Origin of the sequence: Pseudovibrio sp. Ad46 (assembly GCF_001623065.1) — a bacterium.
Taxonomy (GTDB): domain Bacteria; phylum Pseudomonadota; class Alphaproteobacteria; order Rhizobiales; family Stappiaceae; genus Pseudovibrio.
On the sequence record NZ_LMCG01000069.1, the window covers coordinates 1 to 57,671 of the forward strand.

Annotated in this window: 24 protein-coding genes and 1 pseudogene (1 of these 25 running past the window's edge); 4 read left to right on the top strand and 21 right to left on the bottom strand. The window is 50.1% G+C overall.

What is annotated here, in order from left to right; translation table 11 throughout:
* A pseudogene (locus PsAD46_RS18360) lies at window positions 1–290 on the top strand (HlyD family type I secretion periplasmic adaptor subunit); the annotation flags it as partial.
* A gap of 113 nt (window positions 291–403) precedes the next feature.
* On the opposite strand, the gene PsAD46_RS18365 reads toward PsAD46_RS18360, so the two are convergent.
* Together PsAD46_RS18365 and PsAD46_RS18370 are read right to left on the bottom strand one after the other, a co-directional pair.
* Complete coding sequence (locus PsAD46_RS18365) at window positions 404–1,036, bottom strand: tyrosine-type recombinase/integrase (RefSeq protein WP_063286833.1); 633 nt, start codon at window positions 1,034–1,036, stop codon at window positions 404–406.
* 419 nt (window positions 1,037–1,455) lie between these two features.
* The gene (locus PsAD46_RS18370) at window positions 1,456–5,775 is read right to left on the bottom strand and encodes a hypothetical protein (RefSeq protein ID WP_063292619.1); all 4,320 of its coding nucleotides are present in this window, start codon (window positions 5,773–5,775) and stop codon (window positions 1,456–1,458) included.
* Between the two features lie 801 nt (window positions 5,776–6,576).
* Between PsAD46_RS18370 and PsAD46_RS18380 the strand changes: the two genes are divergently transcribed.
* Window positions 6,577–7,473, top strand: coding sequence for an alpha/beta hydrolase-fold protein (locus PsAD46_RS18380; RefSeq protein ID WP_193776969.1), 897 nt, complete (start codon window positions 6,577–6,579; stop codon window positions 7,471–7,473).
* 569 nt (window positions 7,474–8,042) lie between these two features.
* On the opposite strand, the gene PsAD46_RS18385 is transcribed toward PsAD46_RS18380, so the two are convergent.
* Window positions 8,043–8,852 (bottom strand): hypothetical protein, encoded by an 810-nt coding sequence (locus PsAD46_RS18385; RefSeq protein WP_057460799.1) that lies wholly within the window; start codon window positions 8,850–8,852, stop codon window positions 8,043–8,045.
* A 312-nt stretch (window positions 8,853–9,164) separates the two neighbouring features.
* Here PsAD46_RS18385 and PsAD46_RS18390 point away from each other — a divergent pair, with 312 nt between their 5' ends.
* Window positions 9,165–9,677, top strand: a complete 513-nt coding sequence (locus tag PsAD46_RS18390; RefSeq protein ID WP_057460798.1) for a ClbS/DfsB family four-helix bundle protein — start codon at window positions 9,165–9,167, stop codon at window positions 9,675–9,677.
* A complete protein-coding gene (locus tag PsAD46_RS18395; protein ID WP_082596425.1) occupies window positions 9,650–10,435 on the top strand; it encodes a 4'-phosphopantetheinyl transferase superfamily protein in 786 nt (261 codons plus the stop codon). The genes PsAD46_RS18390 and PsAD46_RS18395 overlap by 28 nt, the downstream gene beginning before the upstream one ends.
* Before the next feature lie 33 nt (window positions 10,436–10,468).
* Here the strand turns inward: PsAD46_RS18395 and PsAD46_RS18400 are convergent, their stop codons facing one another.
* The 18 genes from PsAD46_RS18400 to PsAD46_RS18485 form a co-directional block, all read right to left on the bottom strand.
* A complete protein-coding gene (locus PsAD46_RS18400; protein ID WP_057460796.1) occupies window positions 10,469–11,206 on the bottom strand; it encodes an alpha/beta fold hydrolase in 738 nt (245 codons plus the stop codon).
* A gap of 9 nt (window positions 11,207–11,215) precedes the next feature.
* On the bottom strand, window positions 11,216–12,709 hold the full coding sequence (locus PsAD46_RS18405) for a serine hydrolase domain-containing protein (RefSeq protein WP_057460795.1): 1,494 nt from the start codon (window positions 12,707–12,709) through the stop codon (window positions 11,216–11,218).
* Window position 12,710: 1 nt separating this feature from the next.
* Entirely contained in the window at window positions 12,711–15,317 is a 2,607-nt protein-coding gene (locus tag PsAD46_RS18410) for a type I polyketide synthase (protein WP_063307571.1), read from the bottom strand.
* Between the two features lie 74 nt (window positions 15,318–15,391).
* Window positions 15,392–16,570 carry an FtsX-like permease family protein gene (locus tag PsAD46_RS18415; protein WP_082596423.1) on the bottom strand — a complete coding sequence of 393 codons (1,179 nt, stop codon included), beginning with the start codon at window positions 16,568–16,570 and terminating at the stop codon, window positions 15,392–15,394.
* A 4-nt stretch (window positions 16,571–16,574) separates the two neighbouring features.
* The gene (locus PsAD46_RS18420) at window positions 16,575–17,741 is read right to left on the bottom strand and encodes an FtsX-like permease family protein (protein WP_063307572.1); all 1,167 of its coding nucleotides are present in this window, start codon (window positions 17,739–17,741) and stop codon (window positions 16,575–16,577) included.
* A 12-nt stretch (window positions 17,742–17,753) separates the two neighbouring features.
* A complete protein-coding gene (locus tag PsAD46_RS18425; protein WP_014285858.1) occupies window positions 17,754–18,449 on the bottom strand; it encodes an ABC transporter ATP-binding protein in 696 nt (231 codons plus the stop codon).
* Window positions 18,450–18,451: 2 nt separating this feature from the next.
* Window positions 18,452–19,567, bottom strand: coding sequence for an efflux RND transporter periplasmic adaptor subunit (locus PsAD46_RS18430; protein WP_057460791.1), 1,116 nt, complete (start codon window positions 19,565–19,567; stop codon window positions 18,452–18,454).
* Window positions 19,557–23,996 carry an amino acid adenylation domain-containing protein gene (locus PsAD46_RS18435; protein WP_084404466.1) on the bottom strand — a complete coding sequence of 1,480 codons (4,440 nt, stop codon included), beginning with the start codon at window positions 23,994–23,996 and terminating at the stop codon, window positions 19,557–19,559. Before PsAD46_RS18435 ends, PsAD46_RS18430 begins: the two co-directional genes overlap by 11 nt.
* Window positions 23,993–25,399, bottom strand: coding sequence for an MATE family efflux transporter (locus PsAD46_RS18440; protein WP_054785501.1), 1,407 nt, complete (start codon window positions 25,397–25,399; stop codon window positions 23,993–23,995). The genes PsAD46_RS18435 and PsAD46_RS18440 overlap by 4 nt, the downstream gene beginning before the upstream one ends.
* Window positions 25,396–26,835 (bottom strand): amidase family protein, encoded by a 1,440-nt coding sequence (locus PsAD46_RS18445; RefSeq protein WP_063307574.1) that lies wholly within the window; start codon window positions 26,833–26,835, stop codon window positions 25,396–25,398. Before PsAD46_RS18445 ends, PsAD46_RS18440 begins: the two co-directional genes overlap by 4 nt.
* Window positions 26,835–34,271 carry a non-ribosomal peptide synthetase gene (locus PsAD46_RS18450; protein ID WP_063307575.1) on the bottom strand — a complete coding sequence of 2,479 codons (7,437 nt, stop codon included), beginning with the start codon at window positions 34,269–34,271 and terminating at the stop codon, window positions 26,835–26,837. The genes PsAD46_RS18445 and PsAD46_RS18450 overlap by 1 nt, the downstream gene beginning before the upstream one ends.
* Window positions 34,268–37,375, bottom strand: coding sequence for a type I polyketide synthase (locus tag PsAD46_RS18455; RefSeq protein ID WP_084404467.1), 3,108 nt, complete (start codon window positions 37,373–37,375; stop codon window positions 34,268–34,270). The genes PsAD46_RS18450 and PsAD46_RS18455 overlap by 4 nt, the downstream gene beginning before the upstream one ends.
* A gap of 13 nt (window positions 37,376–37,388) precedes the next feature.
* Entirely contained in the window at window positions 37,389–43,136 is a 5,748-nt protein-coding gene (locus PsAD46_RS18460; RefSeq protein ID WP_063307576.1) for a non-ribosomal peptide synthetase, read from the bottom strand.
* Window positions 43,133–44,281 (bottom strand): acyl-CoA dehydrogenase family protein, encoded by a 1,149-nt coding sequence (locus PsAD46_RS18465; protein WP_054785552.1) that lies wholly within the window; start codon window positions 44,279–44,281, stop codon window positions 43,133–43,135. Before PsAD46_RS18465 ends, PsAD46_RS18460 begins: the two co-directional genes overlap by 4 nt.
* Window positions 44,268–44,537: a phosphopantetheine-binding protein gene (locus PsAD46_RS18470; RefSeq protein ID WP_063307577.1), complete on the bottom strand. Its 270-nt coding sequence runs from the start codon at window positions 44,535–44,537 to the stop codon at window positions 44,268–44,270. The genes PsAD46_RS18465 and PsAD46_RS18470 overlap by 14 nt, the downstream gene beginning before the upstream one ends.
* Window positions 44,538–44,554: 17 nt before the next feature.
* A complete protein-coding gene (locus tag PsAD46_RS18475; RefSeq protein WP_082597050.1) occupies window positions 44,555–45,472 on the bottom strand; it encodes a 3-hydroxyacyl-CoA dehydrogenase NAD-binding domain-containing protein in 918 nt (305 codons plus the stop codon).
* Window positions 45,469–47,985 carry a polyketide synthase gene (locus PsAD46_RS18480; RefSeq protein WP_063307578.1) on the bottom strand — a complete coding sequence of 839 codons (2,517 nt, stop codon included), beginning with the start codon at window positions 47,983–47,985 and terminating at the stop codon, window positions 45,469–45,471. The genes PsAD46_RS18475 and PsAD46_RS18480 overlap by 4 nt, the downstream gene beginning before the upstream one ends.
* Window positions 47,969–57,671 carry the 3' portion of a hybrid non-ribosomal peptide synthetase/type I polyketide synthase gene (locus tag PsAD46_RS18485; RefSeq protein ID WP_084404469.1) on the bottom strand. Its footprint extends 2 nt past the window's final position, so 9,703 of the gene's 9,705 nt are visible here — the last part of the coding sequence; its start codon straddles the right edge of the window (only 1 of its three bases is visible, at window position 57,671); it ends in the stop codon at window positions 47,969–47,971. Before PsAD46_RS18485 ends, PsAD46_RS18480 begins: the two co-directional genes overlap by 17 nt.

Below are 57,671 nucleotides of genomic sequence, written 5' to 3' on the forward strand. Positions count from 1 at the left end.
GACAGGACGCTTATGTGCGCCTTGCTGCTTTCGATCAGCGCACCACACCAGAGCTGGGCGCAGCTGTGCTCAACGTCTCTCCAGATCTGACCCGCGATGAGGTCACCGGCGAGCCGTTCTATCTGGCACGCCTGAAGATCCTGGAAAGCGAAATGCCGAAGCTGAACGGCCAGACCCTCGTCCCGGGCATGCCCGTCGAAGGCTTCATCCAAACCGGCGAACGCACCGTCCTCTCCTACTTCATAAAACCAATGCAAGACCAAATCGCTCATGCATTGAAAGAGAAGTAAGGCGGATATACAGAAAATAGCTGGAACATACAGAGAGAAGGCAATCAGTTTATAGGCATCTGGTCAAACACTAAAAGAGGATTTGGAGCTGCTCCCTTCCAGCTCCTTGTCTTCTAAATATCGATCTTCTCTGAAAGCGAGAGTGCATCCTCAAGATCGATACCTAGGTATCTGACAGTACTGTCCATCTTAGTGTGGCCAAGAAGAAGCTGCACTGCACGAAGATTACCTGTCTTCTTGTAGATCTGCGCAACTTTGGTTCTACGCATTGAGTGTGTGCCGTAAGAACTTGGTTCTAGCCCGATTGATAAAACCCACTCTTTCAGCATTCGACCATACTGTCGCGTCGAAATGTGCGGCCTGTCATGAAACCGACCAGGCCATAAATACTCTGACCCGATCATTTCTGGACTGTCTATCCATTTTGACAAGGCTGATCTGGTTCCTTCCATGAGTTCGAACTGAACAGGCTTACCGGTCTTACTCTGTATTATTGAAGTGCGCTCTTTCACTCGTCCTGCAGTAAAGACATCGACAACCTTAAGACGTACAAGGTCACACCCTCTGAGTTTGCTATCGATTGCTGTGTTGAACAAAGCTAGCTCACGTACTTTGCCTGCAAGCTCAAGGCGAACACGAATGGCCCAAACGTGCTTTGGTAGCAAAGGGCGCTTTTGCCCGACAATCCTGCCACGATTCCAGGCTGGTTTTACTGGTCGGATCATAGGAAGGTTTGTAATGGTCATAACAGCTCCTCCATGCCATCCCTCAACCACCACATCGAACCGATTTTACTGCATGTAGATGACGGTTTTGAGATCTAGATCTACAGACGTGGCAGAGTAGTAATATGCTCTGAGGATGAGCTTAGACTTCAATGAGCAAACGACATCTGTTTTGAACGTCAAAGTCTTTAGCTAGTTGGCATTGCTATGAAGTGGGCCACAAACGAACCTTAGGCCTATTCAATCTTTGGTTGAGACAGGCTCGCTTTGGTGATGAGGAGTTTTGTGTTTTGCAAGCTGGTATTGGAGAAAATTGCGTTTGAAAACTCTCCTAGAAAGCATGTCGGATCGTACCGCACAGAACAAGATCTAGATAAGCGCAATGTGTCGCCGTGAAACTACATTAAGAACGCTGATGTGCTTTCTCCGAATAATCAAAACTATTTCTTCACTTTCTTGCGCGTGAAAGTTTCTTTCAACTTCTCCCGTTTTGATTTGAACAAGTCCTGCAAAGCGGCGAGGGCTTTTTCGACGTTAGCAACATCTCCGCGAGCTTCTTTCACTCTGTCCGCTTTAATTGATGCCTGAATGTGGGAGAGGCCTTGCCGTGCTTTTTCGTGCTGCGCTTGGAACAGATTAAGCTTCTTCTGTGATTTGAGCGTATTCTGTTTCTCACTCAGTTGCTTAAGGGTTTCTACCGAAATACTGTAAAACTCTTTAAGACGCTCAAACTCCTGAGCGGTAAAACGGCCGAGTTTGTAAAGCTTCTTTCCTTTATCAATACGGGTTTGGCCCTTAAGAAGCAGTTTCTCGCAGCCGGTGAAATCTCTGTTGATCAAACATATCTGGAGGTCTTTGATGATCTCGCTCAGTTCACTCACAAGCTGTTCAAAGGTTTCTCGTTCATAAGGGTCCTTAAACTCATTGACCTGATCACTCATAGTCGTGAGTTCATCTCGCAACGTACCAATCCGGCTGGCAAATATTGTCGTCTTCTGATCTTCCGTTTCCGCTGCTGCTTCCGGATTTCTCGCTGCAACTGCTTTGATTTCATCCAGACTGGTTTTCATCACCTGAATTTGAACATCGATCACCTCAAAGCTGCGTCCGGGGTCTACCGCTTTGCCGGTCTCAAGAGAGGTAAGTGTCTCTTCTGCTGCGTTATAGGCGGTATCAAGTTGCTTCAAGTGCTTCCTAGCCACTGGATCTGCTTCAGCGATGTGCTCAACCTCATTGCGAAGATGATAGACAGAGAGCAACTCTTGTCTGGCCTTCGCAATCCGCGCAATCAACTTGTCGCTTTCTGAAGGCTCTACTTTTTTCTCTTCCGGCTCAAGGCCCAGATCACCATTCAGTGTGAGAATAGCCTCCATTAAATCCAGCGTGCTCTCGATGTCATCCAGATGGGTGTCACAATCGAGCTGAGTTGACGTCTCTACCATCTGCGAGGCTGTTTTCAGCAAGTTGTTCGCGAGCTTATCACTCTCCATGAATTTTTTCAGCTCAGTTTCATTGCCAAGCAGACTGTCAGCACGACTGCCCAGCAGAGAATACCGAGTGCTCAGATCTGTGACATTGAGGGAATATTGACTTCGTAGATCCTGTAGGCCGGTAAGGACACCCTCAACTGCAGTGTTAAGCTCAGAAATCGCGCCCTCAATCGCATCGACCTGAAGTTTTGCAACCTCCACATCACGATTCATGACTGCCGTCTTCAAGCCAGTCACCGCTGCCGTTCCCTTACTGTGAGCCGCTTCTGTTTCCGTTAGATCCACACCCCAGTCCACAGCCTCATTCAGCTTTGCAATGCCGATATCAAATCGAGATTGGTGATAGGAAATGCTATCCTTCAAAGACTTCAATAGATTCTCTTTGATCTCCTCAGAGGTCTTAAAGATCTTTTGCATCAATGTGAGCCCGGCTTTTGCTTCTGTCATGAAGACCTTCAGTTGAGGCAATATCTCGAAAGCCTGAACGTCATCTTGGTCAGCTAAACCCTCTGCTTTATCAAGGCTTTGCAGAGTAGATTGATGCGCCGCATTCATGTCGGAAATCTTCTCGGGCATCAGATTAGGAGACCAGATGAGATTGGCTCTCTCAATACCTTCCCGAAGGCGCTTCATATCATTGAGAATCCTGATCACTTTCCGCTCTTCCTGATCAAAGATCGGAGGATCGAGAACTTCTGTCTTTCCGCCATCCACAGACTTGGTTGATTTTGTTTTGAAAATGCTCTGCAACTGCCCATAAAGCGTATACGCGCTTGTTAGAGCAAGCTGTAGATCTGGAATGACTTCATCTTCATCCTCAGTATCCCGTTCAGCGATATCCAGTGCATCTGCCGTAAGCTGTTTTGCTTCTTTCAGGATGCCATCGAACTCAACCAGAACCTCATTCTCCAGCGTTGTACGCCACTTGGCCTCGGCCTCATTCAACCCTTTTTGAAGCTTCGCCAAATTGGCAAGCAACTTCACAAGCGTTTTTTGAGAGGTATCGTCATCTCTAACCAGGGCTTCAGAGACATTTAAGTCCGCCGGATCTTCTGGCTGAGGCACTGAGGCAGGTTCATAACTCTCTGGCGTTGCCTTCTTGCCTTTTCTCAAACCTTTAGGTTTAACAAAACAGGCCTCCATATTGGCCAGAGCCAGAGGCAGCTGCGCCAGAATTTCTCTTGCGTCTTTAACACGCCCAGCATTTAGCAGTGCTTCTGCTTCAAAAACAATTTCACCTGCAGCTGTGTTGTAACTGAGAAAATCTGCCGCCTGCCTATCATAGGCAATTTCCCGGCGGCGCTCATAAAGCGCTGCGATTTTGGACTGAGCCTCAACAATATCCGCCATGAACAGATTAACTTTGGCAGATGTGTCTACCCCTCGCTCAAAGGCAACCACCATGCCATCCAAGGCAATCTGAGCATTTTCCTTATGATCGGCGGCTTCCTCCACTTTGTTCGCACCAATGGCTTCATCTGCATCATCAAGGAACTGCTTTGTCTTTTGTGAAAAGTTCTCGAATATCTTGAGTTCTTCATTATCGGTGAAGTCACCAGTATGTGCGGCTAACTTGTCATAATCCGCACGCAACATTGCGATCTTCTTGGCCAGCTTCCCAGCTGCTCCACCTTGGTCCTGCTCTGGCGTGAACTGCACAAAGTCCTGTACACGAAACATCAAGTTGTTAAGGGGCCGACGCGCTTGCGTAATCTGCCCGTCAGCCGCAACAAGTTCTCCAGCTTGTACATGGTGTTCTGCGGTTTTGACAAAAAAGTCAAAGTCCGTCATTTGCTTGGAGAAGCGCTTGAAGGATCTTTGATATTGCTCATTTTCTTGAGCAAGAGCCTGTAACTCAGGAAAAAGGTCGTAAGCAGGCTTTGCAGCGATTTTGAGTTGCTCAACTTGGTCAAAGGCTATGTTTGTTGCAGAAACGGTCTCCTGCCGGATTTCCTCCAGTTTCTTAAGACTGCTTCTGGCCTTATCATTCTTTGCAGCTGCATTCTGGTTTTCACCATGAATAAGGTCAGTTTGTGCGTTTTTCGTCAAAGACATAACATTTTTGAACTCATGCTCAAATTGCTTAACGTTGGATCCACCGGCCTCGACTTTACTTTTGTCTTTGAAAATTTGCTCGGCTTGCCGACGGATTGTCGTCGTTTCTTTGAAAAGTAGTTTTTGCTCAGGATCTTTCAGCTTCGTTTCATCAATACTATCATCCGTTTCGTCACCCAGATCCGGATTTAAGATTTTACGCAAGACAAATCGCTGCATATTCGCTTGATGATCTTCCGCTTCTGTAATGAACTTTTCGACACCAACATAGTCTGCCTTTTGAACTGCTGAGTTCGCCTGACTGAGCGCTTTCTGAGCTGCTTCATGCTCCACATCAAACCATTTTAAGAACAACTTTGAATCTTCAACCACGCCTCTGTTTTCAGCCGTTTTGCTCACATCCCGTTCAACAAGTGACAGCTTGAGCATAGTCGCGTTCAGACGCGAGTCTGCGTCCCGCTTACCTGCCCGCACGGCTGCTGCCAGATCATTTTTACGTGATTGAGTGCGGTCCAGCGCCTCCTCAGCCATTTCTGGTTTTGGAATATTGATACCCGTATTGACGTCACGAAGCGCTTCTCGCGCGATTGCATAGGCTTTGTCAACCTCATCAACATTGACGTCAGATTTTACTAGGGCAGTGCGCTCACCATAAAGGATCTCCAACTCTGAGTTGAGTTTAGCAGACTGGGCACGCAAGCCTGTAAGGATCTCATCCATTGATTTGTTGGCTTTATGTGCCAGAAGCTCAACATCCCCATAAAGAGTGTAGGCCTCTAGAATGCCAGCCTCAAGTTTCTCGACTTTCCCTTCATCAGCTCCCTTGGAGGAAAGAGCTGAGTGTTGCGCACCGAGTACATGTACAAAATCAGAGAACTTGGTTTTTACGTTTTCAAACTGGGCTTTATATGGGCCATTGGGAACAGTTTCGCCGAGCTTGTCGGCATGTCCTATTTTGGGTACCAGCCTCGTAATTTCTGTCGCTAGAACATTACGTTTATCTGTCCAGCTTGCTTCTTCTTCGAGGTCAAACAGTGGAATTTCGTAGAACACGTCACCATCTGCGTCATCTCCATTCTCAACGGTCTGAGATGATGGTTCCGGCTCCTTGGGAGATCCTTTGGCATTGATCTCCTGCATCATTCCAATGATCCAGGCCTCTACTTGTGGATCCTGAGACTCATTTTCCTGATCTTCAAACCTAACCTTACCCATCAAGACACTCCATCCAGTCACTCGAAATGGTCTTATGACTTTATTTTCTATCGAGTATGAGTGCCTTTGTAGTAAATCTACTACACCTGTCTTGTTATTGGTGAATACATTACAGTAATTTCATGAGTTTTTTTCTTTACTTGTGCTAAAATTTTCTTTGTCTTGTTGCATTGGGTGGTTGCACAGGCTCAGGACTCTGATGCCTTTTCATTTTGTGCCAAGTTATAAGGTTATCTCGATGCAGATGATTAGGCCTTTTAGGTTTATATCATTCAGCACAGACAATAGTTTGATACTCAGGCAAAACAGCAGTTCAACTTGAATACGGTATCTTCGCTCATCTGACGATCTGATTCCGGAGTAATTTAACGCGGGTGGGAGTTGTATGACATCAGAAACAGTGGCGGAAATGGGCAAAAATACTATTCTAGTGCTAGCTGCTAGATTGGCCAGTTCCAGACTGTATAATATCGACCTAAAGTTGAGAACTCTCACCGATAGAGATTACATCGAGTCAAATCGAATGGCAGCTAATGGTCAAACAAGTCTTGCTGAGCAGATGACGGAATTACATCTGGTAATTCCTGTGCATCTGCTCGAGCACTTCCAGTGGAGGTGTTACTATCTGTCGTATCTGCATAACGGAGAATGCACTGTTTACGCGCCGCTTTACCGAAGTTATTCAGGGTAAATGACGGCAACTCTTTGTACCCATTAATATATAGTGCGAAACATTTGCAAATCAAGAATGGTGGGCAAGGCAAAACCTTAGTATTGCTATCTCTAGCAAGGAGATACCATATGAGCAGCTGTACTAACAATTTTACTGATCTTGGTCCGACACCAATTCTAGGGTCAAACCGTTTCAGAATTTGGTCTGAGAATGTTAGTGCATATTTTATTATTGACGTCGCGATGCCAAATCCGATGTTTTTTAATAATGGTCCTGTGCCAGTAATGTTCGTGACCGATGGCAACATATGCTTTGGTGCTGCGTCGACTTTACTGAACTCGCTGGCAATGGAGCCAGATGGGCCTCCACCACACTGCATTGTTGGCATCGGGTATGATGTTTCTGGGAGAGGTGAAAAAGCAGAACACCTAGCAATTCGCACACGTGATCTTTCCCCATGTGAAGACAAGCGATTTGAAGCCATGATGCGCCGCGCACCAGCACCGTTTACTTGGCAAGATGAAATTCAGGCAGGTGGCGCAACTTCCTTCTTAGCTTTTGTTCTAGAGGAACTATCTCCATGGCTTGCTAGTCGTTTCGATTTAGATCTGACCCAAACCACGCTAACGGGTATTTCCATGGGAGGACTATTCGTACTCAATACGGCCTTTGCTCAGCCAGAAGCATTTCAACGATATGTGGCTATTAGCCCAGCCATCTGGTGGGCTGATAGCTTTCTCATTGCGCTAGAAGAGCAAACGAGTACGAAAAGGCAGAATGTCAAAATGGATATATTCATGGCCGTAGGTGAGCTTGAGGAAGCTGCTGACGCACATGCTAAAATGGTATCCAATCTCGTTAAACTGGTGGACCAGATGGATTCCCGCTCAATTTCTGGGCTAAGATTGAACCACAAAATCTTAAAAGGAGAATCTCATATGAGTGTTTTCAGTCCAGCTTTTAGTCGGGCCTGTCGTGCTCTATTTGCAGGCCAAAATCGCAATGAAAGTTGGGCCAACCTTTGAAACTGGTATCAACGATCTAAATTTGCTCCTCCTGTAGAGAAGTCATTCGGTTAATTGGGGTCGGCTAGCTAGAGAGGAAATTCAACGGAAAAATCTAGCTTTCCTCTCTCTATAGTAAGTCGAACCAGAATAACCTAGAGTTGAAACATCGGGCTGCTTGGCTGTCTCCAACAGCAGGCTGAATGGCCGGTGTTGGTCATGAGCGACTTGCTGCATACGCCAAGGCAGATTGTATGGCGTATGACTACAATGGGCTCTTCAGCATGAAAGTTTTTTGCTCTCCTACAGCAGCCAGTACAGCAAAGCTGTTTATGTACTGACTGATAACATACCAAGACACGGAGGCTACTCGCATTGTACGCCAGCACCATTACTCGTGCTGTAGCTTAACCGAAATTGCTTCGCAACTTTGCTATGAGCACATGGCTCCGCAGACATATCGAGAGGACGTCCAGCCCGCATCGGCTGGTGCTCAGGGCTCTTATGTACTTGTAGCGAACTGAGACCATCACGATTTGGGGCTCAGCTCGCTTAAGACTGTAAATCAGGGGAATCTCAAGCGGATACAGCTACTCGTTTTGCCTGATAAAACTACAAGACGCGTCCGCATCAAGTTCTTTAGCAAGTGCACACAACCAGTTTACTTGGCAATTTCGATCCTCTTTATAGTTATCGCCAGTGTCTACTCCAGTGTCACTAATAATAAATCCGTTGGAGGTAAATGAGCCTTGCAAATCCTCAAAGGCATAACTGACACGGGCCAATGTACTTGAAAGGGAGGCAATAGAACTCCCATTCACTGATCCTGTCAGCTTTGTATACCCACCGTCATTAAACAAGGGCTCCATCGCCTTTTTTAGCTCGTAAGCGAAAGTTGCTTCATCCGTTAAGTATGACCATTGACAAACGTCAGAAAGTTCGAGCGGTTGAAAATCTGCGTGCAATGACTTCCAGGTCCCATAAAGAAACTCCTCAAGGATGAAGTGACAATCTTTACTTGGATTTTCTGCATCGTGTTGAGCACACACGAACGGATTAACTCGGCTATGATCTGTTGGATAAAAATTAACAAGCTGACCCCGAAAGTCTCGCTCTAATACGTTGTAATCTTGGATCTGAGCCTGCATCTCATAAAGGCAACTTAAGGGGGTGTTCCCTTGGTTAATGCAGGTCTTGATGACCAAAGCTGGCTTGGGGATCAGGAAAGCTGCTTTAAAGTTACCTTCTCCAAGAAAGGTGCTTGGATTGATGAAGTAAGATTGCTCGTATGCTTCGAGCTCAGATAGATGATCATAATGCGCAGCATTTTGCGCGGTTACTGAACTTGGATCTATGTAGGACATAACCGCTACAAGAGCCAATAGTGTTGATTTCTTCATTCTTCTTCTCTGTTTTCATAGCTACATGTGAAGAAGACGCTATCCATTCAAATGAGTGAGCTAACTGATTTTGCCTTGATTAATGAGCGATGAAGGCAAAGCGCTGATTCCACTAGGGCTACAACCAGAGAAATAGGTAATTAGTCTCTTGAACTCTCTAAAGTTGATCATTGCAGCATTAGAGTAAAACCCATAACATATAATTGGTTGCATTTACCGCAGGCAGTGAACTCAACATCAAAATCAACCATCTGTAGCAGCTATTAACGCAACGTGATGGACTGGTAATATTTGAAAAAGGGACATTTCAGCATGCCGATTCCAACATCCCGCAGCGAGTTGCTTAACGCAATCGAAGTGAATTTTACAAAACTTTTCAAAGACCTTGAAACTGTCCCCGATGCGTTATGCAGAGAGGCGACCCTGGAAGGGCACGCAAAGGGCACGATGATGAATGTACACAATCTAGTCAGCTATTTGGTTGGCTGGAACCATTTAGTCCTGAAATGGCTTGATCTTGATGCCAAAGATGCACCGATCGATTTTCCGGAAACTGGGTTTCAATGGAACCAACTTGGCCTGCTCGCTCAGAAATTTTACTCAGATTATGAAGACGTCGCCTTCGATCAGCTTTTGAAAGATTTTAAAGGCGCTAAGCAAGAGATTATCGATTTCATTTCCGATCAGACAGACGAGCGCCTCTATGGGGCAAATTGGTATGAGAAATACACTTTAGGGCGTATGATCCAATTCAATACCTCATCTCCCTATGCCAACGCCCGCACACGGCTACGCAAATGGAAACGAGCAAACGGCATCACATGATCACGAGTATCAACGACCAGCTTTCAAAGTTCGCTGTTTCCCATTTTCAATCCAAGAAAACCCCGTTTGCCTTTTTTGCTGAGATCCCAGAGACATGCGAAACAGACGAGCTTAAGAACTACCTAAGCCCGGAGGAATGCGCTCGGGCAGCACGCTTTTACTTTCGCACCGATCACGACAGTTTTGTCGTTGCCCACGCGATCAAGCGACTCGCGCTCGGAGCCATGACGTGCCAAACGCCCTCTGACGTTCCGCTCGCCATCGGGTCGCATGGGAAACCCAAACTTATTCATGCATGTGATGAAGGCCCCATTCAATTCAGTCTCTCGCATACGAAAGGAGTTGTCGCTTTTGCTGTCGCGTTCCAGGCCCCTATCGGTGTCGATGTTGAGTGTGTCAATCTCAATATAGATACCGCAAACCTAGCCAAGACATTTTTGGCCTCGCAAGATACCGATCTCCTTAATAGTGTGGCAGACACTGAGCGACAGGAAACCTTCTTTCAGCTTTGGACTGCGAAAGAGGCATACATCAAAGGTATCGGACTAGGTATGAGCCATCCTTTAAAGAGCTTTTTCGTTGAAGCTCTGGATCATAAGAGCCGTATTTGTGACAGCCAAACAGGTGCGTCACTCAACTGGATCACACAAAGCTGCCAACCTACGCCTAAGCACTACATGTCATCTGCTATAGAAAGCCAGAGCGCAAGCGATGACCAAGTCACGTTTCTGGAACTACCGTTCCAGATGATTGGCTAGCAAAAGCGCGATATCGCCTCTTTAGGCATTGCCTCAGGAAGTCTCCCGTAACCCCTCATCAACTGCCGAAAGGACGGTGTTTACTGAGGCTATTGTGTCGTCCAACCGATCTTCTACAAAGAAATGCCCAGTATCTTGCAGAACCTTGTGCTGGAACCCGTATGGTGCATGAACTTGCCACTCTGTAAGGCACTCTGGTGTGGCCAACTTGTCTAAATCTCCGGACAGGATTGTCACGGGACACGGCAATTTGCGCGTATTTCCCGGGTACACATAGGTTTCGTAAAGCCGGTAATCCGCCCGAATGATAGGCAGGAACATTTCCATCAAAGATGGATTACTCAGGACGTCGATTGATGTTCCGCCAAGCGCAAATATTTTTTCCATAAAACGATCATTGGGCAAAGTATGGACAACCTCTTCGTCATGTGCGCTATGAGGTGGGCGGCATGCCGAAAAGAACAAGTGTGACGGCGGCTCAATCTCTCCTTTTGCAAGAATCTTCTGGGTTAGTTCAAACGTCAAAAGGCCACCGACCGAATGGCCAAAAATCACGTAAGAAGATGACTTTCGTTCCTTTACAAGTTTCTCATAAAGGTCACTCACAGCTTCCTCCACGGATTGATAGAGAGGTTCACGCATCCGCATGCCCCGCCCTGCTAATTCCAATGGGACAAGCCGCGTTCCTTCATTCAGCTTCGGACGCCATTTGTAATAGGTCGTCGCAGAACTTCCTGAATAAGGAATACAAAACAAATCAATAGGCATCATCGCGTTTTCCTATCTAAGCGTAGTGCTCTGCCAGGTGCCGAGGAACCGGAACAAGGCTGCAAGTGCGACTGCGCACCAAAGCAGAATAATTGTCGGTGCCAAACTCAATGGCCCCCATTCAAACAAGACTGACAAGGGAAGCATGTAGAACAGCATGGATGGAAGAACGAGGGCCAGGCCAGTCGCCAATCCGACCCAAAGCGCCAATGAAAAGCCGCTCTTTAAAACCCCTATCCGAGTAGAGATGCGTTTTTCTTTAAAGATGCAAAAACATCGATAGAGGCATAAAGCCAATGAGACAAAGACAACAACTAATGCGAGCGCAGACAAGCCCATTGCGTAGCGGTCAATTGTCTTAAAAAACTCGCTGCTATGTCCAAAATTCCCAGTCTCTAGATAAAAGAGGATAGAACGACAAGACTCTGCGACCAAGTTTGAGTTGAGGTTTGCAAGAACAACAATGACAGTATCATTGTCGGGTTTTATGTCGATACAGGATGAAAATGTTGGATTAGCTCCGGCGTGATAATACTCTGTCCCCCATGTGTTGAATACAAACCATCCAGTACCATAGAAGGATCCGTAGGTCGGTGATGGCGCAACGCTCATGTTGGGCTTTAATGATTGAGCAAAGGCAGTGTCCAACTCAGAAGCTGGTTTCTTAGCAGCTGTTAAAATGGCCTCTGCCCACAGTCTCATATCAGACAAGTTTGAGTGGATGTAACCGGCGGGTGCATGACCAATGTGAAGTGGTGCTTCCACACGGGCAGCTTGGCCATAGCGTAACTTGTGCCCATCACTCTTTGTCTGTGGAGCTGCAGTTCCGTCAGGGATCCAAGTCTTGTGCAAATCCAAAGGCTCTAGGATCTCGCTTTTGATCAGCGTAGCAAACGACTTTTGGGTCACTTCCTCGATGATCAGCGCTAGAACTGTGTAGTTTAGGGTTGCATAAGAAAATGCAGTCCCTGGTTCGAACACCAATGAATCGTCGACTAAGCTCCGAACGATCTTCTCTGCACTGTCAGAGTTTCCACTTCTAACATGCTCGATTGTACCAAATGCCAAACCAGAGGTATGATACATTAGGTCGCGGACACGAGGTTCAACACCATTATAGGATGGCGTAAACCAAGGCAGATATGACTGCACACTACGATTTGGATCAAGGACGCCGCGCGCAATATACAGTTGGGCTAATGCACCCGTGAAGGCTTTGCTGTTTGACCCGATCTCAAAGATGGTCTCCGGCCCCACAGGAACAGAGTTGTCAAGATCTTGCACGCCTTTAAAGATAGTCCATTGACCGTTTGGGCTGGAGACATAGACAGCTAGCCCTGGAATGGCGCCATCCCGCATCAATGCATCCAATTGTTCCTCAAGATACGCCCGTGATTGTGTGTGCTCCTGCTGCACCGCGTTAGCAGGCATTGGCAGAAACGCAGCGGTTAACGCACTAATGAGTGCGAAATGCACAGCAATCAAAATTTTTCGCCCAGTATTCATTTCACATCCGTTCCTTGATCAGCTGCAACTGAGCTGCGAATGAGGGGCACTCATAGATGTCCGCAATCTCTAAGTGGACATCCAGCTCGCGGCACAAGGTTTCGACAAAGTTCGCGATTGTTAGCGAGGTGGCTCCGTGTTCAAAGATTATGTCATCATCGATCGCTGCCTTGATGCTAAACACCTCGTGCCAGAGACGTTGAAGATTTTGTTTCAAGGAGAGCTCTAGGTCCTCTCCATCTATCTCTTCGACCAGTATCTTTGCGGCAGGAATCTCATAATGCGTATTGATCAGTTCCGGTACTGGTAGGGCGGGGCAAAAGCCGCTTTTTGCAACAGGAGCACGAAGTTTGATTGCGCCGTTGCTCCAAAGAAATGCCCGCAAACGCTCTAAGCTATCACCTGACAAGGCACTAAATGAATGAAACGCAAGTTTGTTGCCTGAGGCGGAAAAATCGTGATGCGCTTCGCTAAAAGCCCCTGGCGAACCAACTTCGATAAAGATTGCGTTCTGATTTAACGCTGCCGCAATGAGCCCATTCAAGTAAGACGGAACGCCAATTTTGCCATTCCAATCCAGTGAGTTCAGTACTCGCACCGGACCCTGATCAGTACGAACACCGCGGACATTGAGGAAGCTTCTAACGTACCCATCAATGTCAATATCGCCTTCTTTGTCTGGTAAACCTTCCAGCATTTCCACGGTTTGGTCTCCTGAAAGCACACCAGCAAAAAGCAAAGCGGCAATCCAACCAGTTCCATCACCAGCAAGTGCTGCAATAGGTCCGACTTCAGTCGCTACTCGCGTTGCCTTGGCACACTGGCTCACAACAGAAAGAACCCTTTGTGAAAGCAATGATGGAGATCTTAGGTCTACAGAAACTATAGATTTCCAGTGCGCAATGGCCTTTGCATATCCCTCGTCGACTTCGAGATCCAAAAGATCTGTAGCCGCCTGTTCCGAACCTGAAAACAAAAGATATGGTTCGACGAGATCCTTAGCTTCACTAAAGTTGAGGCCATCCTTCAATGTGTCGTGAGAATTCAAAAGCGTGCAGTGCTCCACGACCACGGCGGCACGAACAGGATAGTCTTCGCGGTGATGATAAAGGCACCGCGCCATGTCATCAGCCCATACCGGGCCAATCGTTTCAAGACGTCGCCCAATATCTTCAATCAAGCGATCCAACCCTGTTTGAGTTCGAGCACTAAAAGGCAAGATGATTGAGCCCCCCACCGTATCCGGTCTTTCTTCAGCGTCGGATGTCATAGGCGGCCAGCTTGCCAGAACCGTGTGAGCGTTTGTTCCGCCTAAACCGAAAGAGCTCAGCCCCGCAAACCTCTGCCGGGTCTTAGGCAACTCAGCAAGATTCTGGTTCACTCCAAATCCAGATTCCTTATTAGAGATTTCAGGTAATGATTGCGGACAGTTGAGCTGAGGCGGCAGCAGGCTTGTCCGTAAACTCAGGCTTACCTTGATAAGGCCAGCCAACCCAGAGGCAACACCAAGGTGACCAATATTGGCCTTTACAGAGCTCAAGTAGCAGGGCTGTGAGTTGTGTTCGCGCATCTTGTGAACATCTTGAAGCGCTTGCACTTCGATCTTATCACCCAGGTTCGTCCCGGTGCCGTGGCACTCAATAAAATCAAGCTGACGACTATCAACCGAGGCTGTACTTAGAGCTTTTGAAACAACCGCCTTCTGCCCGTCAACCGATGGTACCGCATAGCCCATCCGACGCTCTGCGTCGTTGTTGACTGCCGATCCCTTTATCACAGCATAGATATCACTTTGATCCGACACAGCATCTTCAAGTCGTTTCAGAACCACGGTGCAAACGCCATTCGTATACACCGTGCCATCAGCGGTGGTCGAAAACGGTTTGCAATGGCCATCATTCGAAGTCAGAGCCCCTTCGGTGACATCATACGAGCCATTTTGCCAAAGACTAACAGTGGCAGCCGTAACCAATGCCACATCACACTGTCCAGAAATCAATGACTCGCAAGCTAGATGGACCGACACCAGCGAACTGGAACAAGCGTTTTGAACCGAAATGACAGGTCCACTCAACCCAAGTTTATACGCAATAAACGGACCAAGGTGATCGCCGTCATTCGCGATCTGGGATTGCAAGGCAGACATCCCACCCTTTTGGATAACAGCAGGATAAACACGCTCAAGCAAATAAGTATTGCTGTACTTGCTGGCAAAAAGGCCAATGGTCGGATGGTCGCCTTCCTTCATCACAAGGGGACTCTTTGCATGGGGCACATTCGCTCGTGTCAAGGCATCGTAACAAGACTCGAGCGCCAACCGATGTTGTGGATCCGTCAGCTTTGCATCCAATGGCGACACATTGAAGAACTCAGCATCAAACCCATAAAGATCATCGATCATATTATCGAGCAGTATGCGCTTGACGACCGGAGTGTCAGAATGCGCAATCTCTGTCGAAGACACCGGGGCAAATCTTGGCGACGTTAACTCGACACCCTTAAGCAGCGCGTCCCAAAGCGCTTCCACCGAGCGAGCACCAGGAAACTTTCCGCTCATTCCGACAATTGCTACGTCGAAAGGAGAGATATCACCTGTCGGATCATTCATCTTTTTTCATCCTACTCCAGAAGATCGGCCACAGTTGCTCAATGCCCTGATTGGGCAGTGAGCAACTGCAACTGTCACGCTTTGCGTAACGCGATATGAAGCGGAGTTCGGATCGCCAGCCATGCTGGCAAAAGGCCCGATAGCAGACCAATCGCCAAGGCCATTGCTATGCCCTGCGCCACAATAATCGGAGTAACATTGAACCGGAACACCAGCTGGCTGAATGCTTCGCCATTCATCGTAGAAAACAAGAAGCCATCAACAATGAGATAAGAGACTCCGACCCCTATCAGTCCGCCAATCAGCGAAACCAGGATCGCCTCCAAAAGAACAGCCAGTGACATTGCCCCATCTGTGAAACCAAGCGCGCGCAACGTTGCAATCTCCGTCATTCGCGTTGAGATAGATGCATATGTTGCATTCAACGCTGCAAAGATCGCACCAACCATCATCAACATAGCCAAGGGATCCACCGTCTTTTGCACCAAGGTGATGAGCCCACTGCCATGCGATGAAAAGTAGTCCGTTTCTCGCTCGACTTGGAGATCAAACCGAGGATCCCCTTGGATCGCTGCTTTGTAGCTGTCGAAAACTGCTGGTGAGGTCAGTTTAACCCGCAACGATTGAAGCGTATCTTGGTGTTGGAACACTGCTTGCATCGTTTGCAAGTCAGCCCAAATCTCAGACTCATAAACATTTCCACCATCATCAAACAATCCAACGACAGTCCAGTTAGCGCCCTGAATGTTCACAGTGTTCCCGAGTTCCAAACCGGCGAACTGTCCGGAGGCTGCTGTACCAACAACAATCTCTGTGGTGCCACGTGTAAACATTCGACCTGCTGACAACACAAAATCTGGATGAAGTGCGGTTTCTTCATGTTCGATACCACGCATAGGAACGTTCACAGCTTGACCATTCTTTTTGGCCAGCTCCACGACAAGGTAGAATTGCCCCGAAGCCAACTTGGTATCCCCTTCTGAGGCGATCTCAGGATGCGCCAGCATTGCTGGTAGATCAGATACGTTAAGGACGCTGTTCACTTCAGACAAAGCGCCAGAACGCATGATGACCGCAACATCCTCTTGGCCGGTTCTACTCATAGTCTTACTGAAACCTGCTAGCATCGAGAGAACAGATATGAATAAAAAAACCACACTGGCCACACAAAAGATGGCAACGAATACGCCCGAAAGTCGTGTTAACGTGCTTTTTAAGCCGTTCGCGACCAACGTAATGACTTGGTATACCATTGGGTTATCTCCGGCTCAGGGTTTTCACGATGGGCGTGTTGGACAGCTCAAACATCGGCAAGATTGCAGCGAGAAGGCCAACGCCAGCAGAGATCATCAAACCAAATGCTAAGTCGCCAAATCCGATCGTCACTTCAGGGATGAGTTCTGTGAAGACCACCTTGAGACGCCCTGCAAAGAGCATGGCCATCACGATGCCCAGCACAGCACCGATGAGAACAGTGAAGAAAGATTCCAATGCAATCCAAGTGGATATCCAGGGTACACGGAACCCCATAGTTTGAAGCACGGCAAAATCTCTTTGGCGCTCCCTAGCAGATTGCGTGATGGTTGACGCACATACAATCAAGAGTGTTGCCACAACAGTCCCCATGACCATCTTCAAAACCAGACCGATATCGGCATACTGGTTTGAAAAAGATTCAAGGAATGACTGTTCGGTTGCTGTCTTCGTTTCCGATTCAGAGTTGGCAAAAAGAGCATCAATCTCAGCTGCTATCGCCAGTTGCTCTTTCGTATCACTGGGTTCTACTTTGATTGAAAACCAACCTGCACTGTAGTTGCCATAGCTTCTGGTTTCATCGAACCCATCGTGATGGATCAGAAATAAGTTGGTTTCAGTGTTGGTGTCTTCGCCTTCAAAGATTGCCAGAATTTCAAAGTCCCACACATTGGTGTCATGCTTGGTCCGCCAGATGTTGGAATGTATCTGCACTCTGTCACCAAGCTGCCAGCCTTGCTGGTCAGCCATCGCACGGCCGACAGCCGCACCAGATATGTTAGATAAGAATGCTGACTTCTGTTCATCTGCAAAGACCAGTTCATCAAAGATCTCAATGTACTTTTGCGCATCAACGGCAAAGACAGTCACTGGGTTTCGCTCATCTTGATAGTAGCCCCCATACCACGTTGCGTGGGTGACCATGGTGACGCCGTCCAGTTGAGCTATTTGATCGCCATAGTGAATAGGCATCGTGTTTGTCATCGAAACTTTGTGATTTGTGATCAAACGCTTGGTTTGAGACAAATCGCGTCCACCGGAGAACGCATTGTCGATGGCGTCAGCAAGACCAAAGATTGCAAAAGCAAAGGAAATGGTCATCATGACAAGTATTGTTCTAAGCGGTTTGCGAAGCATAGATTGCCACGTCATTTTTAGGAGCAAAGGCATTGTGTCCTCCTGCTACGCTGGTTCGGCGATGCGTGTGAAACGATCAGCTTTGTCAAAGTGAATGATGCGTGACGCGCGTTGGGCAACACGTGGGTCATGCGTCACCATCACGATCGTCTTGTTGTGGCTTTCGCTCAACGCAGAGAGCAAATCCATGATCTCATCTGCAGTCTTCTGATCGAGGTCGCCCGTCGGTTCATCGCACAGCAAAATTGCCGGATCGGACACGATGCTTCGTGCGATCGCTACACGTTGTTCTTGCCCGCCAGAAAGCTGGCTCGGTTTGAACTTTGCCTTCTCACTCAATCCCACAATGTTTAGAGCCAGCGCTACTCGCTCACTCTTCTCTTTGCTACTCAATCTTGTCAGCTGCAACGGTAACGCCACGTTGTCTTCAGCATTCAGGAAGGGAAGCAGATTGTAGAACTGGAAAATAAACCCGATGGTCTGCGAACGGAATTTCGCCAGTTCCTTCTTGGATGCGGAGCCTAGATCAAGCCCGTCCACCACAACGGATCCGGCATCTGGTGAATCGATACCACCAATCAAATTGAGCAGAGTGGTTTTGCCAGATCCTGAAGGCCCCATGACGGCAACAAATTCACCTTCTTTGATACTCAGATCGAGATCCTGGAAAATGTGGGTCTCAACCTGGCCCTGCTCAAAGTGTTTGGACAGGTTTTGAATTCGAATATTTGTCTTCGTCATGTTCAATGTCCTTGATTAGATATATTGGTGGATGAGAAAAAGCGAACCCGGACGCCCATATCGGCCAAAAACCGAGCATCATACTCATCCAGTTTGATGAGTATCTTGACCGTGGCCCGTCCGCGGTCGACCATCGGAATGACTTTGCTGACACGGCCCGGCATATCTGGAATATCAGCGCCATTTCCCGACACGAGAACTGATTGTCCTGGCTGGATTTGTGAGACGAGTTTTTCAGATACGTCGACCACTGCATCGATACTGGAGGTATCCACTAGGGTTGCCAATCCTTGGTTGGAACCAGATTGTGTCGCACTTGATGTAGGGGATACGTAATCACCTGGGCTTGCAAAGCGTTCAACAATGACACCAGAAAATGCTGCGCGAACAAGGTGTTTCTTCAGGTCTAATGCCTTCAAACGAAGATTGGCATCAGCCAGTTTGGTCGCTTGTTGCTGCGCTAGAAACCGAGTATTGAGAATAGCAACTTCCACCTCACTCTCCTGCAGAGTGCGCGATGTGAGTAGCCCTTTGTTTGACAGCAAGCGGTTACGTTCCAGCTGTGCTTCCGCCAGCTCCAAAGACAGTTTGGTTTCGGACAAGACAGCTTGTTCGCGCTTCAGCGTTAACTTGGCCTGATCATGCGCAATCTGAGCGTACTCGTCGTCTAAGCTAGCGAGGATGTCGCCTTTTTCCACGTGTTCGCCAATGTCAAAAAAAACGGCTTCAACCTTGCCGCCTATCTGTGGCACTGCCTGAATGCGTCGCGGTGCACGAACATACCCGGTCGCTTCTAAAGCGGCCGACGTAGGAACAAATGCAGCAGCCTTCGTTGCAGCAGAAGGTGCAAGCTCCTCCGAAACATCTTTTGCATTGGCTTCTTGATTTTTAGTTGGTTGCGATCCGGTATCAGGCACTACCGCCAAGGGCTGAAAGAACGCGCTTTCAAGATCAAAACCACTTTCCATGTAACTCAGACCTGCAGCCCCAGATACAGTCCCAATGAGGAAAATAATCAGATCTCGAAGAATAGAAGCTTGTTTCTTGGCCTTCACCTCGATCGGTGGCTCATGGCGTTCGATCTTCAGTTTTGCCAGTGTTTCGATATCATGCTTCATTCCGCTCCACCTCGCGTAATTCTGAGGCTGCATCTAACAAGAGCACGAGTTCATCTTCGGACAGATCAACGGCATCAAAGTCTAAGATATTTGCTTCGCGCCCACCCCGTTGCGAAATATGTAAATGAACTTCTTTGAACGCACTGACCACACGCTCAAGTATAAGCTCCTGATTTTCAATAGATATTTCAAATGGATCCGCACGCAAGTGCAGTAGAACTTCAGTGGATGTCCAGGCAACATCCAGCTCAGCAGCACATTGACTGTGCATACCTGTTCCATTGTGCAAACCACAGTCCCTCGCATCAACAGTCAGCTTTTCTAAGTCGACACCAACAGACGATCCAAGAGGGTTGAGGCGAACTTGCGGATGGTATTTAAACTTCTCCGGCATAAGTTGTTGCAACGCACCGAAGAGCTCTGGGGCCGTCGGAAGCTCAGCCAAATGCGAGATGACATCCCTAAAACACTGGTCCCATGATCCCATGAAGGAGGGCGGCGCGATTGGGAAGAGCGCTGAGAACCAGCCAACTTCGTTCAGATTGGATGGAACACCAGCAATCTCAGTACGACCTGTACGTTCCAGTTCAATTTGACATGATGCTGTTGTAGTCCAATGAGACAGTGCTTTCAGAATAACCGAAATCGTCAAGGTCTCTGCGTTAAGTCCAAAGAGATCTCGCGCAAGCCCTTCCAGCGCAACTCCATTCAGTGCGATCTTGCGTGACATTTGAGTAAAGGGCTGTTCAGATGGACAGCTGATTTGCTTTTGAAACGCCGGACCAGTAGCGCTTACAAGTCGATGCCAATCCTCAATTTGAGCACGTGGTAAATCACGCGCAACCTTCTCAAGATAAGCACCGCGATTGGATGCTTCACCGCTCATACTTGGAACGGAGCTTGCAACCGTACCGCTCAATATCGCATCCAACTCTTGCAACAACAGGAGCCAAGAATAGGCGTCGACGGCAAGATGGTGAACTGCGAGGAGAAAGCGTGTGCTAGTTGCTCCGTAGGAGCCTAGGGCAACCAAACACCCTGAGGCCAGATCGATGCTGCTGGTGACAGCCGCCACTGCATTTTCAAGTGTTTGATCTTCTCCCAGCGCGACAATCGGGACATTGGAAGTGGCCCGGAACTTATGACCTACCTGATCACTTGGCTGATCAATAATCTGCCGCAGAGCTTCATGGTTCTCGGTGAGTTTAGCGACAGCTCCAGCGACCCTTTCCATTGACGTAGGCTCTTTCAGATTCACAATAGCGAACTGTGCATATCGGTCCAAACGCGGTGCATTCCAACTGAGGAACCATTGTGCGGCTGGCGTCAAACGAAGAGGCAAAGATCCCAGGGGAATGTCATCTACAACCTGAGCCTGACTGCAGCACTTCACAGCTATGCCACGCAATGACGCCAGTTTCAGGATATCAGGTGATGTCATGCCAAAGGGTTGCAGCTTCGCGGCAATACGCAAGCTCTTGATGGAATCCAAACCGTACAAGAATAGGTTCTCGTCAGCTCCGATGCCTTTCACATTCAAGATCTCTTCAATGGCTTCACGAACTTGAACTTGAAGTTCGCTTTCTTCCATCGAAGACGTGCTTTGTACATTTGGAGCCAGTTCCTTCGCTAACCGCTCTGTATCCACCTTCCCATTTTTCGTGAGTGGCAGACAGTCTAATCCCACAAACACATGTGGTATCATCTGGCTGGGCAATGCTGCCTCAAGACATGCCCGCACGGTTTCGATCTCAATGCTGGACGGTGTAAAGGCCACTGCAAGAGCATTCGGCTCACCGTTATGATCGAGCAAAACAACTGTCGCAGCCTGTGTTACTCCTGGGCAATTGGATGCTGCAGTTTCAACTTCGTCTAACTCAATCCGGTTTCCAAGTAACTTGATCTGACGGTCGCGCCTGCCAAGGTATACCAACGACTCTTCTGCATGAAATTTGGCTAAATCACCAGTACGATACATTCTTGCACCGCGCATATGATCTGCTTGTGAGAACTTTGCGGATGTGAGTTCTGGCTCGTCAACATAGCCAAGTGCTACGGATGCTCCCTCTAGTACTATTTCACCAATCGCACCTACTGGTGCATCACTGCCCCAGGGTGTTCGGATGTGCACTTGCATGTTATCGATCGGTGCGCCTATCGGAACGCTTTCTGTCTGGCCTTTAGGGTCAAACACCGAGATCATGCAGCCGACTGTTGCTTCTGTTGGTCCATACTCATTGTAAATGATACTATTGGGAAACCGATCTACACAACGCGACGCTAAACTTTGTCGTAGGTCTTCTCCCCCAACGACAAGCCGACGCAAAGCCGATTGCCCCTCTTCGATCATCGTCAAAATCTTGAGGTGTGACGGTGTGATTTTGAGCGTGGTGACACGGGCCTCAGAAACAATATCTTCAAAAATGTCAGCGACCGATAACGTTTCATCGTATATCCGAATACTCGCTCCCGCCGAGATCGGTGACAGTACAGCCGTGATTGTGAGATCAAATGTGATGGGCGTGTAAAAGGCGGAGCAATCGTCAGCTGTATAATAAGCACTCGATGAAAACTGGAGATAGTTATCAAGATTATCTCGGCTGATTTCCACTCCCTTAGGCAACCCCGTCGAGCCAGAAGTAAACAAGACATAGGCCGATTTCCCTCTCACCGGTGATGGCACCGGGTTGCTTCGGGCTTTAAGTCTATTAAGACCTGCAGGGATGCAGATGTCTGTAAGTTTCAAGGCGAGTGTCGCACCGCCGGGATCGTGTAAGATGGCGTCAACTTTTGCTTTCGCGCACATATGACCAAGACGGTCTATTGGAAATGCATGGTTCAAAGGCACAAAACGACCGCCGAGCCACAAAACCGCAAGAAGTGCCGCAACGGTATGTGGACTTCGTTGCACAAGGATTCCAACGGTTGCACCTTCACCAAGACCCGCGTCATGTAAATCCTGTACGATCGCTTCAACATGCTGTTCGAGTTGCCGATACGAAATCACATCTTTATCGGTCCTTAGTGCAATCGCATCCGGTGTTGTTCGGGCAAAATGGCGTAGCGCTTCTACAACATCTGCTGTGGGTGAAAAGTGTCGACTCGGTCCAGTCATCAACTGCCTGCGTGCCGCAAGTTGCTCGGCTGATAGGACCCTTGCCGAAGATAGCGTCATACCCGGATTGTCGTTAGCCTGCTCGGCAAGGGACATGAGACCAGCATGTAGTGCTTTGATCTCAGCACGTGTCTCCTGCGCCGGCGCATCGTCGTAAACCAGTTGAATGACATCAGTATCTCGATTCTCACGCAGGACAATCTGATAGCGAAATGTCTGGCAGCCAGTATAGAAATCTTCGACAGATTGCGGGAAGCCAGCGAAGTCTGCGTTGTGTCCAAAAGCGTAATAATTGATGCAGCTATCAAACAACGGACCCGTATGGCGTTTATCTACCGGAATAGAATCCTGCATACATTCGGGAGGCATCTGGCCATGACGGATAGCATTCCCGAAATCAAGTTTGATCCGTTTTGCCAGCTCTTCAAAACTCTCACTTGGATCCAAAGTCCAAGTGAACGGAATGTGCGTTGTCATCATCCCGAAGGTTTGGCGTTCGCTTCGACTACGCCGATCCATCAGGGGACACCCTATCACTCCGGTATTTGCACCGTCACGGTGGCCGAGGTAAACTGCATGTAGAAGAAGCAGGAGTTGGTTCAAGGACAAATCTAGCCGACTAGCACACGATCTGAAGCACTCTGATTGTGCGTCACTTAACGTGAAAACAGTGCGTACTCCTTGGCCGCCAATTGCGCCCGCTGAAACCGGTAAAGACTGTTTGTGCTGAGCTAACCTGCCTGACCAATATTCTTTGTCACGAGCACATCGGTCGGATGAAAAGTAGTCCGTGCGACGTTCCAGAACAGATAGATAAGATGGACCGTTCTCTCGATAGTCTTTCGGCGTTTCGGATTGGTATGCCCGCTCGATGAATGATGTCAGTAAGGACATCGCCCAACCGTCTGTGAAGACATGGTGCATTCGCACGACATACCCCCCACCATCCTTTGTTTTGAACACGCAAAAATGGTGATACTCGCCCTCCTTCAAGGGCGTGCGAAATTCTGCCTCGGCCCATGCATCGAAAGTATCGTCCTTCGACAGCGACAAGTTAGACAAATCTACCGTTTGGATCACACCAGTCGGACTAGTATTCAGCTTTTGAAAAGTGTCTCGTTCCTCGACCTCAATGGACAATCTAAAAGCCTCGAACTCCGACTGCGCTGCCTCGATTGACTGTTCAAGTCTTGCCACATCCACAGGCCCATGAATGCGCACGATACCGCCAATGTTACTAACGGCAGAGTCTGGGTGAAGTTCTTGCGACACCAAAGCCCGCCGCTGCCCATGGCTGAGAGATGCATGTGTCATGAGGCATCCCCCATTGCTGGAATCGAGGTTTCATTGCTGTAAGCACTGACCAATCGAAACCGCATGTAATAGGCGACCGCAGCAGCGAAGAAGGTCCCCGACATTGCTCCGAAGTAAACCCCCATAATCCCCATCTGCTGCATATAAATGAGCACATAAACGACTGGTACCGACAGGATAAAATGCCGGATAATCGTCAGCATCAAAGCAGGTGCAGGCTTGCCAATGGCCTGATGGAACTCGGCAACGCAAAGGCTAATCGCAATGAAGGGCAGCGAAAGCTCCATGATGCGCACTTGCAGGACTGCGTAATTGACAACCTCCGGCACCTGAGAAAACAGCGGATAGATCAGGGGCGCAATCAGGATATGAAGCAGTGCCAAAACCAGAACACACACGAACGCCAAAATCGTCGCAATACGGAGCACAGCAAACGCACGGTCGTAATTCTTGCGTCCCCAGTTCTGACCAGCAATTGTCAGCAAGGCCGTGGATATCCCGAACATCGGGATCATAATGAGGAAGTCCAGTCGACCAACAAGTGTGAATGCCGCCATCGCCATGGGATCGACATCGATCACAAACCGATTATAGATCAAGACGCTGCCAGCGATGATGATCTGGATCCACATTTGAGCAGATCCGATGGTCGACAGTCTCTTTGAAAGACTAAAGCCTCCTTTTACGGGGATCAGCTTCAGGCGCAGCTCACCAGGTTCCATCGCGAGCGTCAAAAGCAGTTTTGCCATTACAATGAACTGGGCGATCACAGTTGCAAGTGCCGCACCTTTTACGCCCATGTCGAACACGAAAATTAACACCGGATCGAGCACGATGTTGACGACCGATCCAATCAAGACAGCCTGCATCATGGCCGTCATGCGGCCCTGGCCCTGTAGCATACCCATCAAAGTACCAATCAGAACGATTGGTACCACGCCTGGCAATGAATAAATGAAAAACTCTAGAGCGTAGGTTTCCAGTTCTCCCGATGCGCCGAGTAAGGCGAGCAGTTGCTCTCCGAAAATCAAAGCAAGGGCCAGAACGAGAGCACCTATGAGCAAGGCTTGTAAAAGGCCAACTGCAAAGAGCTCCTGCGTGGCAGCATCCTCACGTGCACCAATCGCGCGAGATAAAACAGAGCCCATCGCAACTTGCAAACCGTTGCCGATCGCAAACAATATCATTCCCAACGGAAAGACCAGGCCAACCCCAGCAATAATCGCAGGGTTTGATGGATCAATCATGCTGATCCAGACCGTATCCGCAATGTTGTAGAAGACCTGGATTAGAAATCCGATCACAATCGGAACGGACATCTGAATGATGACGGGCAAAAGCGGCCCCTCGTACACGCCATCAACACTCTGAGAGACAATGTTCTCTGATTGCGCAGTACTCATAGCAAAAACTCCTTTGGGGCAGGGCTCGCTGGCAATACGGCCTCTACGCGTTCAGCAAAATCCAGGCTTGTAATGTCGTTAAAGCGCTTGGCGATGGCTTGAATGCCAACGGGAAGTCCATTGTCTCCTGTCCCTAAAGGGATAATAGTTGACGGCAGCCCGAAAACGCTCGCAAGTGCATTCCAAACCATGAGCTCATTGTAGGCGATGGGCCGCCCATCAACGTCAAACGTGCGCTTGTTGGATGGTCTAAAATCGTGTTCGAATGCACAGACGGGTGCCACCGGCATCACCAAAAGATCGAACCGGTCAAAGAAGGCATTCACCCGCTCGTTCACCTCGGCACGATCCCGATCAACGCGATCAGCCCCAATCTGCCCTTTGGCAATCGACCAAGCATAGTCAGCCCGCTTGTCCTTCGAGTTGAAAAGCTTTAATCCAAGTGCATTTACTGCTGATGCCATACGCCCAATGGGGGAACTCGCCGTAGACATCAGGCGGCCAGTCAAAACCATGGTAAGATCAATGATTTCATCAAGATCGAACTCCGCCGGAGCTCCGTAGACCAGTTCAACATGCGCGGTTGGCTCAATACGCCCCAGCATCTCTTTTATGTGCTCTCGCATGACGCTGTCGGTCTTGTGCGCCGGCGCCTCTAACCAAACCAACACTCGTAAGGGGCGCTCACGATCGACTGCCGGTTTGAACTCAGGAGCCTCAATCCAGGGGTCTAACATCACCTGCATGATCAAGGTCAGGTCCCGTGCTGATCGCGCCAAAGGACCGGATACGCATAGATCAGGTTCAACGACTGAGGCAGGATCACCCGGTATATGCCCCCGCACTGATGTGAGACCATAGCTAGGACGATGCGCATAAACTCCACAGAAATGCGCAGGAATTCGCAGACAACCACATAAGTCACTACCGATGTCGAATGCGGTCATATTGCTTGCAACAGCCACCGCAGATCCACCTGATGACCCACCAGCTGTACAGTCCATGTTCCACGGATTGCGAGTAATGCCAAAGATGTCGTTATAAGTCTGCCAATCAGCTGTCATTGCTGGAATATTGGTCTTCCCAAGCACAATCGCCCCCGCGTGCTTGAGTTTTGCCACCACAGGTGCGTCTTCTTCCACCAGGTTATCTTCCAGGTGCTTAGCACCCGCCGTACTGCGAAGCCCGGCGACGTGAAAGGCCTCCTTTACCGTGCAAGGAATACCAGCGAGAGCACCTAGAGCCTGCCCCCTTGCTCGGGCGGCATCACTTGCTTCTGCCTCTCTGCGCGCCTCATCGAGACGCAACTGGCTGATAGCATTGAGCTTTGAGTTCGCCGCAGAAATGTTCTGTACATAGGTTTCAACAAGTTCAAGAGACGTGGTCCGCCCTTGACGAAGTTCTTCCATCAACTGCCAGATGTTGGACGATGTCATTACGCGTCCTCCATCTGTGCAGATGACATATTATGACGCCGCGTCAACAATGCCGAGCGGCTCGCTTTTGCTGGGTTCTCAGGTCTTACAGACTGATGTGTTTCTGCGCTTTTCTGAACAAGCTGTTCAGCCTCTGCAGAGCGCGACTGCAAATCCGCCAGATAGAGTGCCGTCTCATGCGGCGTCGTTAAGCGGAACAAGTCTACAATTGGAATTTCAGCCCCAAGCTCTTGCTCCATCAGCCGGTGCACCCGCACTAGCTCAAGGGATGTGCCGCCAGCATCAAAGAAGCTGTCTTGAGATCTTAGATTCCGACCACCAAGTGCCTCAGTCCACCACCCAATAACTTTGGTTTCCAACACTTCGACGTCGGCATCATTAGCGTTTTTGATTATACCTTGATGCCGTGCCGGTTCTTGTGTCGCTTTCTCGCGCGCAGCAGAAGTGCCTTCCTTGGAAGGCTGCTCATCTTCAAGCAGGTCTATCAAGACCTTGTTGTCGACCTTGCCGTTTGAAGTCAATGGCATCCGTCGGCATGAGACAACCCGTTGTGGAACCATATAATTTGGGAGTCTGTCTTTCAGAAACTCCGCCAACTCGGTGCCAAAGTCCTGATCCGCTACATCCGATTTCGGTTGCTTCTCATAACTGGAGAAATCCCGGATCAGCGCTTCCTCGTCATGTTGGTCTGCTGGAACAAAGCCACCGACGATACAATGCAAGGGCATGTAGCCATCCCCAAGATCCAGTGCGCGACGAAGATCTCGGTCGTTCATTGCGCCCAACTGGCAGAACCCTAACTCAAGATCAGCAGCTTGGTCTTCCAGAAGCTGGCACATAGCACCAACCTCCATCGCGGCAAACATCACCCCCAGGTCCTTACCGTAAAGAGGTTCGATAGCCGACTTGTCGCAGACAAAATAAAGAGCAAACGATGCACTCTCAATAAGCGAGACATTTGGTCCAGCCTGACCTGCCACAATGCCACTTGATCGTTCACCCGTGGCAACCAGCTCATTGGTCCTAGGATCATGGTAGTAAAGACCTGCAGGCACATCCTGGATTTTGCCAGAATGGACACCCACATAGGTTTGAACCGGGTACAATCCACCTGCTGAACCATATCGATACTTCGGAAAGGGCAGACGGTCGAAATGGCGTTGTGATAGCGAGCGAAGAACTTCGCCCAGTTGTTCTTTCGTGACTATTTGATCTGCGTAGTTGCGACAACTTCTCCGCCGCACAAAACGTGTGTCAGTGTCCTCAGGAACACCAAAGGCATGACGTTCACCCTTGAGCCGACGGATACCGCGTTGTTCAAGTTTGAAGGCAAGCCGTGCACCAGGATCAGTTGTGATCGTCGGATCTACCTTATGAGTAGAAGTATCTTCGTCGGTTTCCACAAAGGCAACCAGGCTTACGCCCTCCCCTGTGTCCCGTACCATCGCTTTGGCATGTCGGATTTTTTCATGCCTTTCGAGGATTGTTTCGATTTCCCCCAGTTCAATTCTGTATCCGTTGACTTTGACCTGGGTATCTTTGCGGCCAAGGAACTCGATAAGACCCGTTTCTGTATAGCGGCCAAGATCACCGGTTTTGTAGAGCCGCTCACCAGTATCAGCGTGAGTGACAAAGCTCTGCTCGGTCAAATCCGGACGCCCGAGATACCCCTTGGCTAGTCCAACACCTGCGATCACGATTTCACCAATCACACCGGTTGGGCACTCGTCCAGCCGGTGACCAACAACACGCATTGGCTGGTTGGTCAGCCCAGTCCCGTAAGGAATGCTCTGCCAGGTTGGATCCACTGTCTCAATCGGATATTCAATCGACCAAATCGAGGCTTCTGTCGCCCCACCCAGCGAGATAATTTGCAGATCAGAATTAAGGCTCTGCCAAGCTTGCTCGGGCAGTGAGAGCGGAATCCAATCGCCGCTCAGCATCGCAACGCGCAGCTCTGGGAAAGCCGCTTCACTGTCTTGCTCGTGTGCAACCAGCATGCGCAACAAAGCCGGAACCGAGTTCCAGACTGTCACACCCGCAGCACGCAGAACACGACCCCAGTGGCGTGGATCCTTCAAACCATCGGGATGCGGCAGCACAAGGCGTGCACCCCGCGCGCTCGTGCCGAACAGATCGAACACGGAGAGATCGAAGCTGAGTGATGACAGGCCGAACACACCATCATTTGCCGTCAGGCAGCGTCGCACGCAAATATCTTCAATGGTGTTCATGACAGCCTGGTGTGCGATCACGACACCTTTGGGCGAGCCTGTCGAACCGGAGGTGAAGATCACATAAGCTGTCTGATCAGGCGTGGCCACCACCTCTGCGAAGGGAGCATCATGGCATTGCCAACTTATGTCGAGCGCCTGTAATACTGGCGTCTCCACCACCCCTGGTCGGTTTGCCAAGTCGCGTTGCAGAGAACCCAGATGCCAGGGCTGTGTGAGAATCTGGCGCACACCAGCCGCTGCGAGCAACTCAGCACGACGCTGCGGTGGCACCTCAGGATCGATGGGAAGATAGGCTCCGCCAGCGCGCAAAATGCCATGTGCTGCAGCACTCTGCTCCCACCCTTTGTCCATGATGATGGCCACAAACTCTTCCCGCGCAAGACCACCTGCACGCAAAACCGTGGCCACCTTGTTCGCCGCCCGATGCAACTGATCATAACTGACCTCAAATGCGCAGCCACCCTTTGCATCCGCCTGCCAGATAGCCACTGCCTCTGGCGTCTCAACCGCATATCGCGCCAGCCCATCATGTAGGCTTGCAACTGGGAGAGCACTCTCGGCCACCGGCAACGCAACCGCAGGCAACCGCGGTAAATCAGCCGCTTCCAGCAAGGTCGGGTCCAGCGCTAATCCTTCAAGAAGCGCAACATAGGATGCAAACATCTCATCCAGAATGCGCGCGTCAAATAACTCCTCAACCGCATCCCAGTTTAGATAAAGACACCCGTCTTGCTCCATAACCTGATGATCAAGCCAAACCTGCGGGGTCTGACTGATAGTGTAGACAGTCTCAATACCCAATGCAGATATCGCCGCATTCGTGTCTTGTTTCGGCTGGTCAAGCAAACTGGTGAATACAACAGGCAAAGGGGCTCTGAGCCGTCCTGCACGGATGAGTTTCTCCGTGACGCGCACACCAGACAGGGCTGCGTGGTCAAGGGCCTCCCAGAGCCTGTCTTGAATTTGTAAAGCCGCCGATCTGACACTGGTAACTGTCTTCAAATCTACCGGAAGCAAAAGGATGTCGGTGAAGTCACCGATCAGTGTATCTGCCCCTTTGACTCGCGGCCGATTGAACACAGTGAGATTTAGTGCAAACTCAGGCGTGCGGCTCCACCTTCCCAGAACATGCGAGAAGGCCGACAGCAGGAGACTGGTTGCACTTACACCTATACGTTGAGCAGAGCTGCGAAGGGCAGCCCAGTTTTTTCCATTGAGGCAGTGACTTCGACGACGAAACGTGGTGCTTTGAAGAGCCAATTGGTCATCGCGTGTAGGCAACTCTGGACCTGCCGGGAAGGTCGCAATAGAGGCATCCCACCAACACTCCGCAGCAGCTAGATCTTGCTTCTTGACCGCGTGTTGTGAAGCCAGCACATGATCTTTAAAAGAAAATGGTAGTGGCGTCAGCTTCACATCTTGCTCTTCGTAAAGCAGTATCAACTCCTCAGCGATAATGCTCAAACTCGCAGCATCAGCGATCAAAAGATCTATCCCGAAATGCAATCGCACCATGCCATCAGGCAACACCGTCGCTTCCAGTGAGAAAAGAGGCCAAGTATCAATCGTCTCGCATCCCCGCCGCAAACGGGCACGCTTGTGCTGCAGCTTTTCTTCTCGCACCTCGACTAGTGTGGTGCTCAGATCTTCAACTGGAATAGGGTAATGCGAAACATCCGACAAAATCCGTTGTTGACCATCTTGGGTGACGATTGCCCGCAACATATCCTGACGCTTGATCAACCTGTTCCAAGCATTTTCTAACTGTTTGAGATCCACCGACCGGCTCTCAAACTCCTGATAAACAAACGAGGAAACTTTAGCTCCATTGGCACCAAGCTGACGCCCAGACCAGTATGCACGCTGAACATCGGTGAGCGGAAAATCGATATCCGGCTGACTTATATGACGTAAAGAACCATAATCCGTATGCTCTATTTGGATCTGGGCCAAGTCACCAGCTGCTTGGCCTTCATCGATATGTGATGCCAAAGACGCAATAGTTGGGTTCCTGAGTAGATCCTTGAGAAGAACTTTCACTCCCAATGCTGCGCGCACTTGGACAAGATACTCGACTGCCAAAAGAGAGTGCCCACCAATGGCAAAAAAATCCGCATGCCGATCAAGGGTCTTTAATGAAAGCAAGTGCTGCAAAATCGCAGCAAGGGACAGTTCAGTTCCAGTTTCTGGTGCTTGCGTTGTGGTCGCAACATTTGCTGAAGCAAGTTCTTGTCCATCCAGCGCGGCTCGGTCGATTTTGCCAGCTGAGTTCTTAGGGAATGCTTCGACAAATCTCCAACGCGCCGGGCGCATGTAATCGGGCAGATGCTCAGTTGTATATTGGACCAGACGAGGATGAAGATCGGCTGTGTCCGTGCCGATTACGGGTTCGATAAAGGCAGTCAATCGGACATTGCCACTGTCTACCTCTTGCGGCCTTATAACAGCAAACGACACTTCAGGATGCGCGATCAGGCTGGTTTCAATATCCCCTAGCTCAACCCGATGCCCGCGGATCTTAAGTTGATTGTCCTGGCGTCCCTTAAATACAATGTGGCCATCCCATGTCAGGCACACCCGATCACCGGTTTTATACCACCTAGCGGCTGGTTCACCGCAACTCACAAACTGTTTGTCTGTCAGGTCTGGGCGATCTTTATAGCCTGCCGCAAGCCCGGCTCCTCCAATCCAAAGCTCTCCAGTCACTCCAATAGGTACTTGTCGTCCCAGATCATCGATGATGCGAATACTCGTATTATCGATGGGCGCACCAATTGAGATACTCGTGTCAGACGGTTCTACTTTGCAGCACAACGACCAAATTGTTGTTTCAGTCGGGCCATACATGTTCCAGCATTCGGCACCTGTGCTCGTCAGCGCCTGCGCCAAAGACAATGGCAATGGTTCTCCACCGACCAAGATACGCAGTGTACTGTCAGCACGCCATCCGCTTGTTACCAACATCTGCCAAAGAGACGGCGTTGCTTGCATCACCGTAGGGCGGCATTGCTCAATAAATGCCCGTAACTCAAAAACATCACTAACAATATCCTGAGGAGCCATTTCAACGCATGCACCAACACATAACGGCAATAGGAACTCCAAAAGGGAAATATCAAAACTTGGGGTCGTGACGGACAAAAGGCGGTCCTTTGACGTCAAGCCCGGTTGATGAGCCATTGAGGACAGGAAGTTAGCAAGGTTGCCATGGCGTATGCAGACGCCTTTAGGCGTTCCAGTGCTGCCAGACGTAAAGATTACGTAAGCGGTATCTGAGGCGCTCGGCAGTTCATCCACTTCAGCTGTTTCAACCGTGCTCAAGGTCAACTCGTGTGGATCAGCGACATTGAACGATGCATGCGCTTTGCGACTGACAATCAGCGATGGCTTAGCAAGGTTCAAAACAATGTCTGTGCGCTCCGGCAAGTTATACGGGTCAAGGGGTAAGTAGACCGCACCCAACCGCCAGATGCCAAGCATTGCTGCGATCAATAATGGTTCGCGGTCCAGTTCCACAGCAACAAGATCGCCAGTGCCGATACCGCGCTTCCGCAGATTTTCTGCAAACCGCCGACTTGCCTCATCAAGGTCGCAGTAACTCCAGGTCTCATGTGGAGATGCAATCGCCACGTCCATTGAAAATTGACGAACAGAGTCCTCAAATCGTGCAAGAACCAAATCAGCATCACTGCGGGGTGCGGTGGTCTTGTTCAATCTTGTAAGGAGAGCTTGGGTCTTGTCTTCGATAGGGGTTGAGACAGCTTCTAAAGTTACATCCGACTCATGCGCAATCTGCTTGAGCATTTCCAGGAAGGTGTCGAAGTAAAGTTCGATTAGATACGTAGAATATCGTGTTACATCAAACTCAGCCGTTACCTCATACCCTCCCTCCGATGGTATTAACTCGAGGGTCAGGTCGAACTTGCAACTACCATTGTGAAGGTCAATCATCTCCCAATCTTGGTCGGCAATCCGAAACTTACTCTGCTTTGCCGTCGCATGAGAAATCAAGAAAGTCTGAAACGGCACATTGCCGTCAAGTTGTCCGTCAACAACTAGCTTCTCCCGAAGAATCTCCATCGGAAGCGACTTGAACGTGTCAGAGTTATGGATGCTCTTTGCCGCTTGACCAAGAGCATCTGCAAAAGTCTCAGCTTCTGCCAAATCCACATCCAAAAGCGTGGTGGTTGCAAAAAAACCTACTGTTTCCTCAACTTCTGGACGCAAGCGACCAGTGGCTGGCGACCCCACGATAATCCTGTCCTGCCCGGTGAAGGCACGCAGTGTGAGAGCGTGTGCTGCAAGAAAAACGGCGTGCATGCCCGTCTTCGCACTTCGGCTTGTTGCCTCAATCTTTTGCGTCAGACTTGGATCGATTAGACGCCGAAGACGTCGCCCTTTCTGCGTGGTTATTGATCCCGTAGGTGCGGGTTGATCTGGTGGCAACATGGATTGCACAGGTGCGCTATGGAAAGCCTCTGCACAGTTAGTGGCAAAGGTCGAGGCGCGCATTCCATCAGACCAGCTACGCTGCCAGTTCGCGAAATCAACAAGGCTAGCCCGCTCCGCCTTTATAGGCTCCAGAGCTTGCCCGCGGACCAGCGCATCATATGACGTCATCGCTTGTCGAAACAGGATTGCCAATGATAGGCCATCAGCGATCACATGATGGATCCTTAGTAAAAGCAGCTGATCTGGTCCATCATTCGTTAGCAAGTCAATCCTGAACAGCGGAGCTTCGGCCAACGGAATTGGCTTGCTTGCAATACCAACTGCCGCATTTTCCAACAAATTGAACTGGTCACCAGACAAGTTATGAACTGTGAGCGGCACACCAATGTGGGGGCGAATACGCTGCGTCAGTGTTTCTTTTTCAAGATCAATTTGTATACGTAGACTCGAATGACACTGAATCAGATTTTCAAAAACCTGGATAAGCACGTCGACATCCAACATGCCCGAAATTCGGAAGCCCTGGTAGAGAACATAGTCACAAGCATCTGGGTCAAGCTGATCAAGTATCGCAAGGCGCTCTTGCTCAAATGACAGCTGCACTTCTTCGTCTTGATGTAGACGGGCGACTGGAAGCGATGCAAGAGAGCCACCTTCTTCCAGCAACTTCAAAAAGAAAGCCTTGCGCTTATCCTTAGGCAACGCGACCAAGCGATCCGCGACAGACAGAGGAGGAGATGTCGTCATTTTGCGACCTCCTCTGGCTGCTGTGCGTGTTCCAGCAGCTCAGAACTAACTTCAAAGTCTGTAAGCAGGCTCTCAACAAGAGAAGTACTCCCTGCCTTGCCGCGTTTCTCAAGTTCAGCAGTCAGATCTGCAATATTTGGCGCTGTGAAGAATGTCTGGGTATCAAGCGAGATGCCATGCAACTCTGCAAGGCGTGCTATCATCATCGACGCCATCAGAGAATGGCCGCCAAGTTCAAAGAAATCATCGGTGCGACCAATCCCGGAGATCCCTAGAAGATCCTCAAAAATTTCACTGATTTTCGCTTCTAGTTCGGACGCCACAGGCTCAAAAGTTGTTGAGAGTGACTTAGGTCTTGGGCTCTTTGCAGCAGACATTGACAATGTGGTAGAGGCAGCAGCCTGATCTGTATCCCAATCAGTGGACTCGCCATCGTGCCCACATTGCTCTTCTTCACTTGCGATCCAATATCGATGCTTGTCAAAACTGTAACCAGGTAGTGAGACACGCCCACATTTCTGATTTTTGAAAACAACCTCCCAACTCAGATCATACCCCATGGTCCACAATTGGATCATTGCCGTCATATTGTGATCCAAAGCAGACTGTAGTTCTGTGATTTGCGGAAGCGATGTAATGGGAGCGATTGTCGTACCCGCACAAAGCACTCCCATCGAAGACAATGCGTTCCCCGGTCCTACCTCCAGCATGTTACAGTTCAGACCTTCCAAAGCTGCCATCAACGCTTTTTGGAACAAAACAGGCTTAAGCACCTGCGCACTCCAGTAGGTGGGATCTGTTAGCTCTTCGGACCGAGCCAGCCGACCAAGCGCCGTTGAATAAATCGGATAAACTGGCGGATGGAGCGTCTGCCCCTCCATTGCGTCTCGTAACTGTGTTGCAGCACCTATCATTGATGCTGAGTGGAAGGCATGAGAGGTTTTGAGCCTGCTATGACGGATACCTAGTTGATCCAGTTTTTGCTCAAAATCGGTAATCACTTCAGAAGGACCAGCAACAACACAAAGCCCAGGAGCGTTTTCGGCTGCAAGCTCAACGTTCTCAATAAGCTTATCCTGGATCTGGCTGGCATCCGCCCGGATGGAAAGCATCGCACCCGATGGTGCAGTTGCCATCGCGTTCGCACGAACAATAACCAGACGTGCAGCAGTCTCCAAAGACATAACATTTGCCACGACCGCCGCTACCCACTCACCCAATGAATGGCCAATCAATGCACCGGGTGTTATGCCACGCGCTAACCATGCCATCGCAAGTGCATACTCCACAGCGAACAGCGCGGGTTGGGTCAGGTGAGTTTGCGCAAGCTGATCTCCACTAAATCTCACATCTTCATCACCATAAAGCCCATTCCTCAAATCCGGCCCCTCGGCGGCGGCTATGGCTTCAGCTGCACTGTTAAATGCATCGCGGTAGTCAGCATCATGCTTATAAAGATCTGCACCCATTGCCGGATACTGACTCCCCTGCCCCGTGAACAAAAAGGCTAAGGGGCTGACCAGTCCCGGTTGACCAAGGTAAATCTCGTTTCTGTCTCCAGTCAGGAACTTGTTGCCAGCCTCCTGGATAGAGCGGGCTACGACTGCTGCACGCCAGGGCATCGCTTTACGGCCAACAGCCAGAGTAAAAGCTGCATCTTGAGGCAGAAGTTGAGCAGAATCTCGTATTGAAAGAGCTTTGCCTTGAAGGTCGATCTGCCTGGCCAACGCAGTTTCACTGCGCGCTGACAAGATATAGGGAAGCGCTAGCTGCCTGGCTTCGCACTTAGACCGCTCTGGCGCTTGTTCCAACACAACATGGGCATTTGTGCCCCCCATACCCAACGAAGTCACGCCAGCCCGACGCACACCACTATCCGGTACCCAAGGGGTAAGTTCCTGTACAACTTTAAAAGGAGAGCTTTCGAAGTTACATGCAGGGTTTGGCGTCGCATAGTTCACTGAAGCAGGAATTTCTCCATGCTTTATACTCAATGAGGCTTTGATCAACCCTGTCACGCCAGCAGCAGTATCCAGATGGCCAATGTTGGACTTCACAGAGCCTAGCCAACAAAACGATGTCTTATCGGTTGTCTTGCGAAAGGCGTTTGTTAGAGCGGAGACCTCAATGGGGTCTCCCATGCGTGTACCCGTTCCGTGGGCTTCGACATAAGACAGCTCATCCGCTGTCCAACCTGCCATTGCATGCGCACGCGCAATAACTCGAGCCTGTGCGTCGACACTCGGTGCAGTATAGCTGACTTTCTGGGAACCATCATTGTTGACGGCGAAGCCACGAATTACTGATATAATGGAGTCATTGTCACGGATTGCGTCATCTAGTCGTTTCAACACAACAAGACCAAGACCCGTACCAGGTACGAAACCAGAGCTGGCCGCATCAAACGCTCGACAATGACCATCGTGAGATGTGATGCCGCCTTCTTGTGCCAGATATCCGTTGTGAATTGGTGGTCCGAGCGTCACACCACCGGCAAGTGCCAAATCACATTGCCATGTAAGCAGACTTTGGGCAGCACTGCACACTGCCACGAGCGAAGTCGACGAAGACGTTTGAATGGTGATGGCCGGCCCAGTCAGATTTAGATGATAGGCGATCTGGGTGGTCATACTATCTTTATCATTGCCGATTGCGGCCTGAAGACTTCCCGAAGAAAAAACCTTCTTGAAAGTTGGCAACACATTGAGCATCAAATAAGAATCTAAGCTTTTCCCAGCGAACACACCGATGTCGCCCTGGTACGAAGTGGGATCGTAACCAGCGTCCTCCATCGCATTCCAAGCACATTGCAACATGAGACGGTGCTGTGGATCGGTTAACTCAGCTTCCCGAGGAGAAATAGAGAAGAATGGTGCATCGAACCGATCAATGTCAGAGACTGCGCCCTTGCGACGTAGGTAATCCGGACGTCGTACGATCTCAGGTGAGACGCCTGATGCAATCACTTCTTCCTCTGTAAACTCGGATATACACTCCCGCCCAGATCTAATGTTTTCCCATAGTTGCGCTGTCGTATCGGCTTTCGGAAATCGTCCAGCCATCCCAATTACAGCGACACCAAGATCATTAGTTTGCGTAGTCATGTCAGTTTTCCCTCTAGGCGTTTACCGCTGGCTTCCATCGGTTGGGGGCAAATGCAGATTTCCTCACGATCGCAATGTCGGGAGCATGCTCATGTGTTGGCTCGATTGTGCTGGAGGTATCGAGCAGCTTGGCTTGCGACTGAATTGTTGGGTTTGAAAAAAGCTCGACTAACTCAATCTTCGTTGCAAACTCACGTGCGATTTGGTGCTGTAGGTCTGTGAGCAGTAGTGAGTTGCCACCCAGTTCGAAGAAATTGGCATCAGCAGCAGGCTGAACACCGCCTAATAGGTCTTCCCAAATGGTAGCTAACTTCTTTTCGACATCCGTTCTGGGCGGACAGAGCTCCTGCCTGGCCATCGATTGAACCGTTGCTTGTGCAGTTGGCAACTGCGCCTCATCAACTTTGCCATTCAATGACAGCGGCAAATCTTTGAGAAAGACAAAAGCAGCTGGAGCCATATGGGCCGGAAGTTTAGCAGAAACAAAAGCCCGCAAATCACTATCAGCAACTGTCACTTGTGTTTTGGTCGTGTAGAAGGCCGACAACACTTGTGCGTCTCTTGCACCACCTTGTACTTCGTGTAAGACGAGATGGGCTCTTTCGATTTCCGGGTGCCCCATCAACACCGTTTCAATGTCGCCGAGTTCAACTCGATGGCCACGAATTTGGACCTGCCGATCCACACGGTCCAGATAATCCAAACACCCGTCCGGTCTCATCCGGACACGATCTCCAGTGCGCAGGAAAACTTGATCTGAGGTTTGAGGGAGTACCACAAAGGCTTTGTCCGTTTGCTCCTCCCGCAAGTATCCTGCTGCAAGACCTAGCCCGGAGAGATACAGTTCGCCATTAACGCCAATTGGCGCTTTGGTTCCGTTCTCAGTGAGCAAAATCGCATCGGTCTCTGACACCGTCGTGCCAATCGGCAATGGACCCACGGTGTTGTTGTCGGCAGCTGTCACTTCGTAGAAGGTCGAACAAATCGTCGCTTCAGTCAGACCATAGCCGTTCACCACCCTTGCATGGTTGATTAGATTGTCGACCTGACTGAAATTCAGTGCTTCACCACCACTTAACAACCAACGCACGCTTTCAAAACGAGTATCGTCTTTGGTAACGGCCTTGTTGAGGCGGTCCAGGAGCCCTGGAACTGTACTCAGTATGGTAACGTGATCCTGCTTTATGGCATTGAGTGTTGCGTCTATGTCGAGAGCTGTCATCTGATCGACAAGCAAGAGCTGTCCGCCCCCGATGAGGATTGGCAACACTTCTCCCAAATAACTTGCAGAGCCAACCGAGGTAACCGGAAGCAGAACATCTTGATTTGTGATGTCATAACTTTCCAGAAAGGACTCCACCAAGATCGCAAGTCCTTGATGTGTCAGCCGAACACCCTTGGGCCGACCCGTACTACCAGACGTAAACAAGATCACTGCATCGCTTGAGATTGGAACCTCAAAGCTTGGGTCTTCATCATCGGACGACACTCGCAAGTCCTGAGCCTGAAGAGGTTCCACCTCAATCAAAGTTTGACCTTCAAGGACGGGACTTGTCTTACCGTAGAACTCGGCGCTTGCTGAATCGAGTAGCAAAACAAGCGGCTCGCACTCATTCAACACGTGCGCCAACCGATCAGCCGGAGATTTGGGATCAACCGGGACCCAGACGGCCCCGATACAAAAAGTTGCCAGCTGTGCCACAATTGCTGGGAGGCCGGACTCCATCACACTAGCGACGCGCGACCCCGGGACCACGCCACAATCAGCAAGCTTACTGGTAAAACGGTACACTGCCGACAAAAGCGATTTACCACTAACCTCGTCACCCTTGTCTTTAATACAAATCGCGTCTCCCTTTTCAGAAAGAGCAGATTTGAGTAAGGGCCAAAGCGAGGAGTGGGCGGGTTTGGTCAAACAACGTGCATTTAATCGTTCATAAGCCTCAAAATCTTGCGCGCACATGATTGAAAGATCTGCACATTCAACCGTCTCGTCTTTTGCAATCGCCTCAAGGAGACAACGATACCGCGCAGCAAAGCGTTCGATTGTTTCTCGATCAAAAAGCTCGTCATCGTACTCAAAAGTACCGTGCAGACCATCGCCTGTTTCATGAAGACTGATCGACAAATCTAAAAGAGAAATACCTGTATCATTCAACAGGACGTCAGCCTCTAGTGCGTCTCTTTTCAGATCCGGCACCGGCAAACTGTCAAGCTGGAAAGACGTCTGATAGATTGGAAAGGCAGACCCCTGTCGCCGGGGTTTGACTGTCTTGACAATATCTTCAAACCCTATCGAACCATTTCGAATGAGATTCAGGCTTTCGCTCTTGATCTTTTCCAGCAACTGGGAAAATGAAAGCGAAATATCAATGTCTAAGCGAAGGGGAAGGCTGTTTACAAAAAGCCCAAATGTTCGTTCATAAGCTGCCTCAAATCGCCCAGCCATAGGGATGCCAATAATGATATCGGCCTGGCTTGTATGCTTATTCAAAAAGAGGGCATACGCCGCCAAAAGAACATTATAAAAGCTAACGCGATTACGTGCTGCGACACCTTTCAGGGTTTTTGTTGTTTCTAATGGCAGTGAAAAATCAACGAATGAGCCAGTCCGGGCAGAAAGCGATGGCCGGCGCCGATCAAAAGGTAAGCTCAGAACTGGCAGATCCCCTGAGAGTTTTTTCAACCAGAAATCAAGCTGTCGGTCATATTTTTCGGAAGATGCAAACTCTGCTAACTGGGACACATGATCAATGTATGTTTTGCCCGGCATTTCGGTCGGGGTGTCATAATAAAACCCGAGCAAATCATCAATCAGAACCGCCTTAGACCAACCGTCACAAAGGATGTGATCCAGATCAATCTGTAGCAAGTATTCATCCTGCGCTAGCTTAACCAAGACAAATCGAACCAAAGGTCGTTCTATGTCATAGCGCCCCGTCGCAAATGGAAGTGGTGTGCCTGCCTTGTAGCCTTCTGGCAGCGTACTAAGACACTCAAGTTTGGGCAAAGAAGCATTTGTAACTTGAACAGAGCGATCAGAAGAAATACCTGAGCGCAGCTGCCCATGGCGGGCAACAGTCAGTTCCACTGCTTTGGACAACTGGTCCACGTCCAAAATGCCCTTCAGCTTGAGCATTATCGGAGAGGTGAACAGGCTACGATCAGGGTGCAGTTGTTGTGCAACCCACATTGCATTCTGCCCATTTGTCAGAGGGATAGCTTCTTGAGCCTGTATAGCCTTCCCACCAACATCACTTGCTTTACGAAGGTCCACTGTCACGCCCTGAACGCTTTTAGCTTGAGCTAAAAGTGCCTTGCGATCCAACTTCCCATTTTTGGACAGTGGCATTGCATCTAACAAGAGTAGCCTGCTTGGGATCATATACTCAGGTAGCGCATTCAAGAGGTTCAGCTGCACGTCATCAATATCAACTTCGCCATCACCAACAATTGACGCGAAGATGTTTTGTGACATGGGGTTATCCGTGTCAGCGTAAACACATGCTGACGTAACACCCCGGCTTTGCAAAAGCACATGCTCGATCTCACCAAGCTCAACACGCAATCCACGTAGCTTGATCTGGAAGTCATTACGACCGATATAGTGATAGTTACCAGTTTTGCTGTCTTTCGTGACTAAGTCACCTGTGCGATAGGCGCGTAGACCATTTAATGCTGGGACATTTACGAAGGCTGCATTTGTCAGTTCTTCTGCATTCAAATATCCTCGCGCCAAACCAACACCAGAAATTAGCAACTCCCCTTCACCGTCTATGGGTTTAAGAGCCTCATCGACAATGTGCAGTTCGATTCCTGTAATCGGTTTACCAATTGGAACATCGGACAGGACCTGTCCGCGTACGCAATTGAAATAGGTCACGTCTATTGCCGCTTCAGTAGGGCCGTATAGATTAACCAGCGCAATACTTGGTTGGTTCTGTGTCAGCGTATGGAACCGTTGAACCGCTTCGACCAAGAGCTTCTCGCCACTTGTAAAAATGAACCGAAGCTTGGAAAGCTCTTCGGGACATCCTTTGATCTCCTCATAGGTCAGAAACAGCTCAAATACTGATGGCACGAAGTGAATAATAGTAACGTTATGGGTGCGAATACTACGAGAGATTGCCCTCGGATCATGCTCTTTCCCGGATGGCAGCAGAGCAACACTCGCACCCTCCATAGCCCACCAAAGCAACTCCCAAAGCGAGACATCAAACGTCGTAACAGTCTTCTGGAGTATCGTGTCAGCGGGACCTATTGGATAAGCTTCTTGCATCCAGTCAAGGCGATTGCTGAGCGCCGCGTGTTCTGTACAAACACCCTTTGCCCGCCCGGTAGAACCCGAGGTGTAAATTATGTACGCCAAGTCTTCTGGCTGTGGTTCGGGCAGCTCACCACTTACGACCGGAGCGCCCCAATCGTAGACATCCATTGCGAGGCTGAACCCATCAAACGATACGTCTAAGCGATCGGTCGTGTCTGTGATTAGCCCAACGGCACCACTATCACGCAAAATGGTCTGCACACGGTCAGCAGGGTGATGGGCATTGATTGGTAAGTAAGCCCCGCCTGCGCGCAAAATCGCAAATATAGCGACAATCATATCAGAGCTGCGCGGCATTGAAACGGCCGTTGGCGTGTCTTTGCCAACGCCGAGGCTTCTTAGTTTATGAGCTAGATGGCTGGATTTCTTATCCAACTCACAGTACGTCAGATTGCCCGTTTCACAACGAACAGCCACAGCATCTGGATATGAGCGAAACGAGCGCTCCACTGCACTCATAATGGTTTTTTCGGGCGTCTCAGTCTTTGGCGGATTACCAAACTCTGCCAGTTTTAGCTTGTCAGATTGGTCATCATGAGCCAGAACTACACCTGGATAGTTCGTCTCCAAAAGCAGATTTTTCAAAACGCTTTGTGGACCAACTTCGGCGACGCAGGAAATGCCCTCATCTTTGATCCGCTCAATACAATCCCGCCATAATACAGTATGATCAAGCTGCCGTGCTAGAACATCCTTAATGGCATCAGGCGTCTCAACTTTGTTCGCGGTCGCACTGGAAATCACGGAGATCTGCGGTGATTGCCACGTTACCATTTCTAATGCGCTGCGTAACTCTGCAACGTAAGGTGTCATAAGACTACTATGGTAAGGTGCACCGCCATACAGTGGTACAACCTCGGCACTACCATCAGAAGCTAAGAGAGACTGCTCAGCCAGCAACACTGCCTTGGCTTCGCCCGTCACCATAAATTGCGTGTCACTATTGATGCATGCAAGGCTCACCAGGGCATCTGTTTGCGCACGCACCTCTTCAAGCGTTTTGCGAACTGTCTCCAGATCCGTATTCTTAAAAATCGTTGTTGCAGAGACCGTAGCCGCTTGAGCTTTTGCTGCAATTTCTGCACGTCTAGCGACCACTTTGACACTATCAGCAAAAGACATCGCTCCGGCACAAGTAAGTGCCGAGTACTCACCTAAACTGTGACCAAGCATAACTGTTGGCTTGCATTCATATTCCAGGATGGCTGCCTTGAAGTGAGCAACATTTGTGACGTGCAAAGCTGGGAACAGAAATTTAGTTTTGCTAAGCTTCGTCAACCCGCCCTTAGTACAAAGATCGGTCAAGTCCCATCCGAGAACATCTGACGCTTCAACAAACAGCTCCTTGATCAAGTCATGGTTCTTGATCAAGCGCGATGCCATTGCCGGATACTGTGATCCGGAACCGGGGAATATGAATGCAAGATGTGTCATGCTGCGGCCCGTTCAACATTCGTTGCGATGTATGCCAACGCGATCTGAATTTCATGGATTTGCGTCGTGCCTTCGATAATCTCCATCGCCTTTGCATCGCGAAAGTAACGCTCGGCATGATTGACGGCGTGGCACCCAGAGGCTCCCAACAACTGAACCGCGTTATTACTGGCCAGACGAGCAGCTTGGGAGGCCGCATATTTCGCGATCATAATCGCTTGCACCATGTCTGGTGAGGCCATATCGCGGGCTTCAGCAGCGCGATTGACCAGCTCTTGCGCGGACATTACCGCGACCAAGGTCTCCGAGAGCATCTTTTGAACCAGCTGATGCCGGTAAAGTGGCTTGCCCGCCTGCTGGCGTGAGATACACCGCTCAGTCATCACTTCCAGAGCAGCATCAGCCAGGCCAAGGCATCCGCAAGCCGTTGTAAAGCGTCCCTCATGCAGGCCAAACGTCGCTGATAATGCCAATCCTTGAGTTTCGCTGCCTAAAAGATAATGAGCAGGCACTCGACATTGATCAAACGTTACCGTGCCAAGCATATTGGCCCTCAGACCAATCATCCCGCGGATCGGTTCCACACTCAGACCTGGCGTCGAGCGATCAACCAGAATGACCTGGGTGTGGTTGTCACGTGTGCGACCAAGGACGACAAAGAAATCTGCGATTTGGGCCAAAGTGATCCACGTCTTGACGCCATTGATCACATAGTCATCGCCATCGCGTGTGATGGTGGTTTCCACATGGCTCAAATTGCTGCCGATATTGGGCTCGGTCATCGCAAAACCGCCGATCAACTCGCCTTTAGCCAGTGCCTTAACGTAGTCACGTATCAGATCGGACTTGGCAAAACGCTCCACCGCAGCTGCAACCATGCCGGTCACCGTCACGAGATTCTCTAAAGAACCATGCGCGCGGGCCACTTCCTTATGCAGCACCATCAGGTGATCAGAGGGTAGAGCCTGCCCGCCATTCTTCTTCTTGATCGACGCTCCCAAAAATCCTTGATTGGCCATCGCTTGAATTAGCGAACGGTCGATTTGCTCGGCTTCGTCGATCTTATTCACTTCTGGCAAAAGCGTCTTTTCGACAAAGGCACGTACGTTGGCCTGGAACTGAGTAAGATTGTCAGGAGGCTGCATGTTCCAACTCCCGATTTTCTGCCATTAAATGTGTTGAGATCAGTTCGGAGATTTTGGCAATTGTGCTGATATCTTCTGGTTTGATGTCATCCAGTTCGAGTTCGATCCCGAACTTACCTTCGATGAACAAGATCATCTGAACGGTGAACAACGAGTGCGCTAATCCCAGTTCGAATATGTTCGTGTTGTCTTCAATCGCGGCACCATTGGTCGCACGAGACAGGAATTCGCGGATCTGTGCTCTAATGTTTTCCATGAGAGTATCTCCGAGGCTTATTGTGTGTACTCATAAAAACCGGATCCGGACTTCATGCCCATCTTGCCGGCACTGACCATTTTCTTGAGCAGAAAACAGGGGCGAAACTTGCTGTCATTGAAGCCCTCGTAAAGAACCTCCAGCGACTTAAGAATCGTGTCGAGACCAATCAAATCGGCCGTCTGAAGCGGCCCCATCTTGTGGCCAAAACAGGACTTGAATAGTGTGTCGACGTCAGAGGGTGATGCGACGTGTTCTTGGACCATGAAGATGGCCTCGTTGACGAAGATCATCATGGCTCGGTTGGTAACAAAACCGGGTGAGTCCTCGACGGTAATGCTCTCTTTATTCAACCGCGCCAACAGAGCACGCATACGATTTAGAGCGTCCTCGCTGCTGCGAAAACCACGGATAAGTTCAACCATCGGCTTGAGCGGCACCGGATTCATCAAATGCACGCCGACGACATTCTCTGGCACCGGCATCAAGCTAGCGACCTGGGTTATCGAAATGGCCGAAGTGTTAACGCCATAGACAGTCTCTGGCGCACAAACTTCAGCCATCTTTTGATAAACTTGCTGCTTAATGTCCCAATCTTCTGTGACATTTTCGATGACGAACCCCGCGTCCGCGATGTCCTCCAGCAATGTGGTGAATGTCAACCGTTCCAAAATAGTCTCGCGCGGTACCGTTAGCTTCCCATGCACTTCGTGCATCTGATACAGGCGTAGGTTCTGCTTGATGTTCTTGGCACAGATATCAAGCTGATCTGTGTTGATATCTACAACGACAGTATCCACCCCATGCAAAGCAAGGTCATGCGCGATCCCAGTACCCATTGTACCGGCGCCGATGACCGCGACGAGTTCGGAGATTGGCTCACATACTGTTTGCTTGGACAGGACCGATAAGTCGCTATTGACCTGAGAACTCATGGGTTTGTTTCCTCATTGCCATGGTTGTAAGGGAACTGAGCTGGAGTTGCGCTGGCAAGAAAGCTGCAGATCGAAGCTGCAGTTGGAACCTCAAGAAAGTTGGCGATCTCTAAGACCGTGCCGAAGCTCTTTTCGATTGCGATTGCCAGTTTGGTGGCTAAAAGGGAGTGACCACCTAACTCAAAAAAATCATCATCCATTCCGACCGGTGCAATACCGAGCATCTGTTCCATCAAACCTGTGACGAGGAGTTCGGTCTGGTTTTCAGCGGGACGAAATGTGGAGGAAAGATCAGGACGTGCGTTGACACTCGTGAGTTCTTTTGGCAGTGCGCTGTCTGAGCTTGGACTTACCTGTTGAGATACGGCAGGAGGTACCGGAAATGGCGTTCTGGAGAAGGGGTAATTCGGTCCGGCAAGGTGAGACGGTACACCGTTACTGTGAAAGACCCGCCAATCGATAGCACCTCCGTTGACCCACAGTTCTGCAAGAAGGCGCTCAAGACCAGGTGATTGGGTTTCTGCCAGGCCGAAGGTTAAGCCATGTCCACCGACAGTTCTTTTATTCTCTGAACAGGCCGGATGCGCTTGCGCCGTGTTGGTCAGCTGCCCAATCCAGAACCCATCATCAGCCAATTGATCGGGAGTTATTGCGATCCCGTTGATATCGCTCAGCACTGTTAAGGGCGTGTGGTGGCGTGATGGAACAGTAGGCAACGCACCAGACTGCGCAAAGGCCAATGCCGAGAGGACACCTTCACTTTCCATCACACCAGCAACGGCCGCTGCGAGCCACAACATATCGCCTTGACCCGCAATAGACGTGATCGATGGCACAGCCGAAATCAGCGTCTTGGCTTGAGATACCAGTATATTGCGTTCACAAGCACTCAGCGCGACCGCGTTTTCATGCCTCAATCGTAAGACAGAACCTGACACCTCATTTGCACCGCAAGTAGGCTCTACTTTCTCAAAGAGCCACTGTCCTTCCTTTCCCTCACTCACAACAATTGCAAGACGATAAGGAAACTCTCTGCGTTTGGTTTGAAGGCAAAATGCCAGACGACTAAAATCATCCCTATTGGATAACGTGCTCAACTGCGCTTGCAGGCGCTCTGCCAGCTCCTTAGCGACGTCTTCTGTCTGGGCTGAGACTGGATAGACTAATGGGCCTTGCGAAGTTGAAGGGGCTGGAAAGTTAGGTGCTTGCTCGATAATAGCGTGAAGATTAGTACCGCCAATCCCAAAAGAACTGACCGCCGCCCGCCGAGGTGTCATTTCAGCTGGCCAAACCTGAGGTTCAGTTGGGATATAAAAAGGGCTTTGCTCCAGCGCCATGTTGGGATTTGGTGCCTGAAAATGCGCCATAGGTGGCACTGTGGCGTTCTCGATGGCGAGGACGCTCTTGATTAAACCGGCGACCCCAGCGGCGGCATGCGTATGACCAATGTTGGCTTTCACGGAACCGAGCGCACATCGTTGTCCTAGCGTCGTGCCAAACGCCTCAACCAAAGCATCAAACTCAACCGGATCGCCAATGACTGTCCCGGTCCCGTGTGTTTCGACATATCCGATAGTGCTTGGATCAACGTCAGCCATAGCCAAAGTTGTGCTAATCAGATCACTTTGACCTTGCAGGCTGGGCGCGGAGAAACCAACTTTTCGATGTCCATCGTTGTTTGCACTAACAGCCCGTACGACAGCGTGAATGTGATCTCGATCAGCCACAGCATCTTGAAGGCGCTTCAAGACCACCGCACAAGCGCCATCACCGAACAGCGTGCCCTTTGCGGCGGCATCAAACGGCCGGCAATACCCGTCAAGAGAGTGGATCATGCCCTCTTGCGCCAAATAGCCTGACTTTATGGGCAGATCTATTGTGACACCGCCAGCAATAGCAACATCACACTCGCCGAACAAAAGGCTCTGCGCAGCCATATGTACCGCTGCTAATGATGTGGAACAGGCGGTGTACAATGTGTATGCCGGGCCATGCAGATCAAGATGAAACGCCACAAGTTGGGCTAACAAGTCCTTGTGTGCGAGTATTCCACGTTCAAACTGCTCAACGCTGTTTCGAGAAAGCATGGCAGACGTTCTGCGAAGCCATTCGGGGTCCTCTGACGCACCAGCAAAGACGCCAATTGGGATCTCTGATCTGATATTGCCACCATAGCCCGCATGCTCCAAAGCATGATAAGCAACCTCATGAAAGACACGTGTCTTCGGATCAAGATGTGCCGCCTCTGCCCGGCTGTACCCGAAAAAGTCAGCATCGAAATGCTCCACGCCTGAAATCACTGGCTTGACTGGCATGAAAGCTGGATTTTTTACAAGCTCTGGATCCCAACCTTCATCAATCAGATCATCCTTGTCGAACCAAGTCTGGCACGCCTTCTTACCGACAGTGGTATGCCAGTAATCTTCGAGGGTCTCGCTTTGAGGAAGACGGACTGCCATTCCGACAATCGCCAAGCCCATGCCAAAATCTGTTGGATCACACGCTACTGACATCACGTTTCCTCCGACTCTGGGCGCGTTTTTGAGACGCCGTCTTGGCACGGTTGCGAACGGCATCAACGGCGCTCAGTCTAGGTTTGGTGGCAGTTTTGTTCGTTTCGGTTGCATTAGAGACGGAGCTTGGCTCTTCTTGACCGGCCCCATAGTGCTTGACGAGCATCGCAACTGTGGTGAACTTGTAAAAATCAACGACTTTGCTGCTGGCCTCGATCTTGGCCAATTTTCCAGCAATCTGTACAATATCGAGTGAGGTGGCACCGAGTTCAAAGAAGTTATCATCAATTCCAACTGGAGCAGTGCCAAGATGGCTTTCGAGCAATGCCACATAGCGTTCTTCCATCTCCGACCGCGCGGCTTTGTACTCAGACGTCAGATTTGGGCGCGGCCGAAGTTCCGCCCTGAGCGGATCAGTATCTGCAGATGCAGTAGAACGCTCGCTATGCATCTGTTCGTGCAACTGCTCGTGGGGGCGCGGACTGAGGATGATCTGCGACGAGGCAGTTGACCGCCCTGCCCAGTTGTCAAACAACTCAATAGCTTCTTCATCAGAAAAACCCGTAGCAAAGGCGCCGTTGACACGCTCATCCAAGATCGCGTTCAACTGTTTCATCACCTCCCGGTTACGGTGCGTGATTGTGATTTTGCCGAAATGCCGCGCGCCAGCCATATATGAGAATGCGTCGCAAACCTCATCTACACCGAAAGTGGTTGCAGGCAGGAGAGGCAAGGCCCTAGCTTCCACCAAGCGCACGAGTTCTCTTAAAGCTCCTCCCGACGCTTCAGGATCCAAACTGTCTCCAAGGGGAATGAACTGCCGGCCACCGCTGAGCAGATCCATCGGCAACCCTCGGCCAGATGAGATATCCTGAACCCCCATTTCGACAAAGCGTCCACCAACAGACAAGCAGCGCATACCTGCTTCCAGAAGCTCCCCAGTCAGAGCATTTAAAACAACATCTACACCTTTGCCGTTGGTGGCAGCCAAAAGACCTGCTTCGAAACTTTCATCGCGCGTAGACCCCACAACAGTGGTGCCCATATCTGCTAGTCGCTGTCTCTTCTCATCCGTCCCAGCCGTTGTGTAGACGCTCGCGCCCAGGTGTGTTGCGATATGAACGGCAGCCAATCCGACGCCGCCGGCTGCGGAGTGGATTAGTACTGTTTCGCCAGGCTTGAGTTTAGCCCGCTCGCACAGAGCAACAAGGGCCGTTAGGTAAGCAACTGGCAAGGCAGCGGCGGATTCGTATGTACTGTTGCTTGGAATGGCTGCAACAGAACATTCACGCACCGTCAAAAAACGCCGGAACGCGCCAGGCAAAGCCGTCATAACTCCATCACCTACGCGGAAGGTCGAAACATCTTTTCCGATGCGGTTGACACGCCCCGCACATTCCAGCCCGAAACTAGTAAAGCCCGCACTTTCCGGTAAATGCCCTGCAGCAAACAACACGTCTTTGAAACTGAGACCAGACGATAAGACCTCAATTTCAACTTCGTCTGCAGCTAGCTCTGTCTTCTCGCAAGTAACGAAACTCAAGCTTTGCAGCACGCCAGGTTCGGCTTGGATCAGATCATAGTTTGCACTCGTTGGAAGCGTGCGCCATGAGCCTCTAACAAGATGTTCTTGGACATCTTCAGGCACACCAACTTCCACTCTTCGCTTAATGACAGCTTGGCATGTTAGGCGATGGCCGGTGTCTCCATGTAAAACCATAGAAAAACTCGGAACCGCTGAACCGCAGCTTTGCGCAGTGATCTCCGCCTTGACGGTTGCACCTAAAGGTCCTGACACGGCCAGCTTTTCAAACGAGAACGGAACTGTATCCAACCCGGTTCCTGCAACGCGGTCGAGAAGCCCAATTGCCACGTCAAGAAGGGCTGGATGAACCTGGATACTCTCAGTTTGCCGTGAGTATTTTGACGGCATAGCCAGTTCAGCCGTGACAAACGACATATCGGCATTGCACTTAATACTCTTGATACACTCCCAAGGGCCAGAATAACTCAAGACGGTTGTATGCAAGTCCTGGAGGCGTACAGATTGTAACTGTCTGCCGTCAGACAATTGTACATCTTGCGAAAGTTCAGCCTCATTCACATAAACGGGCGGTTCGATCGCAGCCTTGCCTTGAAAATGAGTTGTCCATTGGTCATCAAAAGCGTCCGAACAAGAGCGAATTACGATATTAAAGTGATCACCGTCCTGCTCACAATCCACACGGATCAAACACTCCTCGCCCTGAGCCAAGCTTAAGGGGGCAAGCACAATGGCTTCTTCTAAGTTTGCAAGCTCACTCCCAAGAGCCTTCACGCTTTCTAACGCAAGAAACAGATATCCAGTCGCGGGCATAACTCCCGTCTCGCCCAACTTGTGAGCTTCCACGATCCAATCGTTTGAGCGTTGCAGACGGATCAATGTTCTAACGTTCTTGTGACCCAATGCGTGCGATGGCCAAATATCATCTGCTCCACCTGAAAAAAGATCAGAGAATGGAACTGGTTCAGTTTCGGCAGACGATGATCCGATTAGGCGTGCAGCCATCCCGCGGTCTCGCCAAGTATCCCATCCCAACGCCAAAGCGTTGATATGGAAGGTCTTAGAGCAATAGTCCGCAATGGCGTCTAACCAAGCATTGGCAGCGCCATATGCAATCTGACCGGGGCCCCCATTTGCCTCTGAAGCAATCGATGAACAAAAGTTCACCGTGAGCTCTTCGTGCAGAGCTCGATGTCGTTGCAACTCAGCCAAGCAAAGAGCTGTTCCATTGACTTTTGCAGATAGCTCCCTGGACAACGCTTTTTCGTCTAAGGCATGCAGGAGCGTAGAGCCAGCCACGCCCATCGCAAAATCGATATGGTCAGGCTTGCCAAACTGCAGGAGATGATTGCCGATAATCTTCAAATCATCGCGATTGCTGGCATCAAATCGGACGCTCCTCCACATCGAGCCGTGAGTGGCTGATAAGCGTTGGAACACTGCTGCTTGCCTCGGCGAAATTTCCCCTCGCACTAAAACTGATACCTCAGCTTTGGGATGGGTCAGCCAGTACTCGACAAGTGCTGAACCGATGCCACCACGCCCTCCAAAGACCCAAACCTTTGGTGCACTCGGCAACTCAGTACGTTTTGACAATGCATAGCTCAACTGACAAGCATCGCGGACAAAGAGCTTGCCGTCTCGACAGGCCAAGTACGGCCGCTTGTTCGGGCCTTCGAACATCCCTGCCAGGAGGGAGGTCATATGCCATTGCGGCGCGATCCCGCTAGCTGGAAGATCACATTGAGACATGGGCAGGCCCACATGCTCAGTGCGCGCTTGAAGTGCTGCTCCAGCGATGGCACGTGTTGTGGGGTTTGCTATTTCCTGTTGCAGAACCGGGAAGGCTCCATGAGTTAAAAGACAAATCTTGTCATGCGGACCGAAATGCGAAGTCACGCCCTTAAGAAGGTCAAGATATTGCGCCAACAATGCGTTGGCGGCATCGCTATCCGCCAGCGGATCCGCTTGTGACTCTGCGACCAAAAGCCAATATAAAGGCGCGGCCTCAGTCCCACTCCGCCCCAATGCCGCATCACTCCTGTGTTTAACATGAGTATGGGCAATCCCTTGGTTCTTTAGAACCTCACAGAGGCGGTTCGTGGCTTCGGTAGCCATCGGATCAATTGGTACTACGCAAAGCTCATGTCCGCGCGCCAGACGAACATCCGTGGTAGACACCGGCGTCCAGATTGGTTGACGTGCCCACTCACTCTTACTCGCTCGCTTACGGTCCCGTAGCGTTAAAGGCTCGAATGTATTGCCAAATTTCCAGTAGGCCCGTTGCGCAAATGGATAGCCTGGCACTTTGACCTTTTGTCCATCACAATGGTCATCCAGAGCACTCCAAGACAAGTTACAACCGCGGCACCAAAGCTGTGCGAGCGTCCGGCTGAACTGTAGCCAATCACACGAAACCTGATCTACGGGAGGGCTTGGTTCTTTGGGCAAAAGCTCAAACGCGGAATGCGATTTAACGTCCCAACTTGCGTGGCGTTTTGCCAAATTGGATAGGACATTTTGAGGGCCAACCTCAATGAACAAACCGGTCTCAGATAACAGCTCTGAAAGACCTTGTGCAAAGCGTACAGCCTGGCGCGTATGCTGGCACCAATAATCCGGATCCATCGCCTGTTCAGGAGTAATCCAAGTTCCCGTTACATTCGAAATATACGGAATACTTGGTGCCCTTAACGTAATTGCCTGGAGCGCCTTTTTGAAAGCCGGCAGCATGCCGTCCATCATTTGAGTGTGGAATGCGTGCGATGTTTGCAGGCGAACCGCCGAACTAGCGAGATCGGGCATTTGTGCGAAGAAGTCAGCCAGCTTCGCTTGTGGGCCAGCAATAACGCAGGCTTGCGCCATATTAATGGTCGCAACTTCAATGTCTGGCCAACCTTCAAGGACAGTGGCGATCTCAGCCTCAGACATCGGCAGACTATACATATGCCCTGTCGGCTGAGATTGCATCAACCGGCCACGCAACGCAACCAATGACAATGCATCATTTAACTCAAAAACACCGGCAAGTGTCGCTGCGGTAAACTCGCCCAAACTGTGCCCAACCAATGCTTTTGGCGTTACACCAATCGCCATCAGGCATTTCGCAAGCGCAAGTTCCAGCGTAAACAAGAGTGGTTGGACAATTTTAGTATCCCGAAGCCCCTCTTCTATCGGCGCCTCAAAGATGAGATGCTGGGCATCAAAGTCTATATGCGGTTCTAAGCGGGCCAGAAGGTCATCTAGAATTCTCGCAAATTGCGGGACGTTACGATAAAGACCACGTCCCATTCCTATGTACTGTGTACCCTGCCCAGGAAATAGGAACACCGATTGTGCAGGTTGATCAGCAACACATCCGCGTTCCCAATCTGCAAGCAGCATCTCATCTTGCGTGAACGTGGTCTCAACTGGACGGGCTAAAGCGACTGCCCGGTGCGCGAACGTACGGCGACTAGAGCGAAGGGTAAACTCGACATCATCGCAGGATACTCTTTGCGCCTCCGCCTCCCCTATCGTGGTTTGAATGCGCCGTGTCAGCGACGCATCGTCAGATGCCGAGAACGGATAGATGCGTAGTCTATCGGCTCGCTTGGTTTCGTCATTCTTGAATGCACGCGTTCCTTCGACTGAAACACGCTCCGGCGCTTCTTCCAGAACAATATGTGCGTTCGTCCCGCCGATCCCGAACGAGCTGATCACTGCCCGCCGTGCTGTATCATTTGTCTTTTCCCAAGCAGTTGCTTTTGATGGAAAGAAGAACGGCAGCGTCTGCGCATTGATTTCTGGGTTCAGGCGGTTGAAATTGGGGTTTGGCGGCAGCGTTTTATGCTGTAACGCACAAATGGCCTTAATCACACCAGCGACACCTGCGGTCGAGTTCAAATGTCCAATGGTGCCCTTTATTGAGCCTAGGGCACAAGCAGGCTGACCATCTTTAGCAAATACCTGGGTCAGTGCCGCTGCCTCGATTGGATCACCAAGCGGCGTGGCGGTACCGTGCGCTTCGACCAGACCAATAGTCTTTGGTTCTATACCCGCCTCATCGAGGCAGGCGTTGATGACTTCTGCCTGCCCGAGCGCACTGGGAGCCGTGTAACTGACCTTTCGGTCACCGTCGTTGTTGATCGCGCTCGCCTTCAAAACCGCAAGGATCTGATCATGGTCCCGGATAGCTGCGCTTAACCGCTTTAAGACAATGACAGCTACACCGTCACCAGTCACTGTTCCAGATGCGGCCTCATCAAATGGACGACAGTAGCCATCCTTAGAGTGAATCATACCTTCAACGCGCCGATATCCTCGACGAACCGGCATTTCAATCGAAGACGCTCCGGCCAAGGCAACATCACAGTCAGACGACAGTATTGCTTGTGCGGCAACATGGATCGCAACCGCTGAGGTCGAACACGCCGTGTCGATTTGCATCGATGGTCCGGTCAATCCCAATGAATGGGAGATCAGCGCAGTGGGGGCCTGCAAGTTCAAGTTCGATGCTTCGTATAACTCCGTCGCACCATCAACCCCAGCCATCACTCCATTCAACCATATCGGGTTCGCCAAAATCCCAGCATAGAGGCCAACCCGCGTGCCGTGGTTAGTATCGCTCTGACCACTCGCTTCCAGAGCGTCCCAGCAAACTTGGTGCAACAAGCGAACTTGGGGGTCCATCAAATTTGCCTGACGCTCGGAATACCCAAAAAACGTCGGATCAAACTTATGGACATCGTCCAAAAGCCCTTTGATGGGAATATAGCTGTCGTCCAGAAGGTCTTGAGGGGCAACACCATGGGCAATAAGATCTTCGCAACTAAAGCGATGGAGTGCCGAGTTTCCCTTCTTCACCAACTCCCAAAGCTCATCAATATTGGTAGCACCGGGAAAGCGGCCAGCCATCCCAATAACCGCAAGATCATCTTGACGAAAATCTTTTTCATCATCGGGCTGAGTGCTTCTGATCTCCGATTTTCTCGTTGGCTTTGCGGGGCTTAATCCGTCAGCAGCCTCCAAGTGCCGCACCTGATCAGCAATGGTCACGTGGGTAAAAAGCTCCGCGACCGCAATCGAACGCCCCAATGCCTTTGACAACAAACTCTTCAAGCGGATGATGTGCAGCGATGTGCCACCTGCCTCGAAAAACGACGTCGTGTAAGGAATGTCGGTCTTGTCCAGTACTTTTTCCCATGCAGAACGCACAGCTATTTCTATAGCGTTTCGATCTGTTGATCTTTCTGACCCGATACCGCGTCCCTTCGGCGGCTCTGAGGATAAAGTGTTGGGACTGATCACTTTTTGCTGGTCATTGACATGTTCTTGCGCAAGTTTTGCTACCAACAAACGGTCGAGCTTCCCGTTTGAAAGCGTGGGGAGCTGCCTGACCTGAACCAGATGCTCAGGCACCGCCCACGTCGGCAAATGCTCAGCAAGCTTAGTGAGAACGATTGAGTTCGATAACTCTTGCTCAGTCCGGATTAGGCCAACAATGCGCTCAGTGTCTTGATGTTTAACGAGAACAACAGATGCCTCACAGATGGCCTCAATCGCCAGTAACCGTTGCTCAATCTCTGATAAGTCCAGACGATTGCCGCGGATCTTTACTTGGCTATCACCACGTCCATAATACAAAAGGGATCCATCAGTGCGCTCTCTGACGAGATCACCGGTAAGAAAGCGCTTTTTGCCTGGATTGAACGGATCATTAACAAAACGAGCCCGATCAAGTTCAGGGCGATTCAAATACCCTGCAGCAACACCAGTTCCCCCAGCGGCCAGGGCACCCAAAGCGCCTACCGGCAATAGGTTTTGGTCTAAGTCCAGAACTTGCAGACTTGTTCCATTGACGGCGTAACCAATTGGGACCGGCTCTTCCACAGGTAGGCTCAAAGGCGTACAAGTCGTGAAGATAGTGTTCTCAGTTGGACCATAGCCATTTAATATCTCTAAGTGCGGAAAAACCTCTAATGCTTGCCGGACATGGGACGTTGACAGCGCTTCTCCACCAATAATGACCTTCTTCATCGTCGCAAAAAACTGCGCGCCTGATGAGAGATGTGCATTAAACAGCGACGTAATGAACCAAGCTTGAGTTATGGATTCTTCTTTTACCCAGCGCGCCAGCAAGTCACTGTCCAAAAGATCGACCCATGAGGGCACAACCAGCTTGGCGCCTTGCGCAAGTGTCGACCACATCTCAAAAACCGAAACGTCAAACTCAAAAGCACTCGTCAGCAGGACACTTTCGCCTGGACTAGGTAGAAGCTCCTGCTGATCGAGCACCAATCGGGGCATAGCTCGATACTGCACAGCGATACCCTTTGGCTTCCCGGTCGACCCAGACGAGTAAATCACATAGGCCAAGTCATCTGGATTTGGTTTGTCCGGCTCCCAAGAGGCCACAGGCTCTTTGATATGCAAATCTTTAACCTGAACAAACGAGCAGGCCGCTTCCAACTCAAAGAGAGTGTGGTCTGAATTTGTAAGAACAAGTTTTGGCGTGCAATCTTCGAGGATCTCCAAGATACGCCCAGAGGGATAGTCACCAGAGATTGGAACATAAGCTGCCCCAACCCTATGTATCGCCATGAGGCAAAGGATAGTCTCGACGGAACGTTCCGTGAGAATTCCGACAAGATCACCCGGTCGCACTCCGTGCGCTGCCAAAGCCTGCGCCTTTTGTTCGACGTCTGCAATCATCGCCCGGTACGTCATCGACCTTTTTGCATCAACCAAGGCGATCTGATCTGGAGATCGCTCTGCTTGGCACCAGATCCGATCCAGTATCGAACAGAAAGTACGATCTTGAACCGCTGCATGGAATATAGATTGACGACGAGTAAGCTCTTCATCCGACAGGTTTTGCAAGCTTGCAAGTTGCGCTTTGGGGTCTGCAATCATCTGTTCTAACAAGCAAGACCACAGGTCAGCGAACGTCCTTGCTAATCCTTGCGAGCGCGCATCCCGAGTAGTTACCTCAAGCCGCAGTTTCCCATCCATTTCGAGCACTGTTGCCGTGACGGGAAACTCAGTTGTTTCATCTAACGACACGGCTTGAACTAGGTCCGATGAGCTACTAAGGAGCTCTGGGTCTAATGGATAATTTTCAACTACAAACAGCGAGTCGAAAACTCGTCCTCGCGCACCTGGATTGACTAATTTCGTGACATCCGCTAGCGAAGCCGATTGATGTTGCGAGCAATCTTGGATATGCGTCTGTGTCGCCAAAACTGCTTCATCAACCCGATCGGACCCCTCAAACGCGACCCGTATCGGCAGGGTGTTGATGAACATGCCAACCGTCTTATCTGAGTTGACGGTGGCAGCGCTCCGACCCGAAAAGACCGTACCGAACAATGCTTCAAAGCTATGCGTCCACCTTTGAACAAGAAGCCCCCAAGCAGTGTAGTACAATGCAGCTGGTGTCACCGACACAGTCGAACAGAAGCGGGTAATCTGAGAAATACAGTCGAGTTCTTTAGTGTGCTGTTCTTTAACTAAAGTAGCTTCACACGGTTCAGGCTGAGTGCCTGATGCCATAAGAAAAGAAGGTTCAGCAGATTGAAGGTTAGTCTTCCAAAACTCGCCATCATGTCGGATTGTGTCTTTGGACGGCAGGAGAGATTTCGGCGAGGTCTGCAGCCTTTCCGGAGTACACTCTAACCCTTTTGAGTAGTCCTCAAAGACCTCCTTCAAGCAAATAGCAAGGCTCCAGCCATCAAGAAGGATGTGGTGCCATGATAGTGCAAGCGCCGCACTCTTCTTTCCTTGCACTAGGCAAATCTGGATAGGTGCACGCGCGACATCATTGCTGCTTCTGCTCTTGTCCAGCCATCCTTGAAGCGCGTTTTCCAGATCACAGTTTTTTTTGCCAGACACATCAATGATCCTGAAAGGTGCAGTACCATCTGGCTTTAAGATCATTTGTACAGGACGGCTCAATCCTTCCCAATGGAAGCGTGCACGAAGCCCGGCATGCCTATCGAATAAGGCTGTGAGGACATTGCGGAGCCGATCCACATTTATGGGATGTTTTAAGCGTACAACCGCTTCTTCCAGATAAGCATCGTCATCTGGATATTCGATCGTCCGCAAGAGCAAGGCTTCCTGTAAGGACGACAGAGGGAGAATATCATCGATGTTTGAAGTC

Coding starts and splice junctions, on each gene's coding strand:
- PsAD46_RS18365 (WP_063286833.1), bottom strand. CDS start 1,036: ATGACCATTACAAACCTTCCTATGATCCGACCAGTAAAACCAGCCTGG.
- PsAD46_RS18370 (WP_063292619.1), bottom strand. CDS start 5,775: ATGGGTAAGGTTAGGTTTGAAGATCAGGAAAATGAGTCTCAGGATCCA.
- PsAD46_RS18380 (WP_193776969.1), top strand. CDS start 6,577: ATGAGCAGCTGTACTAACAATTTTACTGATCTTGGTCCGACACCAATT.
- PsAD46_RS18385 (WP_057460799.1), bottom strand. CDS start 8,852: ATGAAGAAATCAACACTATTGGCTCTTGTAGCGGTTATGTCCTACATA.
- PsAD46_RS18390 (WP_057460798.1), top strand. CDS start 9,165: ATGCCGATTCCAACATCCCGCAGCGAGTTGCTTAACGCAATCGAAGTG.
- PsAD46_RS18395 (WP_082596425.1), top strand. CDS start 9,650: ATGGAAACGAGCAAACGGCATCACATGATCACGAGTATCAACGACCAG.
- PsAD46_RS18400 (WP_057460796.1), bottom strand. CDS start 11,206: ATGATGCCTATTGATTTGTTTTGTATTCCTTATTCAGGAAGTTCTGCG.
- PsAD46_RS18405 (WP_057460795.1), bottom strand. CDS start 12,709: ATGAATACTGGGCGAAAAATTTTGATTGCTGTGCATTTCGCACTCATT.
- PsAD46_RS18410 (WP_063307571.1), bottom strand. CDS start 15,317: ATGAATGATCCGACAGGTGATATCTCTCCTTTCGACGTAGCAATTGTC.
- PsAD46_RS18415 (WP_082596423.1), bottom strand. CDS start 16,570: ATGGTATACCAAGTCATTACGTTGGTCGCGAACGGCTTAAAAAGCACG.
- PsAD46_RS18420 (WP_063307572.1), bottom strand. CDS start 17,741: ATGCCTTTGCTCCTAAAAATGACGTGGCAATCTATGCTTCGCAAACCG.
- PsAD46_RS18425 (WP_014285858.1), bottom strand. CDS start 18,449: ATGACGAAGACAAATATTCGAATTCAAAACCTGTCCAAACACTTTGAG.
- PsAD46_RS18430 (WP_057460791.1), bottom strand. CDS start 19,567: ATGAAGCATGATATCGAAACACTGGCAAAACTGAAGATCGAACGCCAT.
- PsAD46_RS18435 (WP_084404466.1), bottom strand. CDS start 23,996: ATGACACATGCATCTCTCAGCCATGGGCAGCGGCGGGCTTTGGTGTCG.
- PsAD46_RS18440 (WP_054785501.1), bottom strand. CDS start 25,399: ATGAGTACTGCGCAATCAGAGAACATTGTCTCTCAGAGTGTTGATGGC.
- PsAD46_RS18445 (WP_063307574.1), bottom strand. CDS start 26,835: ATGACATCGTCCAACATCTGGCAGTTGATGGAAGAACTTCGTCAAGGG.
- PsAD46_RS18450 (WP_063307575.1), bottom strand. CDS start 34,271: ATGACGACATCTCCTCCTCTGTCTGTCGCGGATCGCTTGGTCGCGTTG.
- PsAD46_RS18455 (WP_084404467.1), bottom strand. CDS start 37,375: ATGACTACGCAAACTAATGATCTTGGTGTCGCTGTAATTGGGATGGCT.
- PsAD46_RS18460 (WP_063307576.1), bottom strand. CDS start 43,136: ATGACACATCTTGCATTCATATTCCCCGGTTCCGGATCACAGTATCCG.
- PsAD46_RS18465 (WP_054785552.1), bottom strand. CDS start 44,281: ATGCAGCCTCCTGACAATCTTACTCAGTTCCAGGCCAACGTACGTGCC.
- PsAD46_RS18470 (WP_063307577.1), bottom strand. CDS start 44,537: ATGGAAAACATTAGAGCACAGATCCGCGAATTCCTGTCTCGTGCGACC.
- PsAD46_RS18475 (WP_082597050.1), bottom strand. CDS start 45,472: ATGAGTTCTCAGGTCAATAGCGACTTATCGGTCCTGTCCAAGCAAACA.
- PsAD46_RS18480 (WP_063307578.1), bottom strand. CDS start 47,985: ATGTCAGTAGCGTGTGATCCAACAGATTTTGGCATGGGCTTGGCGATT.